Source organism: Acinetobacter sp. 243_ASPC, assembly GCF_001054715.1.
In the GTDB taxonomy this organism is placed as follows: Bacteria; Pseudomonadota; Gammaproteobacteria; order Pseudomonadales; family Moraxellaceae; genus Acinetobacter; species Acinetobacter soli.
The window spans coordinates 1,150-50,578 of record NZ_JVOR01000066.1; the positions used below are offsets into that span (position 1 = coordinate 1,150).

Here is a 49,429-nt window from a genome sequence, read left to right on the forward strand (position 1 = left end):
CCCGCCGTGAGCCATTGGGCGTAGTGGCTGGAATTGGTGCGTGGAACTATCCAATCCAGATTGCTTTATGGAAATCTGCCCCTGCCTTGGCCGCAGGCAATGCCATGATTTTTAAACCAAGTGAAGTCACACCACTTACTGCATTTAAACTTGCAGAAATTTATACCGAAGCTGGTTTACCTGCTGGTGTTTTTAACGTCGTACAAGGCTCAGGACGCGATATCGGCCCTTACCTGACCGAGCATCCTGTGATTGAAAAGATTTCATTTACCGGTGGCGTGGAAACTGGCAAAAAAGTTATGGCCAGTGCCGCAGGCTCAACCCTCAAAGACGTGACTATGGAACTCGGTGGAAAATCACCGCTGATTATTTGTGATGATGCCCAGCTTGATCGTGCTGCTGATATTGCCGTTATGGCTAACTTTTTCAGCTCAGGCCAAGTCTGTACCAACGGTACGCGTGTTTTTGTTCCTGAACAGCTTAAATCAGCCTTTGAAGCCGCTGTGGTTGAGCGTGTAAAACGCATTCGAATGGGTGATCCGCAGCACGATGATACGAATTTTGGTCCAATGGTGAGTTTTGCACATATGGACAAGGTGTTGTCTTATATTGCTTCCGGTAAGGAACAAGGTGCAAAAGTACTCATTGGCGGGCAGCGCGCCACGCAAGCAGCGCTTAAAGACGGCGCTTTTGTAGAGCCAACTGTATTTACCGACTGTACAGATGCTATGAAAATCGTACAAGAAGAAATATTTGGGCCCGTCATGAGTATCTTGACTTATGCGACAATTGAAGAAGCCGTTCAACGCGCCAACAGTACTGTTTTTGGTTTGGCAGCAGGTGTGGTCACTCAGGATATTTCCTTGGCACATCGCATTATTCACCAACTGGAAGCCGGTATTTGCTGGATTAATACGTGGGGAGAATCCCCAGCCGAAATGCCAGTCGGTGGTTATAAAGAATCGGGCGTAGGGCGTGAAAATGGTATCTCGACGCTCAACCACTATACCCGAACAAAATCGATTCAAGTCGAAATGGGCGATTACCAGAGCGTGTTCTAAAACACGCGACGCCCTTTTTAAAGTTTCCTCATAAATCTGATGTCACTGCTGCTATCACAGCGTGACGCATACAATATTAAGGAATAGCAATGACGACTCAATCTTACGATTATATTATTATTGGCGCAGGCTCTGCAGGTAATGTGCTGGCCGCGCGTTTAACTGAAGATGCCAATACATCGGTATTACTTTTGGAGGCTGGCGGCCCCGATTACCGTCTGGATTTTCGTACGCAAATGCCAGCGGCTCTCGCCTTTCCGCTTCAAGGCCGACGCTACAACTGGGCTTACCTCACCGAGCCTGAACCGCATATGAATAACCGTCGTATGGAATGCGGTCGTGGTAAAGGACTCGGTGGCTCATCACTGATTAACGGGATGTGTTACATTCGCGGTAATGCAATGGATCTCGATGGCTGGGCCAAGCTTAAGGGTTTAGAAAACTGGACCTACGCCGACTGTCTACCTTATTACAAAAAAGCAGAAACGCGCGATATCGGTGGTAACGATTATCATGGCGATAGCGGACCGGTTAGTGTTGCAACGCCTAAAGCAGACAATAATGTCTTGTTTCATGCCATGATTGAGGCTGGTGTTCAGGCTGGTTATCCACGCACAGACGATTTAAACGGCTATCAGCAAGAAGGCTTCGGCCCGATGGATCGTACCGTCACCAAAAACGGTCGCCGCTCGAGTACGGCACGTGGCTATCTGGATATGGCCAAAGGCCGACCGAATCTGACCATTGTTACGCATGCCATGACCAATAAGATCTTGTTTAGTGGCAAACAGGCCATTGGTGTGGAATATATTCAAGGCGCCAACAAAAACGATCTGAAAAAAGTCCTTGCCAATAAAGAAGTGCTGTTATGTGCTGGTGCGATTGCTTCACCGCAAATTTTGCAGCGCTCAGGCGTGGGTCAAAGCACCTTTTTAAAATCGATGGACATTGATGTGGTTCATGATTTGCCGGGTGTAGGTGAAAATTTACAAGATCACTTGGAAATGTATTTACAGTACAAGTGCAAACAACCTGTGTCACTTTACCCTGCACTGCAATGGTATAACCAGCCAGCAATCGGTGCAGAATGGCTGTTTTTAGGTAAAGGTATCGGTGCCAGCAATCAGTTTGAAGCAGGTGGCTTTATTCGTTCGTCTGACGAGTTTGAATGGCCAAACATTCAGTATCACTTCTTGCCTGTTGCCATTAACTATAACGGTAGTAATGCAGTAAAAGAACATGGTTTTCAAGCACATGTCGGTTCGATGAGATCTCCATCACGTGGGCATATCAAACTCAAATCGAAAGATCCGTTTGAGCATCCAAGCATTTTGTTTAACTACATGTCGACTGAGCAGGACTGGCAAGAGTTCCGCGCTGCCATTCGTATTACCCGTGAAATCATGCATCAGCCTGCGCTAGATCCTTATCGTGGTGAAGAAATTAGTCCTGGTAATCAGCTTTCGACAGATGCACAACTCGACGATTTTGTTCGTAATCATGGTGAAACGGCTTATCATCCATCGTGCAGCTGTAAAATGGGTGAAGATGAAATGGCTGTGGTGGACCATCAGGGACGCGTGCACGGCATGCAAGGTTTGCGTGTTGTAGATGCCTCAATCATGCCGCTGATTATTACAGGCAATCTGAATGCCACCACCATCATGATGGCAGAAAAAATTGCCGATCAAATCCGTGGTCATGCCCCACTCCCGCGTTCTACTGCTCCGTATTATCGCGCATCGTAACGCTAATTTTTTCAAGTTGTTTCCGAACACGATGCATTTTGTATCGTGTTCGAATATCGCCAGATTTGACCATCTAGCGTACATTTTTTTCTTTTAAGGTATTTTGGAGGTTTCTATTTGATTATTTACAATTCACTTTATATGTGATGCGATGCATTTTTCATCTGTTTTTGAATAAATTTAGGCATTTTACCAAATGTTAAAAAAATTATAAGCAATTGAATTGATATAATTTATTTAACAATATAACTAATATTTATTAAACTAATTTCAACATTTCAAATAAAAATTATATTGTCAATACACAATTCATCTACAATACGCCTCCGATGGAAATGTATGGTCAAATTTAAAAAGTGAATTGATTCATTTGCTGTATGGATTAAGACATTTTACTCCCTCTCTCTGAACTTAAATTTGCCATCATTTCCAGAGTCGATTTCTCTCTTGATTTAGTATTTTTCTTTGTTTCGCCTTTACGCGATGCTAATCACCTACCCCAAGGTCCTTTATCGCATGAAAAAGTTTCTACGATACCTTTTGGTATTGATTGTTGTTCTTTTAATTGCAGCGATCGCCTTCCTTTTTAGGCCAATTGCTTCCAAAAAAATTCAAACCGCTGCTAGTGAGCCTGTTGTAGATGTGGTTCTGGTAGGTGGTGGTATCATGAGTGCCACGCTTGGAACCTATTTGACTGAGCTTGAACCGAACTGGCAAGTTCGTATGTACGAACGCCTAGACAAAGTTGCTCAGGAAAGTTCAAACGGATTCAACAACGCGGGTACGGGCCACTCTGGCTTCATGGAAATGAACTATACCGAAGAAAAAGACGGTAAGATGGACATTTCTAAAGCTGTAAAAGTTGCAGAACAATTTGAAATTTCAAAACAGTTCTGGGCCTATCAAGTGAAACAAAACGTACTTGGCAAGCCATCTACTTTTATCAATCCAGTTCCGCACCATGCTTTTGTATGGGGTGACAACGTTGCGTTCCTCGAAAAGCGTTATGCAGCAATGATTAAAAATCCATTGTTCTATGGTATGCAGATGACTGAAGATGCAAACCAGATCAAACAATGGGCACCGCTCACCATGGAAGGCCGTGATCCTGCACAAAAAGTGGCAGCAACACGTATGGAAATTGGTTCTGATGTAAACTATGGTGCGATCACCACGCAACTGGTAGATAACCTCAACAAGCATCAAAACTTCAAGCTTTCTACATCTACCGAAGTGACTGGCATCAGCCAAAATGACGACAAAACCTGGACTGTTTCATTTAAAAATATGAAAACTGGCCAAGCCGATCATGTAAAAACACGTTTTGTCTTTATCGGTGCGGGTGGTGCAAGCGTTAAATTGTTGCAAATGACTGGTTTACCAGAATCGAAGCAATATGCTGGCTTCCCTGTAGGTGGCGTATTCTTAATGACGGACAATCCTAAAATTGCCGCAGAACATACAGCAAAATTGTATGGTCGTGCTGATCTAGGTGCGCCGCCAATGTCTGTTCCACATATTGATACACGTTATATCGACGGTAAAAAATATGTGTTATTCGGACCATTTGCGACTTACTCGAATAAATTCTTGAAAGAAGGTTCTCAGTTTGATTTATTGGCATCGACCAATAAAAACAACGTATTGCCAATGACTGCTGTTGGTATGGAAAATCTTGATTTGGTGAAATACTTGGTGAGCCAAGTCATGATGACCGATGAAGACCGTTTTAACGAATTGAAAAAGTACTATCCAAATGCAAAACGCGAAGACTGGCGCTTGAACCAAGGTGGTCAACGTGTTCAGGTCATCAAAAAAGAAGAAGGCAAACCAGCCAAGCTTCAATTTGGTACTGAAGTGTTTGTATCTAAAGATCGTTCGGTCACTGCATTGATGGGTGCGTCTCCGGGTGCTTCAACTTCTCCTTACATCATGTTGAGTTTGCTTGAAAAAGCCTTCCCACAACAAGTTGAAGGTGAGTGGAATCCAAAACTGCACGAGATGGTAAAATCGTACAAACAGAAGTTAAGCGAAGATCCAGTATTGCTTGACCAAGTACGTCAGTACACCAGCCAGACTTTAGGTTTGCACTATACACCGCTGACACCAGCAGACTTTGCTAAGCTTGCTGCATCACAATCGAAGTAATTTTTAAAGATTCAAAAAAAGGATGAGCAATGGCTCATCCTTTTTTATCTCCTCTCCTTCATTGATTAATGTGCTGTATTTATCATGTCATCATCTTCTGATTTTTTTGCTGCACTGCGCTACAGAGATTTTTCGCTGCTCAGCCTGAATCAGTTGTGTCTAACCTTAGCCATTTTAATTCAAGAAGTCGTCGTCGCTTATTCGCTCTATCAAATCACGAAAAACCCGCTCATGCTTGGTCTGATCGGTCTAGTCGAACTCGTTCCTTTTATTGTCTTGTCGTTGTGGGGCGGTTATATCGCCGATTATTTCAATCGGCAGATCATTTTAAAATGGGGCTTTGCCCTGACCTGCCCTATTCCGGCATGTTTGGCGCTGCTATTTTTTCTGCACGCCCAACAAAGTATAGAGCTTCCTCTTCTTTTACTTGGCGTTTATGGCTGTATTTTTGTTTTAGGGCTGTTAAGAGGCATTTATAGCCCCTCATTTAACTCTTTACGACCTTTTTTGGTTCCTGAGAAAATTTACAGTAATGCCAATACATGGACAGCATTGATTTGGCAAATTGGCGCCATGCTTGGGCCGCTTCTTGCGGGCGTGATGATGGGACAGTTTGGCATTTACATTGCACTGAGCATAGCCTTACTGTTGCTGTGTGTTGGTAGCGGTGCTGTGGCCATGATTGGTCCACGATGCTTTCCTGCTGTGGCACGACAGCCCATGATTCAAAGTATGCAGCAAGCGATTCAATTTATGCTGAACAATCGCATGATTTTTTGGTCCATGCTGCTTGATTTAAGTACGGTACTATTTGGTGCTTTACTCACATTACTGCCTATTTTTGCTGAGGAAATTTTAAAAAGTGGCGCTTCTGGTCTGGGGCTGTTACGTGCTGCGCCTGCTATTGGCACATTGTGTATGACCTTTGCGCTGATGCGCTATGATCTGACACAACATGCATGGCGTAATATGCTGGTTGCAACGCTCGGCTTTGGTCTGTGTGCTGTGACTTTTGCCTGCTCACGCTCATTGGTGTTGTCCTTTGTGCTTTTAATTGGACTGGGTGCATTTGATAGCATGAGCATGATTATCCGCCAGACATTGTTGCAGTTACTTCCGTGTAAATCACTCCTTGGGCGTGTCGCTGCCTTGAATGGAATTGTCGTCACATCAGGTAATCAGATCGGTGCCTTTCAGGCCAGTCTCTTTGCACGATTATGGACGGTTGTACCCGCTACATTAGTGAGTGGTGGCGCCTGCCTCATGATTTCACTCGCAATTGGCTTATCACAACGAGATTTACTCAAATCAAAAATAAAGCAGCATAAACATACATTTCTTACATCTCATAAGTAGATATGAGCTGTCAAAATTCGTATGCTAAATTCACGTTTACATGTAATGGAGAATTCTTTTTTTATGGCCAATACAAGAGAAACGTCACATAAAATTTACTCGACTTTATATGTGCTCATACTGGTCGTGATCGGCATGTATTGTGTGCTCAATGCCACTTATACGGCTATTATTGGTGGAACGACCTTTTACTTTTTTGCGAGTGTAATTTTATTTGTGCAGTCAGTGATGGCTCTGCGCCCCTCTGAGCATACGCGTAATCTGGCTGGCTTTGGCCTGATCGTGCTGGTTGCGGTCTTACTTTATACTCATGGTTTAGGTTTTTTGAGTCATTTAAAAGCAGTCGCGCTATTGCCTGCCATTGCGTTAACGCTTTTTGGACTACCCGCTTTATCAAATGAACCAAAAAAACTGAATGCCTTAAAAACCATTTTATTGATGTCTTTTATTATATTGGCTGCAGTTCAATACTATGAATTGGACTACTTAAAAGGTTATTACGATTCACTGCATAATGGCGAAACGTGGCAAAAATATGGTGCCCTATAAGTTCACTTATTAAGTGGTAAACAAGGGCACACGCCTACTCAGTTAAAAATACTTTAGCCAAGTGATTTGTTTGTTTTGATGTTTAAATGCCGAGAACCACGCTACAACAGGATAGAGCATCACGGTCAGTAATGCAGTAATCCCCCAAACACTACGCATGGAATCTACCGCAAAATAATTGCCATCTGTATAACCGAATATACTCACACACACCACGTAGAATAGTTTAAGTACATACAAATGAATCAGGTAAAAAAACATTGGTACTGAACCCAGTACTACTAAAGGTTTAAGACCTTTCCAGTGATTCAGACGCTCAAATATCGCCAATATCATCAGCCCTATTCCAGCATTGAATAGAATAAAAAATAAAGAAGGCGGATACTTGGTCAGATTCATAAAGCTCATGAACGTCATGAGAGATGAATCATAATTAACCCAAGGTTGATCACCATACACATTGATCAAGCGCAACAGCACAAATAAGGTAATACTACCTAAGCCAAGGCCGAGTAAATAACGTTGACGCTGAGCTGGACTAAAGCGTTGTTCAAAGAAGTAGCCCAACGCATAGCCGACAAAAATCACGCCAAACCATGGTAAAACCGGGTAAGAGGTCCGAATTTTAATAGCGTCGAACTCTATCCAGCTACGCTCATGTAACACATACCAGAGCTGCTCTAAACCCAAAATGCCTCTAAAAGTCATTGTGTCTAGTAGATTATGTCCAAAAATGATCAATAATCCGGTTGCAAGTAGAACTTTTCTAGGCAGACCCACGCATAAGGCCAACACCACCATGCTGATACCAATCGCCCAAATCACTTGTAAATAAATGACATCGGGTGGGAATTTGGCAGTCCATGCAAAATTGACCAAGGTGAGCTCTAACACGATCAAAAACAAGCCACGTTTAAGTAAAAAACTGCGTGTACTTGCTACCGTGTTTTTCATTTGATACAGATAGGCTGAAAGTCCGGTAAGCAAAACGAAAACTGGCGCACAAATGTGCGCCAAAGCACGACTTCCAAATAAGGCTGGCTCAGTCTCTAAAATGTTCATCGGATCAGTGACTTGTTTATTTAGATAAAATGTTTCTCGAACATGATCGAGTAACATGATCACCATGACAAGCCCTCGTAGGGCATCGATAGATTGTAATCGAGAGAATGTTTTAAGGTGAGACATAATGACTGTAAAACTTAAATCCGTAATGTTATAGTATTACAAATATTAAATTTTGTCTCTACGATTGAGCCGTTTTTATGCAACGCACATCTTATTTAATTTCGTCTGTTTTGGGGCTTTCTTTTTTTCCAGGATTAGTTTGGGCCGACGATAAATCGAGTAACGTTCTCTCCACCATTACTTTGCAAGCTGCTACCGAACAGGAAACCGAAAAGAAAACCTCGGCAACAACTAAATTTGCGCATGATATTGTAGATGTGCCATTTAGTCGCAGTTTCTTATCTGAGGAAATTTTGAAGCAACAAGATGTCCAGCGCATCGATGAAGCGATTCAGCTGGTGACGGGCGTTTATGCGCAAAACAATTACGGCGGTGGATTCTGGGATAATTATTCCATTCGTGGTTTCACCACCGACCCAAACGTGAGCGCCACTATTATTCGAAATGGCTTAAGTGTGAACCGTGGTTTGAGCGCGCCGCGCGATCTGGTCAATATTGCCTCCATCGATATTTTAAAAGGCCCTGCTGCTGCGCTGTATGGTCGCGGCGAAATGGGAGGATTAATCAATATCACTACCAAAAAACCACAGTGGCAACCACAAGGTGAAATTAACCTGAGAGCCAATACAGAAGAAAAATATCGCGGCAGTTTTGAATATACGGCACCGATTAATGATCAGGTCGCTTATCGATTGGCCGTTGCACATGAGGATAATCAAAGCTTTCGTGATTACGTCAACAGTGACCGCTGGTTCTTTTCACCTCAATTAAGCTGGAAAATTTCCGATCAAACCCAGCTCAATTTTGATAGTGAAATCACGCGCCAAAAAGGCATATTTGATCGTGGTATTAGTGCTTATAAAGGTCAGATTTTAATGGATCGTAAAACCTTTACAGGTGAACCTTCAGCAGATGAAAATGAAGTCAGCGATCAGTTTTATCAACTACATCTCGCGCATAGCTTCAATGACGACTGGACGCTCAACAGCGCCATCAGTTACAAGCAAGGTAAGATTGCCGGGAGTTCCAACGAGCCACGTAGTTTTGAAGCGGATGCCCAAACATTAAATCGTCAGCGCCGCCAGCGTTATTCCTATACTACTGATCGTCTGGCTCAAAGCGAATTACTTGGAAAAATTGACAGTACATGGGCAAGACATGAAGTTTTAATTGGCGCAGAAGTTGGCACGCTGGTGTTTAACCAAGGCCAGCTTCGTTGTGATAACGGACGTGTTGGAAAAAAGAATGGTGGGTACGACGATCTGAAACGATATTGTGTGAACCAGATTAATGTCAACCATCCACAATACGGCACCTATCCCAAAGACATGGGGCAATTCATTAGTACCCATGAAGTGCAAGACTACGCAGCACTTAATTTACAAGACCAAATGTTTTTCAATGACCACTGGAGTGTTTTAATCGGCGGACGTTTGGATCACATTAAGCAAAGCCTTGATAATCATTTAAAAGGCTCAAATTCATCAGAAATATTTAACGAAGTATCGCCGCGCTTTGGCTTAAATTATAAATTCAATGATCATTTATCATTTTATAGCAACTATGGCCGGTCATTTGCACTAAATACGGGCACCAATGCCAATGGCGATGTGTTTGCACCAGAGAAAGGTGAAAGCTATGAAGTGGGAAGCAAATTTCTACCCAACGATACAAGCCTTTTAAGTGCTGCGCTGTTTCATATGAAAAAGCGTAATGCTTTAACGATCGATCCAAGTAATACGAGCTATCAATATGCAGCTGGTGAAGCACGTAGCCAAGGGGTGGAATTAACCGCGCAAACACAATTGTGGTCTAAGCTCAACGTTCTAGCCAATTATACCTATACCGATGCGATTATTACCAAAGACACCAATATTGCCAAAGGTACGCGTTTAAATAGTATTCCTAAACACAATGCCAATCTGAGTCTGGACTATTTACTACTGGATGATGGTCAACGTAAAGCTGGTATAGGTGGCAATATCGTCTATGTGGGTCAACGAAATGGCACCCAAAATGATCAAGGCAATTTAATGTTACCGGCGTATACCATCATGAATTTGAATGCCTACTACGCACCAAATGATCAATTTCGTTACCAATTCAGTTTAAATAACGTATTTGATAAAACTTATTATGTCGAGAGCTACAGTGAAATGTGGATTCAACCGGGCGATCCAATTAACGCTTCACTTTCTTTGCAGTGGAAGTTTTAAGCCTTATTGATGACTAGAGTGGCCCAATTGGGTCACTTTTTTTATGTTTGAATATTTTTATTTCGATTAGGTATTCGGCAATGTTATGGGTAAAATGCAAGAAATTAAGGTCTGTGTTGCTAAACGGATCTTTAATTCATTTAGAAAAAATCTGAGTTTGAGCTGATTCATGACTTCCTCTCTTACCCCACGCTTGCTAGATCAAGACAACCTGCAAGCAGCACAAGCTTTTGCCATTCGAACCCGACAGTTATTGTTTCCTGAGGTTTATCAAACCAGTTTACCGCACGATCTCACCCATTTTGGTGAAACTTATGTGGTAAGCCCTATGGGTGCCTGCTTCATCATAAAAGACGGTGAGTCCATCGTGGCAATGGTGGCTTATCGAAGGTATGATGCCCGATTTGATCTTGAGTTACCCAGCCCATGTGTAGAAGTGGTCAAACTATTTGTTGAGCCTCACTATCGTCGGCAAGGATTGGCAAGCAGATTATGTCAGGCGCTTTTTGAATATGCACGCACCCAAAATATCAGACATTTTTATCTGCATACCCATCCATTTTTACCAGCAGCCGAATACTTTTGGCAGCAACAGGGCTTTCATTTAATTCGGCGCGAATGGATACAGCATTACGACACCCTGCATATGCTCAAATCAATTTAAAGACGTTGCCGGCGCAGCAGAATCAGCACAAGCGCGACCAGAATACTCAGACCAAAAATAGGCAAACACAAACCGGTTACTCCCAAAAGGAGTACCAAGCCAATGCGCTGACTCATACTACCCTTTTGCCAAATCATGAGGCTGTATTGGGAAAACATAATCGTGCTTTGCTTAAAGTTTGATGTTTTCCACCATGCGCGATAGGCCATCAAAATCGCAGCACATAAACCCAGTGCAAAGAGCACCAAGAGCAATTGATTGGGCCAGCCAAACAACACCCCCATGTGAGCATCTACTCCCCATCGGGTTAATTTGGCCACCAGCGGAAACTGCTCGAAGTCAACATGATCAATTACACGCTGCTGCTGTAAATCAATCGCTACGCTATCGACCTGAGTTGGCCAGCCACGATCAATTTCTTCCACTATCCATGCTTGATTAGGCGCCGCAGGTGGACGAATTTGAATTTTATTTGCGCTAATTCCTTCGTTTCGTGCCAATTTTAACGCGAGCTCAAAATCATGCGCACTGATCATACTGTGCATTTGCATGACCATACCTTGGTGGTGTTCATGATGTGCCGCATGTGCATCGGTAGTTGTTTGCCCTGACAATGCTGTATTTAAGCTAGGCGTTTGCCAGCCCAAAGCCTGACGCAAGCTTAAAATATTAGAGCCTGCCCAGTTTGACCATGTCAGACCAGTAATCGAAAAAAATAGCAGCAATGGCAATAAAATTAGTCCAATCCAGCGGTGCCATTTGAGTAATTGAGCACGTGTACCAGAAACAGCACCTGAAGTATTTTTACGACGAATCATCCAGTGATAAAGGCCCGACAAGGCCAAAAGCCCCATCCAGCTCGCGGCCAACTCACTATAAATACGTCCCCACTCGCCAAGCAAAAGATCTCGATGCAAACGATCGAGCTGTGTACGCAATGGTAAAATCCCACTAGTGCCATACACGCCTAGCTCACCTTTTACGGCTAAAGTATTCGGATCGACAAAGACGGCCTGATTATTGATCTGGCGAGTTTGATCGCTGTACATTACGCGAGTGGTATTATGAGGTGTCGGTGCAGGACGTACTGCAACGATTTGTGCGGTGGGTGGCAGTTGCGCCTGAGCCACCTGAATTTGCTGGGTGAGCGTGCCGGCACGGTGGCCATCGGGTTGGCTATACAGTACATCTCGATAGACATACTGCTCTAGCTGCGGCGTGAGTACGTAAAGCAGCCCTGTTAGGGCAGCAATAAATATAAACGGCGCAATAAAAAGCCCGGCGTAACGATGCAATAAAACAAAAAAATCACGCCAAAAACGAGGAGAAGAATGATGGACAGCCATAACGCGACATACAGAAAATTACCTCGTTAGTATAGTTGATTTTGTATACAACAGCCTAATTTCAACAATAAAAAAACCACAAACCCGGGCTTAATGGTTTTGTGGCAAATTTGAAGTTTTAAATGGTTGTATAAGATACAAACCTTGTAAATTAATTCATTAATCACTCAAGCCAATGATTTAACAGGTTTAACATCTGTATCTTGATCGTGCTGACGATAAAATGCCTTACCTAGACTTAAAATCAGGAAGATTGCCAAAACAAATACGATACCGTAGTAGGCATATAAAGTTGCAGGTGCCAAACCCTTGTCTAAAAACATACCTGCAACCGTTGGCGATATAATGGCACCAATTCGGCCAAACCCAATTGCGTAGCCCACTCCACGACTACGAATATTGGCATCGTAAATGGTTGGCGAAATTGAATACAAGCCTGCCACGCAGCCATTAATGAGTGTGCCAAGCAACAGCCCGACCACCAGTGCAATACTGACTTGCGATGAGACTGCCACAAAGAGCCAGACACATGCAGCGGTTAAACCTAAAAACACACTGAGCGCATAGAAAATTTTGACACGTGAGGCCAGTAAGCCAATAATTGCCGCACCAAAAATTCCACCAATACTAATTAAAATACCCGTACTCACGCCTTGATCTGGTGACATTCCCATGCTGATCAAAATCTTTGGTGTCCAGCTCATGACAAAATAGAATCCGAACATCACCAAAAAGAATGAAAACCAAAGGCATAAGGTTAAAAAGCCTTGTTTACCCTGAAACAGTTTTGCAATATCACCTGCTTCTTTGGTGCCATTTTTATCGTAGATTGGCAAGGTGTCTAAGCGAACTAACCCCATACGCTGCATGACGGCATTGATTTTTTCGAGTGCTTGTTTTGGTTTTTTAGCCAATAAATAATCCAGCGAATCTGGCAATACCCAATAACTCACCAGCAACATCAGCAGTGTTGTCGCGCCACCTGCCAAGAAAATCGAGCGCCAGCCTAAGTGTTCAACAAAGGCCAAAGACAATACACCACCCAGAGTTGCGCCAATCCCATAACCTGTTGACATGAGACTCACTGCAAGGCTACGCCATCTTAGATTGGCATACTCGCTCGCCAATACGTTACTACTGGCCAAGATACCACCCACACCAATACCCGTAATAAAGCGCAATGCAGCCAACATGCCATGACTGGTCACAAAGGCACATGCCAACATACTAAGGCCGGAAATCCCCAAACAAATCAGAATCAGAAAACGGCGACCAATTTTATCTGCCAATGGCGCTAAAAAGATGGAGCCTGCGGCCATACCGAACAGGCCAGCGCTGAGTAACATTCCAATTTGCGCACCTGAAAGTGACCACTCAGCAGAAACTGACGGTGCGGTAAAGGCCATCACCATCACATCAAAGCCATCAATGATATTCAAACAAATACAGATCCCGATCACAAACCACTGATAGCGGCTCATGGGGTTTTGATTAATTTCGCTGAGTACGTCTCGTTGCATGTGGGTATCTCCATGTCTGGACAGCGATACACGCCACATTTAACAGTATAAATGCCGGGTGATTATGCATATCCATATCCATAATTGCCTAAAAGGAATTAAATAACTAAAAATAAATAACGGTAGTGTTCAGGTCTCTGGAGCGTCCTGCTCATGTTAAATAGTGATCAACTCGATTGATCAAAGCAACAATTTCCAGATTTTATTGTTCGATAAACGTACAAATAAATTGATGATCGTACATTTAATTTGTTTTTCTCAAGCGAAGCTTCAAGTTCAGTAAAATAACTTCATTTCCTCAAATATGGATCCAATATTGCTTTTCCAATTGGATCTATGGAATTTTTTATTTATGACTTAAATGTGGATTAAACTTATCTTATTTAAATAAAAAAATAATGAATCATGAAATAATTACTGAACTATGTAAAAAAAACATACAAATTTAATTTTGTTTTAAAGAAAAATCTAAATTGACGAACAGTCAAAACTCAATTAAATTGGATCCAATAAGTGATAAGGAGCTGTCACAAATGTTTATAAAAAATGCATGGTACGTCGCCTGCCGTCCAGAAGATCTTCAGGACAAGCCATTAGGTCGAACTATTTGTGGTGAAAAAATCGTCTTTTATCGTGCCAAAGAAAATAAAGTGGCTGCTGTAGAAGATTTCTGTCCGCATCGCGGCGCACCGCTGTCACTCGGTTATGTCGAAGATGGTCATCTGGTTTGTGGCTATCACGGCTTGGTCATGGGCTGCGATGGAAAAACTGTCGCAATGCCAGCACAACGGGTGAATGGTTTTCCGTGCAATAAAGCCTATGCTGCTGTGGAAAAATACGGTTTTATCTGGGTTTGGCCAGGCGATATTGCGTTGGCAGACGAGAGCACGCTTCCAGAACTTGAATGGGCCGATCATCCCGAATGGGGCTATGGCGGAGGTCTGTTTCATATCCAGTGTGATTATCGATTAATGATTGATAATCTGATGGATCTCACCCACGAAACCTACGTACATTCGAGTAGTATTGGTCAAAAAGAAATTGACGAAGCTTTGCCTGTGACCAAGGTCGACGGCGATCATGTGATTACTGAACGCTATATGGAAAATGTGATTGCCCCACCGTTTTGGAAAATGGCATTGCGTGGCAACCATTTGGCCGATGATATTCCGGTTGATCGCTGGCAGCGCTGCCATTTTTATGCACCAAGTAATGTACATATTGAGGTGGGCGTGGCGCATGCAGGTTATGGCGGATATCATGCACCTACAGACAAGAAAGTCTCGGCGATTGTGGTCGACTTTATTACGCCTGAAACTGAAACGTCGCATTGGTATTTTTGGGGAATGGCACGTCACTTTCAGCCCGAAAATCATGAATTGACCGATCAAATTCGTGAAGGTCAAGGCAAAATCTTTACCGAAGATTTGCAAATGCTGGAACAACAACAACAAAACATTTTGAACAATCCGCACAGAAAATTATTAATGTTGAATATCGATGCGGGTGGTGTTCAATCACGAAAAATTATTGAGCGTCTGCTGGCCAAAGAAACAACGCCACCGCCAGATCTTCAAGATCGCCAGTTTCCCAATATTCGTGTGATATAAGGCAGCATGACATGGACGTGATCATTGATAAAATTCATCAGCTCACTGCACATATTCGTGCTTTTGAGTTGGTCTCGACACAGGGCGATTCGCTTCCAGCTTTTTCGGCAGGTGCGCATATCGATGTGCATTTAAAAAACGGATTCACTCGCCAATACTCACTTTCAAACTGTAGCAGTGAAAGACATCGTTACGTGATTGGCGTGTTACACGATGAACATTCACGTGGCGGTTCGCGCTGTATGCATCTGGATTATGCTGAAGGTGATCGTTTACAGATTAGTCCACCACGTAATTTGTTTGAGCTGCATCCGCAAACTGGCCGCGCCATGTTATTTGCTGGGGGAATTGGCATCACACCGATCTTATCGATGGCCTATCAATTAAAGCGTGAACAGATTCCATTTGAGCTGCATTATTTTGTGCGGCACCACGAAATGCTTGCATTTTATGGCAATTTAACCACACATTTTCCAGATCATCTTCATTTACATATTCAAGATCAGCCTGAAACGGCGTGCAATATGGCGCAGGTATTAGCCGATGCCAACACAGACCATCATCTCTATGTTTGTGGCCCGACAGGTTTTATGCAGTTTGTGATGGATGCAGCCGTTGAGGCGGGTTGGTCGAATGCACAATTGCATCAGGAACATTTTGCTGCTGCACCAGTCGATCAAACCAGTAATCGGCCTTTTCGAATTGAAGTCCTCAGTTCAGGCCAAACCATTGAGGTTCCGGCCAATCAGACAGCAACCCAAGCACTGCTTGCGCATGGTTTTGATGTGCCTATTTCATGTGAACAAGGCGTATGCGGAACCTGTATAACCCGTGTACTTGCTGGCATTCCAGAGCATCGCGATGTGTTTATGACAGATGAAGAGCATGCGTCAAATCAGTATTTTACGCCATGCTGCTCAAGAGCCAAGTCAGAGACCTTGGTAATCGAGCTTGGATAAAAGGTTTTCTCCTATACATCTTAAGCCCATGTATAGGAGTTTTTTAATCTGCAATCAGATGCCGAACAGTCTCGCCCAAAATGGCAACACTGCTATGTTCGCGCATCAGGTTTTCAGCACGCCCCGCTTGTCGATGCAACAGCGCATCGAAAATGGAGCAATGCTGCAAATGTGCGTAATGCAAACGGCGATATTCTGAAAGCGCCTGAGATGAATCGAAGGTAATGGCTTGCGCTGACGCAAAAGGCAGTTGATTATTTTTAGCGAGTGCCTGCATCAGGGCAATATTTTTTGCCCCTTGAAGAATCGTGTCATGAAAAATCGCATTAAAATGATCATAGGTTTCTATCTCTGCGTCGCCGAAACTGCTGTGCGCTGCAAAAAGCTTTTCGATTTCTTCAATACAGCTTTTAAGTGTGCTTTTCTGCTCATCGTTTAAGCCTTTTTCTGCCAAGGTTTTGGCTGCCAAACCTTCGAGTACACCACGCACTTCAATCGCATCTTGAATCAACTGGTCAGAAATTTCACGTACCACATAACCACGCGTAGGATTCTTGATCAAGAGTCCTTCTTGTTCGAGCAGTCGAAAAGCCATACGCACTGGCTGACGCGATACACCCAGTAGTTCAGCCGTTGGAATTTCAGCAATCCGACTCCCGCCTGCAAGTTCGCCAGCAATAATCATTTTTCTGAGTTTTATTAAGACTTGTTGTCCTGAAGACATTTGCGCCACTTTTTAGCAATCAAGAATCCATTCGATGCTATCAATTTAACGCGTGTTCTGACAATGATAATTATGTGAGTTTTGCTTTAAATTTGAGTGATTTAATGACAAAACAGCCTCAATTTTGATGACTGTCTTGTCAAAAAAAATGACTTGTAAATGAAATCAATATTTTCCAGAAAAATTGGCACTGACACGCTGTGCTAAATAATCTTTGGCGGTAATGTCGGGATACTTGCCTTGAGGGCTTTGAATCAGCACATCCTCATTGGCTTGACAGAAAAATGCAAGGCTATAGCGAGCGCCTTGGTATTCATCATCGGCTGGATTTTTGACACGATGGAAATTAGATGGCAATAAATCATCACTCCAGCGGGTGAGCATATCGCCAATGTTGCAGGTAATAACATCTTTACATGGCTCAATCGAGGTCCACTCCTGCTCGTCCATTTCTTTGCCCGGACACACCTGCAAGCCCCCTTGGCCTTCTTGCTGAAATAATAATGTTAAACAGTCAAAATCGGTGTGTGCGCCTGCACGCCATAATCCTAGTTCTTCTTTGAGCGCAGGATCAACCGCATAATAGTGCAGCATGCGTAAGGTACTTTGATAACTTGACTGCGAAGGATCATGTGCCTGTGTGAAAAACTCTTCTGCAAAACCGAGTTTATAGGCAAAGCAGGATAAAATTTTCATTCCTACCGACCAGCACTTTTGTTCAAAATCGAGCATATCGGTTTTAAAGTATGGAAGTTCTTGTTCGGTTGGCCAAAGCTGTTGCATGCGTGGCCAGGTAATTTGATAGGACTCTTTCTGATCGGGTGTTTGTGTAGAGGGCCGAATTTGCGCTTTGCTTTCCCATCCGGCATTACGTGTTAAGGGATACTGTGCTTTGATATCTCGCGGTAAGGCAAAAAATTGCTCGGCCATTTTAAAAGCATGATCGATATCTTGGCTTGAAATTCCATGGTTATACACCTGAAAAAAACCGATTTCGATTGCAGCAGACCAGAGCTGATCGGCAATTTCGTATTTGCGCTGCTCAAAGTCACTTAAATCGATCATTCGGATTTCACGTTGGGTTTCGGTGCCTATACTGCCCATCCGTGATTCTTTTTGTAGTTCCTGCATTGAAAATTCAGCTTTTGGGTAATGTCGACTGTTCATTTTTATCACTCACATTCAAGTAAATTTTAATGACATGACCCAATACGCTAAAATGATAGTCAAGTATTGAGTCACACTAAACGTCACGCCTTTTTCAAGCTAACGCTTAGAGCAATGACCCACATACTCGTTTTTTATATGTTGACAGCTTCTACTCTCAATTAAATTAAGCAAATACTATGCCAATCTAAAATTGTAAAAAATCATAATGAAACGCAAGATTAAAGGCCCATTCTACCCTGCGCTGCATCAGATTGTGGCAATGTCGGCTGTTTAACTGCATTATGAGTGTGCATGCCTTAATTTTCAGGCAAAAAAAAGCCACATCTGAGGGTGTGGCGAAGGGTATTTCAAGATGCCGATTGGAGATTGGCATAAGCTGCTAGGCTTGATAAGAAGATTAGTGCTCAGAACTTAATTCAAACTTAATTTTATGCAGCGAAATGTAATCATCGCATATTATTTTCATCTTATTGAAAACGATAATTGAGCGTTACAAACATTTCGCGCGGATTACCCGGCGTCACCCATTCGTCTTTTAAACTAGACACGTAATACGCTTGATTAAACAGATTCTTCAAACTGAACTGAAAACTGAGCTGAGGCGTCACCTGATAGGCAGCGTTTAAATGCACCAAAGTATAAGCTGGAAGATTAAAACCATTGTCATATACATTGCCTGAGCGCTTTGACAGATATTGAATATTGCTGCCTACAGCAACTTTTTGCTCACCAGACTGCCAAAGATCATACATCATCATCAGGCTGGCATTATGTTTCGGGCTATTGAGTAGCGCACTGCCCTTTTGAATGCCCGAAGCCGCTTCAGTTTTTGATACCTTAGCATCAATATAGGCATAGGCCAGTTTTAGGTTGAGTGCATCGATGGGCTGAGCGGTGGAGTCCCATTCGATACCGCGACTGCTTTCCTCTGCGGCAGTGATCATGTACGACGAGTCAACAGGATTGGTGGTGAGAACATTTTGCTTCTTGATTTGAAAAATAGACCATGATGACATTAGGCGATCATCAAAGGCACTTTTTTTCATGCCAAGTTCATAGGTCCATGCTTTTTCGGGTGCAAACGGTTGTTGCTGGATATCTAAGCCAGAATTTAAGTGAAAGGATTGCCCAGCACTTACAAATACTGAAGTGGCATCGTCCACTCGATAATTCAGTGCAGCTTTCGGGCTCCACTGAGTAAAGCGTTGCTGACCCGATGTCTGCGCCACAACCTCGTTATAACGTTGCTGATAATAATCGAAACGACTCGCAAGCAATAAAGTCCACTTAGGTGAAAACTCAATCGCATCACTTAAGCTCAGTGCCACATTATTTTGACGCTCATGTGTGTTGTAAACACTCGACACCGCCGGTAAATTAATCCCGTATTGAGGATGGTAAATATTGATCAGACTCTCGGTCGATCCTTTTTTGCGATAACGCAGCAAATGGTTTTGAATGGTCAAATCGCTATAGCTTAGCCCAATCGACCAGCGATGCTTGGCCTGTGCTGTTTCTAGCTCACCTTGTACATCATGGTTAAACAGATAACTGGTGGTGTCGTAGATACGATAGCGTCGCTCACGATTGAGATCACCCTGTGCATTTAAAAGTTGATAAGCTTCAGACGAAAATCCACGCCAAGTGTTGTCTTTGTAGTTAACGGTGCTGGTACTGGTCCAATTATTGGCCCATTGGTGGCGAAGTCTAAGCTGCTGCAAATAATCATTCATGGTCATCAGACCATCGTCTTTTTCACCCAAAAAACGTGTATTGGGAATTTTCCCCAACTGCTGGTTCACAGCGGTCACTCCCCGATCGAACAGGCTGTTGATGACTGTATATTCGCTGTCATAGTCAAGTTGCGTCGCATCATTGGGTTGCCAAGTCAGTTGAGGTGCTACGAACAATCGATTGTTTTTCACTTCATCTCGAAAGCTGTGGTTGTTTTCATATGCCACCCCAATACGATACGCCACAGTGTCGGTTAACGCATTGCTAGCATCAATTGCGGTACGGTACTGATCATAGGAGCCACCCCGAAGCTCGATACTATACTCTGGATGAAATTGCGGTTTTTTGGTCACAATATTGACGGTTCCGCCCGGATCACCCGCACCATAAAGTGCAGCTTCTGGCCCTTTTAAAAACTCGATTCGCTCAATATTAATCAAATCATGCGCAGCATTCAGCCCCAGATACGCATTGACTCCATTTCGTAACGCGGCAGCACCAATGGTCTGATCGGTATTGAAACCACGAAACGAATAATTGTCCCAAAGCCCTCCTAAAGGGTTGAGTAAACTCACACCACTGACCAAGCCAATCACATCCCCAACACGCTGTGCATTACTGTCTCGGAGCATCGCCTGATTCACCACCTGAACATTCTGCGGAGTTTGAAATGGGTCGGTTCCCGACTTTGTGGCCTCAGAGCTAAGCGTATTTAAATAAGAATGATCTTCCGATTGTGCCATGACCTGAAGCGTCTGCAATACCGCGGTTTCTTGCGCATACCCCGTGTGTAGCACACAAAAAAATGGTACAAATGAATATAAAAAGTGCCTGCTACGCAGTTTCATTTTGGTGATCCAACAGTTGCAATTACGATAAATTACAATAAAATACCATCTTGTACACAAGTTTGTATAAGTCGTTTGACGTATTTTTTCCAATCTGCTCCCCGAGCGCGATGCCTAAACTATGACCGCTGAATTTTTTGGTTTATTTCGATGCATTTTTTTACTGACGTTTATGGGATTGGTATGCGCTGCCTGTACGCCTGTACATGTACCGTCAGATCAGGCAAATACAGTTCAAATAGATGTGACAGACCGATACGGCAATAGAGTTCAACTGCAAAAGCCAGCACAGCGGATTGTGTGCCTGTTTGAGGCCAGCGTCGATGATTTGTATATGCTGGGTGCAGGTTCGGCACTGGTGGGCATTCCTGCCAAAATCTACAGCGCGCCGGATCTGTATCGCGCTTATTCCATTTTGGATCGACGTATTGCCCAAAAACAAATTGCAACGCCAAGTAACTGGGAAGCCTCGACCAATATTGAAAGTGTGGTTGCACTACAACCCGATCTGGTCGTGGTCAATGCTGGCCAGACCGACGTGATCAAGGTATTACAAAAAATGCAGATTCCGGTATATGCCGTGATGTCGGAAAATCTGCAACAAACCCGAAAAGAATTACATGATTTAGGCACCCTGACAGGACGCACTAAGCGTGCTCAGCAATTACTTCAGTTTATTGATGCTGAAATTGCCGCGATGAATGCCAAAAAACACAATACAACGCAGCAAAAAACCGTGTACTACGGCTGGTCTGGAGGGCGGATTTTCTCGACCTCGGGCATCGACTCTATGCCCAATACTGTCATGACACTTGCCGGGGCACGTAATGTGGTCACCACTTCAATTGATCAACCCAATGTCAATCCAGAGAAACTTCTGGAATGGAATCCGGATGTGATTTTACTGTGGAACAGTCGTCCTGAGCAGATTTATGAGCGCCCAGAACTAAGCACCTTAAGTGCCGTTCGGCAACGGCAGGTGTATAGCTTGCGTCCTGCGTTTTTGTTTAATCCGCATACACCCAAAATTCTGTTGGCTGCCAATCAGTTACAACACTGGTTATCTGGTTCAGTCGATGTGCATCAAGATGCAGCGCACGATATGCAGCGGATTTTAAGTGAATTTTATGGAGCAACGCATGCCGCCCAACTCATCCACATGGCTCAATCCAAGGAATAATCAGTGAAGTCTTCTGTTTCTGTTTTGATTTATCTGCTCCCTGTTCCGCTGATTATCTTTTCTTTGTTGATTGGGCCATCTGAACAATTTGGTTTACGTGATTTTAGCTATGCACTTTATGCCTTTTTTAGCACGCCAAACCATTTGAGCAATATTGAACTCGCGCGACTAGAACTCATGCAAAACATTATTGTAAATGTTCGAATGCCACGGGTCTTTCTTACCTTTTTAGTTGGCGCTGCACTGGCATCATCGGGTAATACCCTGCAAGCCTTGTTTCGAAATCCATTGGTAGATTCTTATGTTTTGGGTATTTCGTCTGGCGCGGCTTTAGGTGCTGCGCTTGCACTGCTCACTGGCTGGCTCCCAGTTCAGGTATCTGCATTTTTATTTGGTATTTTAGCCGTATGTATGACCTATGGTTTTGCCCAGCAACGCTATGAAAAAAGTTCGGTGGTGGTGATTTTGCTTTCCGGCATGATTGTTTCTGGGCTGTTTATCGCAGGACTCAGTATTGTGCAGTACTTGAGCGATCCTTATAAATTACAGGCAATTGTACAATGGACTATGGGCAATTTGCATCAAGCCACATGGGACAAAGTCGAACAGGCTGTTTTACCGATTGCCCTGTCTTTACTGGGTATGTATGGCATGCGCTGGCGGCTGAATTTGCTGGCACTGGGTCAGCTTGAAGCCCAAGCGGTTGGCGTCGACCCAAGGCGAGATCAGTTTTTGTTGGTGTTATTTGTGACCCTAGCCACCTCATCCTCTGTGGCAGTTGCCGGCATTATTAGTCTTTACGGACTCTTTGTACCGCACGTCGTGCGTATGCTGATTGGGCCAGATAATGCCAAAACTGTTCCCGCGAACATTTTTTTGGGTGGATCATTTTTGTTGATTATCGATAATCTGTCTCGGACATTTTCAACCTTTGAAATTCCAATCGGAATTTTTACGATGCTGCTCGGTGCTCCCTTGTTTTTATATCTTATTCGTCGTTATCGCATGAACTGGGCTTGATGGTTATGAGTACAATTTCAATTCAACAAGTCAATTTTGCCTACCAGAAAAAAACGGTGCTGCACGACATTCAGCTCGAATTCCAGTCCAATTGTTTTTCTGTACTACTCGGTCGAAACGGAAGTGGTAAATCGACACTATTTAATCTGATGGCCGGTATTTATCCACTTCAGTCAGGTCAAATTTTATTTGATGGTCAGCCCTTGGCAAAGCTCAAAGGAAAACAGCGGGCGATGCAACTGGGTTTTCTTGCACAAAGCCATCGTAGTATTTTTAATTTTAAAGTATTAGATGTGGTGCTGACTGGTCGTGCTGCTTTTTCGGGTTATGCGCCTTCACAAATCGATCGCGATCAAGCCTATGAAGCCCTTCGCATGCTGGAAATTGAGCATTTACAAGATCGCGATTACACCACGCTATCGGGTGGTGAGCGCCAACTGGTCATGATTGCACGCATCTTGACGCAAAACCCCAAAGTCATTTTACTCGATGAACCCACCAATCATCTGGATGTGTACTATCAGGCTTTTCTCATGCAAAAACTGCACGAGTTGTCGCGTCGAGGCTATACCATTGTGGCCATTATGCATGATCCGAATCTTGCATTTTTATATGCAGATGAGTTTTTCTTTATTAAAGACAGCCAGATTATTCGCGCACAAGACAAAGCACAGGCCGCTGAGGCTGATTTTTTGGCTCAGGTTTATGATTTACCGTTTCAGCAAGCCTATGTGGGCACCCACAAAATCGTCATGCCAAAACGCCGGGAAATCAGTGAATGACACTGAGCATTTGCAAGGTAATATTTTTTACTTCATTGATGCTCTCAAGCACATGGTGCTCGGCCAAGTGAATGGCCTGTTCGGCATCTTTATTTAAGATACACCGTAAAATCGCACCATGATCTTCGTATGCATGCGTAACATCTAATGCCTTCATGGCCCCCAGACTCAGTACAATACGAATTTTTTCACTGGCCTCCTGATGAATCTTGGCAATTTGCTGATTACCGGCAGCACGTACTAAAGCACAGTGAAAGTCTTCACTTTGTAAGATCAACGCGGCAGTGTCTTTTAAATAGTGTTCGGGAGGAATCAGCCACATGGCCTGTAACGCTTGCAATGCGGGTAATTCTTGCGGCTGTTCGAGTGCACACAGACGTTTGACTGCTTCTTTTTCTAAAATCATGCGTAAATCAAAAAGTTCTTGGTAATACCTAAATTCGAGTGGACGAATTTCCCATCCACTTCGAAAATGCACATGCACAAAACCTTCCTGCTCCAGACGATACAATGCCTGTCGGATCGGGGTACGACTTGCGGCATAACGCTCGGCCAGATCGGTTTCTGTAAAACGCTGACCGGGTTTGAGTACAAAGCTAAAAATATCTTGTTTTAATTGTGCATAAATCAGATCCGAAATGTTATTGGATATTTTTTTTTCAGATGGTGCTTTGGACATGAGATAAACCAATACGGAACGTATAAGCGGCTCATTATAATGGCTTTTGAGATTGAACGTAGCCATGACTGCAACAAATAAATGCGTGCGGATTTAAGCCTGTCGAGATTTACACCAGAAAATGCCGTGCATGATGCAGCATATGCTCAGTTAAACGCTGTAACGGTTGCGATTGTTGTGACCAGTGATGCCAATATAACGGAATCTCGATGCTGTAATTAGGCATCAGATTGATCAGCGGTTGCTGGGTGGCTTTAAGCTGGAATTCGGGCACAATGCCATACCCCATGCCCAGTTGCACTGCGGTAAAATAAGACTCAGATGAAGGAATGACATGACACGGATAACTGCCTTGCGGTAGCCCAAACTGGCTTTCTAACACGTTAAAATGAATATGATCTTTCTCATTAAAAATAATGGCCGGTGCACTGCGTAGTTGTGTGCGATTGATTCCGTGTGCAAACCATTGCTGCGTAAAGGCCTGAGTCGCGACTAATTGATATTTCATTTTGCCAAGATACTGGGCCTGACAGCCTTTCATGGGGTTACTTTCCACCGAAATACAGCCACTGACAATGCCTTTTTGTAGCCATGAATAGGTGTGTGACTGATCATCAACCCGCAGTTGTAGCAGTATTTTTTCTTGAATAAGCACCGCATGTAATGCAGGCAATAACCATGTCGAAAGCGAATCGGCGTTGGTGGCAATGACGGCTTGAAAAAAACTGGCATTTTGCGGGCCAGCCAGCGTATGCATTAAATTCTGCTCCAGAAGACGTGTATGCTGTAAATGCTCAAACAGTTGCTGACCTGCTGGCGTCAGTGTGCATGGGCGTGCCCGAATCAAAAGCAATTGTCCGAGTTGTTTTTCCAGTGCTTGTACGCGCAGCGTAACCGCTGAAGGTGTAATACATAACGTATCGCCCGCCAAATCAAAACTACCGTGTTCTGCAACAGCCATAAATGCATCGCATTGCTTACTGTCTAACATAATCACCTAAATTTTTTTTAGTTATCTCGATATTTTCTTAGTATTACTGACTTTAATTAGAAAAACCATCTACCATTTATGACGTTGGATTCCGGTTAAAGGCACACGCTGACGTGGCTTGGGGTTACTTTTATTTTGTTTATGATCGAGTCACTATGAACGCTTTTTTTTCTGGCTTTGCCGTAGGGCTGTCGCTTATTGTCGCCATTGGTGCTCAAAATGCCTTCGTGCTCAAACAAGGGCTTAAACGTCAGCATGTATTTTGGGTGTGTCTGGTGTGTGCGTTGTCTGACTCTATTTTGATTTATCTGGGCGTTACTGGATTTTCAAAAATAATCATTCAGTTTCCAGCTTTATTAACCTGTGCCCAGTATTTCGGTGCGCTCTTTTTATTCTTATATGGCATAAAGCATTTTTACGCAGCATTGCAGTCATCGGTATTACGCCCGAGTGATCTGGAAAATCACCAGCTATTGCCTGTAATTGGGATCTGTCTGGCACTCACTTGGCTCAATCCACATGTGTACTTGGATACAGTAGTTTTGGTCGGCTCAATTTCTGTTCAATTTTCACCTCAAAATTATCTGTTCGCTGCCGGATGCATACTGGCATCTTGGTCTTTTTTCTTTTTACTCGGTTATGGTGCGCGGCTTGTATCACCTGTGTTTAACCGTCCACATGCATGGAAAGTACTTGATCTTATTATTGGATTTATCATGTGGGGAATTGCGCTGAATCTGATTCTGTAATACATAGCTGGTTTGCCTGTATGACCGACCAGCTGTGTACTCACCTATCAGTTACGATATTTTAAAGCGAAGCGAATTGTCTTGATAAATCGGCGTAATTTCCTGCCCATTTAAAGTCACTTTTTGATAGCTTCCCTGTAGCTTTTTGGCAGTCAGTACGGTGTAGATTCCTGCCGGCAAAGTGCTGCTGGTACGAATGTTTAACAGACCATTTAAGCTGGCAGTCTGGTCAATTTGTACGGCAGGTTGCATTGCAGATTTAAAATCAACCAGAAGCGTTGAGCTAGCAAGCTGTGTAAAATTGCTCTTGAGGCGTAAAGTGGTTGTGGTATTGATATTTAAATTGCTATTAGCGCGTACATACACATCGCCTTGCCCTGCTGCATGTTCAGACAATAAACGAATCGTACCTTGAGTAATATCTATACCGCCCGTAAACGTATTGTTGCCATTTAAGCCGAGTGCGCCTGTTCCGAGTTTGGTGAGTTTTCCGGCTCCAGAAATATCATTGCCCCATTGATCAGACTGGTTAAAGCCACCTAATGCGGCATCCATGGTCAGTGTTACATCACCATTAAAATTGCCATAACCTGCACCAGCTTTAAACAGATTTAAGCGCCCATAACCTTCGGCATCATCCATCACAGGATAACCTGATGCAATTGCGGTCGACTTTAAGACCACACGGCGCTGGTTGGCAGTTAAGTAAGGAAAGCGGGTTTCGAGTAAGACCTCTGCACCTTTAGGCACATTTGCAACACGAGTTTTATCTGCAATTTGATTAAATCCATACGTCATCCACAGGCTGACTTTATCTTTTAATGTGTTTAGATCTGCGAACCGATCGTTTTGATCGTAAGGTGTTTTTGCTACAGCATAAAAGGCTTCAAAATTTGTAGTATTGGTGGCTTTCATCAACTGAGTTTGTGCCTGCTGATAGGCCTGTTGGCGCTTTTCAGGCGTCATGGCATTGAGGTTTGCGACATCGGCAGCAATAGACTGAATACGCCCACCGACTACATCAAGTGCCGAGTGCATCCCCGCAATAATACGCGAATCGCCCAAATCCATTCCGCGTGCGATCAGCTCCTGATAGCGCTGCGGCACCAGATATGCCATTGCAATGGCATTTCGACCCGCTTCGGCGGTATGACCACTTGGAAAACCGCCATCGGTATTGGGTGTATTGCTCTTGGCCGATTCTAAACTAGGCACCACGATGACATCGCGGCTCCAACGATACGGACGTGCATATTTATAAAATCGCTTGGCTGACTCTGTCGATGCGTTGGTTCCCATGGCCTGAATAAACTCGACCACCTGACCAAAATCGAGATTGCCTTGAGCGGTTGTTAGGCCCGAGTTATTGCCTTGGTCGTCATATTTCACCTGCTGTGCATCAGCGGGTACAGCATTGATGGTGGTGGTTTGCCCAGTCAGTTTGCGCCATGGATCTGTCAGTGCGCCCAAACCAGTGGTCACGCTATAGCTTTTACCTCGTCGATCATCGAGATAGGCACGCACAGCATCTTCTGCGCTGCGATTATGTGTGGTTTGTACGGAATAATTGATATTGTAATTGAGTACTTCTGCATTTTTTTTGGTTCCATCTGTACTATCACCCGGAATTCCAGTCCAGTTTGAGGCTTTCACCGCTGGAAATCCGTCTCGTGCTTCAGCAGATACGCCTGCATCGACCAATAAACTCGAAGGTGTCCAGACATCAAGATAACCACTTAAAACTCGAACGCCCGCATTGGTTTCAACTGTGGCATAACGCGCATCGCCTCGCTGGTTAGTCGCCCAAGAGTCGACCACTGCATTAAGATTCGACGAAACAGGTGCAGTATCTTCATAGCCCAAACCTTTGGGCGGCTGCGTGATAGCATCCGATGTGGTATCGGTATCATGATCATTACATCCTGTAAACAGCACGGAACAAGACAAAATCGAGAGGCAAAGCGCATTCAACTTGAAACTGGACATGGCGTCATCCATAAGCGTAAATAAAGATGCTATCTTTCAGTAAAAGTGTTTAATTTGTGTTAAATACGATCACATGATTTTGAGTCGATCTACCTCTTAACTGACAAAAAAACCCATTTAAATCTGGACGCAATGGACGCTTTTATCGTGTGTTCACTTTATCTGGCGTCATTCAATCTGTGTTACGGACGACATTGACTTGATTCGACGCAAAAACCTATATTGGTCGATATAACAACCAAAAGAAGAATAGCAATGAAAAAATTCCTCCTCTGCTGTGCAGTGTTGTTCGGCACCCAACATGCCTTGGCTGCCAACACCACTTGGTCTGCTGGCTCAACCTATAAAGGTACAGTGACCGTACCTATTGAAAGCGGGCCTAATGTGGTCTGGAAATGTAACGGAAAAGCATGCAGCATGTCTGGCCCTTGGGGCGATGAGCTATCGCTCGACTCGTGCCAAAGTTTAGTGATGCGGGTAGGAAAAATTAGTTACTATAAAAACTCGGCTGGAAAAGTGTGGAATGCTCAATCACCCGAACTGGCCGCTTGCAATAAAGCAGCACGTTAAAGATACCAATCCAATAAAAAAACACCAGATCAGCGATGATCTGGTGTTTTTGTTGAGACGATTTATTTAGAAGTTCGCCTCACTTCGGTTAAATCTTGGCATCGATATCGGTCACTGCAATTAATTTGTGGTTTACAAATTCTTTTAAACCCAAATCAATCAGTTCGCGACCATAGCCTGAACGACCTACACCACCAAATGGCAAGTCGGCCTGCGACGTGGTTGGGCTATTGATGTAAACCATACCGGTATGGATTTTTTTGGCCACTTCAACACCGCGTTGATGATCGGCTGTATACACTGAGCCGCCCAAACCAAACGGTGAATCATTGGCGATACGGATAGCATCGTCCTCATCTTTGGCACGATATAACTGTGTGACTGGCCCGAAAAACTCCCAGTATCGTGCGTCGTTATCATCACTGATATCCGTCATAAGCAAGGGTTGGAAGAATGCACCTTGCTCTGGCACCGGCGCACCGATTGCTTCAACTTTAGCACCTGCTGCTTTGGCTTTTTCGACTTGTTTTTTCAAGTTGTCGGCGGCTTCTTGCGAACATAAAGGTGCCAAAGTGGTTTCCGGGTCCATCGGGTCACCCGCTTTAAGCTTTGCCACGCCTTGTTTGTAAAGCTCGACAAATCGATCATAGACTTGATCGACCACAATAAAACGTTTCGATGCGGTACATACCTGACCGGCATTGCTATGGCGGCCACTGACTGCAAGTTCAGCCGCTTTTTCTAGGTCTGCATCTTCAAGCACGATCAATGCATCGGCACCGCCTAGTTCAAGCGTCGATTTTTTCAATGCCTTGCCCGCATGGGCAGCCACCTCAGCGCCGGCACCCTCAGAACCTGTCAGTGCCACGCCACACACCCGGTGATCATTTAAAATCAGAGGGATATGTTCATGACTCAAATATAGGTTTTTAAAAGCACCCTTAGGCAAACCTGCTTCAAGCATCAGTTCTTCAAATGCATTTGCACTTTGCGGCACAATCGAGGCATGCTTAAGCAGTACAGTATTTCCAGCGGCAAGCTGCGCACTCAAGATACGGGCAATCTGGTAAAACGGAAAATTCCAAGGTTCTACCGCCATCACAATACCCTGTGGCTCATAGTAAATTTTGGCATCGATGTCGGTGTTTTCAGTGGTGAGTGGCGTTGGCGATAAAAACTTTTCGGCATGTTTGGCGTAATATTCAAAAATTTGTGCACAAATCTCGACTTCGCCTAATGCTTCTTTAAATAGTTTTCCCATTTCGAGCGTTAAAAATTTTGCATACTTCTCATTGTCGCGGCGTAAAATACTGGCCGCCTGATTTAATACGTTAGCACGTGTTTCAAACGAAGTTTCTTTCCAATCTAAATACGCGGTATAAGCTGCATCAACTGCTGCATGTACCTCTTTTTCAGTTGCAGTCGGGAATTCTTTTACTTTTTCGCCCGTGTAGGGATTAACCGTTGCATATGCCATGAATCTACCCTCTATTTTTGAAGTTTCAATTTTGAGCGCATTTCTAAAAAAAAATGCGTGTCCATTTAAATTACGGTCACGCAGATGATTTCTAAAGTAATTTATTCTGATCTTACAAATCGTATAACGGCGTAACATTCAAAGACAAAATGTATAAAATTAGTTGAGGTTCAGCATTATCGTGTACTCAATACCAGCTTAACCGGTATGTATTTTAGGCTGCAAGCTGATGATTGAGCGTGTCGCCATTCTATATTAATCGACCACGACATCCGTACTGAGTGCTGTTTTTTGCTTTGCTGCGTGCGGATATGCATCGACATCATGCCGAGTGGGTTCATATTTAATCATCAAACCAATCACCACCAAAGGCACCACCGCAAAAAATGAAATAATGAAAAATACATCCGTCTGGTAACGTGCCATCCAAATGGGCAATACAAACATGGCAATGGCTTGTGCGACACCCGTGACTGCTCGGTTAAACCCGACCCCAATACCACGAATTTCTGCAGGATACGCCATGGTTGGATAAACCATCATTTGGGCCCCTGGCCCAAAGCCTTCGGCAAATAACCAAGCACCCAGTAAAATAACGGCGGTATAAATTAAAAATGGATGCTGTGGTTCTCCAATCCATGCCAGTGCAACCAACGCCACAAACTGTAGCCCGAATCCAGCAAGCAGCACATGCCGTGACGAAAACCGGCTGGCCACATATACCCCCAACAGCCCGCCTGTAAAGGCAAAAATCAAGTTAAGCCCAAGTGTGGTGGTAATGGTGGTGAGTGTATCGGTGTGGAAAAACCGTGTCAGAATTGACGGTAAAAAGAACGCAATGGTGGTGTATTGAAATGCAACCGAAACATGAATAACCAAGGAAACAACCGTACGGGAAAGATATTCAGAGTGAAACAAAACTTTGAAACTCAGTTTTTTTGCCTGATGCTGCTGACCCACTTGTTGCGGAATAATGTCGTCTGCGACCTTGGCATTGAGCGCATAGGATTGGCGTAATATTTTTGCTGCACCTTGGAGGTCACCCTGATTGGCCAGCCAGATCGGTGATTCGGTCAGATATTTTCCACGTACAAAAATAATCAACAGCGCAGGCACTGCGCCAAAAATCAACGATGCACGCCAAAGCCAGTTACTGTGCTCGGGTGGAAGTAAAAAGTAAAGTGCCAACACCACAGCAAAACACACCGAAGAAGCGGCGTACCACATTGGGCACCATGCTGCCAAACGCGCCGCCTTGTTGCTTTTGCCTTCAAATTTTGAAAATTCAGACAAATATGACATCGCCACAGGTAAATCGATACCGACACTAATTCCCATGACAAAACGTGCCGCAATCAGCACCCAGACATTGGGGGCCAGCCCCGCCACTATCGCGGCAATCACAAACAACACCATATCGGCCATAAACACACGATAACGGCCAATTTTATCGGTGAGCCACCCACCGATAATATTGCCCACAATAGTCCCGCAGATGATGGCAGAGGCAACCACACCGGTCATGACAGGCGTTAGCGTAAACTCACTCACCACCTGATCGATACCAAACGATAATGTGGTGAGATCGTAGGCATCTATAAACACCCCTATTAGCGCCAGCCAGATCACATGATTACTTTTACCCCGACCTGCATGTTGAGAAACCAGTTGCGAGACATCTTTCGCACTTCTTATTTCATACGCTGGAATAGTTTGATGATTATAATCACTCATTTTTAAAAGTGCCTGATTTGGAAAGGCTTAATATAAGAGCGATATCGAATTAAAATGAACCAACTAAAATTGAAAACCTCATCTGATTTTTATATTTCATTATTTTTGAAATGAATAGCAAGAGCCTTAAAATAAAAGTCTGAAAAATAAAAAAAGAGGTTACCCTCTTTTTTTATTTAATTTGACTCTCTATCTAAATCGCTTGGGCATATGTTGCACGGTTAAGTTGTCGATAGCTCGCGCCCTTATGTTGCTCGCTTAAATAAGGCCCCTGACCAAATAACTTCTCGCGCAAGGTGCCGGTAGCGTACTCTGTTTTATAAACACCGCGTTTTTGTAGCTCGGGCACAATAAAATCCACAACATCGATAAAGGTCTGGTGCGCCAATATATAAGCCAAGTTAAAGCCGTCAATATCAGTTTCCTCGATCCATGCTTGCAAGTGATCTGCAACCGTTTCAGCCCCTCCGACCAAAACGGGGCCATTTCCGCCCAGACTGTTCCAGTGCGCGATTTCTTCAATGGTCCAGACACGCTCTGGATCTGCATTGACATAGGCATCGAGTAAAGACTGAATGGCATTGGTTTTAATATATTCGACTTGATCGGTAGGACGGTATTGTGAAAAGTCGACGCCAGACCATCCGGACAGTAAAGTTAAGGCACCGTCATAACTGCCATAAGATTGATACTCCTTAAATTTTTGCTGTGCTTCATGGTCTGTCTCTGCCGTTACAATCGACAATAACGTATATATTTTAACGGAGTAAGGATCACGCCCTTCTTCTTTGAGTTTCTGACGAATCGACTGGACAACTTTTTTAGCCGCAATCTTAGACGGCGCTGCAATAAACACACATTCTGCATTTTGACTGGCAAATTTTTGCCCTCGCGGTGAAGCGCCAGCCTGATATAAAACTGGCGTTCGCTGCGGTGAAGGTTCACACAAGTGAATGCCGGGCACACTAAAGTATTTGCCTTCATGCGCAATTGCATGAACCTTTGCAGGATCGGCAAAAATACCGTTTACTTTGTCTCGGAGTACAGCATCATTTTGCCAAGATCCTTCCCAAAGCTTGTACAGCACTTCCAGATATTCATCGGCAATATCGTAACGGTTGTCATGATTGACCTGACCTTTTTGTCCCAGATTTTTAGATCCGCTGTCTAGGTAAGACGTGACAATATTCCACCCAAGACGACCTCTGGTTAGATGATCCAGCGTACTGATACGCCGCGCAAATGGATACGGATGCTCAAATGAAATAGAGGTGGTCAAGCCAAATCCCAAATGTTGGGTCATGGCCGCCATTGCTGGCACAATCTGTAACGGATCATTAACTGGTACTTGTACGGCACCTTTGAGTGCATGTTCGGCACTATGATGATACACATCATAAATCCCCAGCACATCTGCAATAAAAATTCCGTCGAAACAGCCTTTTTCCAAAATTTTTGCCAGATCCGTCCAGTACTCAAGCGCTTTGTATTCTGTTGAGCGGTCTTTGGGATGTCGCCACAGCCCTGGTGACTGATGCGCGATGCAGTTCATCTCGAATGCATTAAAACTAATCTGTTTTGTCATAGCGGTTATCTTTATATTTTTATGGGTGTCTGGTGGTTTAAAGCATAAGGGCTTCTACATAGCAGCCAGTTTAGGTTGGAGTGAGTGACACAGATGAGGCATTTTTTAAAGTACTCTGTTCTGCTTGAGCCTCGATCTTTGAGGTATCTCCTATACGCCACTGATAGGGCGGTAAAGTTCCATTCACAATAAAATCACCAATAATTCGTGCTTTAAATACACGCGGATTGTGCGATGCCAAGGTTCGAATATTGCGCCAATAGCGGTCGAAGCCATATTTTTTATCTGCCGCAGATGCACCTAAGGCGTCAAAGAGTAAGGTCGAAGCATCTAGTGCCAATTGGGTAATGACGCCCTGAGCTTGGGCACTTTCCAGCTCTGCCAGCGCGTTGAGATCCGCTTCAGACGCACTATGTGAGTCGAGCGCAGCCGAATAGGTACGCTCGAGGCTTTGTGCAACTTTTTCAACCAACACACCGGCGGTGTATGCTGCGGTGCGGATTTGACCGACCACCTGCAAAATTTGAGGATCATTTTGTACCAAAGGTGTATTGGCATGTGAGTAATTCCGCGTACGCTTGGCAACAGCCGCAGATACATCGTAGGTTGCTGAACGGGTTAAGCCTGTAATAATCGCCAATTGAATCAACTGGTAAAACGCAGCAGAATATTTAAAGCGAGTTCCTTCTGGCAGAAATTCGCTTGGATCGACCAGTACATCAGTAAAGCGTGCTGTGCCACTGGCGGTGAGTTGCTGACCGAATCCATTCCAGTCGTCTAAAATCTCGACGCCCTGTGCATGCCGCGGCACGATCACGGTTGAGGATTCTCCGTGAAGATCAGTCACCCCCACTTCAACCCAATTGGCATATAAACTGCCGGTGGTATAGTACTTTTCTCCATTCAGGCGAATCTTGCCACTTTCATCGGTCGATAAATGCGTTTTAAAGGCGTGAATTGATTCTGTACCGCCTTCCGACCATGCACTGCCTATTGTGTCGCCACGCGCCAGACGCTCAAGCCAGCGTTGCTGGAATAACGGATCTTGAGACACCAAAACATCTTCAGTAAAGCCAAAATGAATCCGCAAAATTTGAGGTAAATTCGAGTCTGCTTCGGCCAGTTCAATCAATAAGGCAAACAATTCAGGCAATGTGGCCTCATATCCACCATACGCCTTTGGTAAACGTAGGCGTGTAAATCCACTGTCTTTGAGCCACTGGATTTGTTCAATCGGAAGTTCATGACGCTGTTCACGTTGTAATGCATGTTGTTTAATTTGTTCAAATAGAGGACGAAACTGGCTTGCGAGCGTGTCGTAGCGTGTGGAAACCGCTTCACCCCACACCCGGAACAATTGCGAAGTCGTGATCTGGGGGCGATGTTGCAGCTGTGTATTGACCGTTGGGTGATAAAAATGTGTCATATGAGCATCCATCAATTTTATTTTTATCTTAGCCAACGCATTTGTTTTTATAAAAATCAAAATGTGATAATCATTGCAGGATTTATTCATTAGCCTATCTATTATTTTTTTAATTTTCTGTTATTTTGATTAATAAAAAATAAATATTATGAATAAAAAAAAGTGCTATTAAATCAGCCGACAAATATGTATTTATCGGCTAGTAAAATTTAAAATGATCGAACTTAATAATTAATGGTATAGCTTAATGCATAGGTTCTGCCTTGAGCTGGAATATCCAGATAAGGGTTTGTTGTATTAGTACTCGCCGCTTGTTGGGCAAACACGGTTTTATACTGGCGATTCCAGACATTATACACCCCAAAATCTACACGACCTTTGAGTACTGGAAAATGTGCCAAAACATCCATGGTGGTATAGCCCGAAATGTCAGCCGCGCTGTTGTCATCTTTAAAGCCTTTTGCAGCGAAAGCTAGATCGTCTTTGTAGGCTTTATTGCTGCCTTTAATGGCCAAAGCCTGCACACGCACACCGTAACCGTCTTGATCCCATTCACCAAATACAGTTCCTTTTACAGGTGCGACCTGATAGGCGTTTAATTCATGCCATGCACCAGATTCATCTTTATACTGACCGCACGTGTAAGCGAGCGTTCCACCGACTTTAAATTGCTGCAAAAATGGATAACTTAAGGTTGTTTCAGCGCCATAAACACGTTGATCGGTATCGACAACACGCGCTGCTCGGTTACTAAATTGCACGGTTTTATCTGAGATGTTATAAAAACCGGTCAAACTGACATTTAACCCTTGATTTTGTTCTAGGCGCCACCCGAGCTCGTAGTTATTTACCGTAATCGGCTGCAAATTCGCGGTGGTAATGTTATACGTCGAAACATCTCGAAGCATACGCTGTACATCTGGGTAGCTAAAGCCTTGTGAAAAGTTTGCATAAAGCTGCTGTGCATCGTTCAGTTTATATACCGCACCCAAATTGAATAAAAACTTATCGGCATCGGTACTGCCGGCTGCAATCTCTTTGCTTTCACGTACCGGTACATAGGCATCTGTTTTTGCCTGAATGTATTGATAACGTACACCACCCTGAAGATTCAACTGATCGGTCAGCTCATAATCTGCTTGAACAAATGAACCAATACTATCAATTTTTGTATCTGGCCCCTGACTTTGAACAGCGCCTGTCGCGGTATAAGTCAAACCATTATCCGACGCAATGTATTCATCCGCCCACTGGCGATCATTTTCATGATCGTAATCGATGCCGTAAGTCAGACCCAAATTGCGATCAAGAAGATTAAATTTCGATTGTAAGGTCGAGCGCAGGCCATAAAAATCGTTGTCAGATTCGCTTTGTCTGACCGTTGCACCATTGGTGATTAAAGCACCTGCATAAGGCACAAAGCGTAATTTCTCTTTACGGTAATAGGCATCGATATTCAGGATTTGACCGAATATATCTGTATTTTGATACTGGGTGTTTACACCATAACGCTCTGTAAAAGGTTGATCGGGTACATTCCAGCCTTTAATAGGCACATAATAGTCGGCACTGGTTTTGGTGTAGTCTGGGCCATACTTGGTGTCTTGTCGATCTTTGTAGTACTGAGCACCGAGGCTGAGTGTTTGTGTATCTGACACGTTAAAGCCAATACGTCCATTGATGTCTAGGGTATCGGTATCCATGGTGCTGCCTTGCCATGGACTTAAAGAGATCCGGTTGCCACGACCGTCAAACTGCGCGCCACGGCTGGTAAAGTTGGCGCCTAAAAATCCGTTTATGTTGTCCTGACTAAATGCAGCAGTTTGACCGATTTCATAGGCGAGCCCATCTGCACGGAAATTATCGGCCGATGTGATGCCAACTTTGGTACTCAAACTAAGTGGCTGATCTGGATTGGCACGCTTGGTAATAATATTAATGATGCCACCTGTCGCACCTGAACCATAAATACTGGTGGCTCCAGATACCACTTCGATATGATCGATTAATTCTGGACTAATACTGTTGAGCTGTCGCGCGGCATCACGGGAACCCGTTTGAGGTACCCCATCAATCATCACCAGGATGGTTCGACCACGCATGGTTTGGCCATAGTTACTGGTGGTCCCGCTGCTCGGTGCCAGCGATGGTACCAATTGAGCCAGAACATCGGCCACCTTACGCCCCGCTCCAGCTTGTTGTGTAATTTCACTTCCCTGAATGGTCTGCACAGTTCCTGCAATTTCGGCAATACTTTTGGGTGTTCGAGTGGCGGTCATGACAATTTTATTGAGCGCCACCACATCTTTTTTAGATGCGTTTTCAGTTGCCGTGCTGTTTGAGTCGGTCTGATCATTTGCATACAGGCAACCCGATATCGCCATGGCCAGCAAACTCAAAGCAAATTGTTTTGTACGCATATTATCCCCACAGATAAATATAATAAAACTAAGAATAATACTCATTATCAATAAAAAGTAAAATAAAAAGTGTCGTGGTGTTTTAAGCACTTTCACCACAAAGCTTTAAAAACCGATCACGATCACAGTGATACAGCACTGCCTGCTTTTCTGGCATATTCAAAATCTGCTTTGCTTCAAATGCAATCTGATCTGCTACGTAAGCATAAGAACGCACTGTGATATCGGGTTCTCCTACAATTTTTAGTGCAGGTGTGTGCTGGAAAACAAACTGGCACATCATTTTCATTACTGCCCGAAAATGCCCCTTGCCCACCACGCTTTTTTCGCCCAGCAAAATATGCCAGCCCATATCATCTGGATGTGCCGCATAGTAAAGGGCTAAACGGTCTCGGGCAGCTTCATAGATTTCTAAATAACCCACGTCAGACGCATTGATTTGAATGATATAAAGCCGCTGATGATCATCCATGTGCATTTTCTCAAAATGCACCGCCAAATCACTCTGGCTGATATTTAACTTCCACTGCGGAATCACATGCGGTTCATGCATCCAGCGATGCAGTATGGGAAGGTCATGTTCAAGACACACCGCACGTAGTCCATACTTTACTTCGCCCACCTGATAGTCAAAATGGTCAGGTAATCGCGAAGAACGTGTTGATAAACAAGAGCGTCGTTGCATATTAGCGTCTCTGTTCAGCATGGTAATAATCACGAGGATGGTGCTGATTAAAAAAGTGATGACGTTTATGCTGTTCTTGTTCTTCCATATCTTGAAATGTTGGCCATAAATCCTGCGCAATTTCGGGCGATAAAATAAAGACACCGTCTGCATCGCCAATCATCAGATCACCCGATGCAATCCGTGTTTGACCTACCACAATGTCTTGGCCATGTTCGACCAGACTTTCACCCTGATGACGCGTGGTGAGGCAACTGACAGAACGAGCAAAAACTGGCAGTTTCATTTCACGTAACGCCACACAGTCGGTCACATCGCCGATCACCACCACTGCTGCCAATTGATGATAAATGGCCGCACGATGACGCTGCTCTCCCCAGCAGGCACGATTTGGAATTGCACGGGCATCGATGACCAGCACATCATTCGGTTCGCTTTGTAGCAATGCATCATGCAGGTTCATGGCATTGATCGAAGCGAGCGTAGCGGTTCTGACACGGCCTGTGACATGATGAATGCGATTAATGGCATGAATCTGTGCCAGATGTCCCTCATCGAGCACATGACCAATGGTCGAAGTGGCAATATTTGCGTATTTTTCAATCAGTTCATTTATAGATGTTTGCATTGATGTTTTTCTCGAAGTTTGCTGCGTTGCTGCAACGGACAGTTTTTGCAGTAGTCATGTGCTGCCTCAGGCAACTGAAAGTAGAAGCAGCATTTTTGGCGTTGATAACATTGCTGTCGATTGCTCCACGCATCGAACAACTGTTTAAATGGATTTTTTGCCAGCCCAAAGTCATCGGCGTACAGCATTTGCAAACTTGCTCGTTGCGCTTTGATACGCGCTAAGCATTCTGCTGAAATCTGCCGACGTGCCATCAGATCGTAAAATTGCAAAATTCTCAGTGCCGTGTTTTCCCACAATAAAATCTTGGGCACTTTTGCAACACGGCCCAGCACCTCAAATACTTCATTTAAGTCACTGAAAATAATTTGGAAAAATGCAACAGGATCACTCGGTGGTGACTGCATGTTCTGCTCAAATTCAGCATCGAGATTAAGCTTAAGCACCCGATCCCACGCCCACGATGCATTCAGATCAAGCACGACTTTATCTAATGCCCACGGCATGTGTGGTTTATTAAGCAATACACTGTAAAAGTAGGGATACAACAGTGGCACTGCCCAATACTTGATCAGCATTGAACCTGCACAGGTGAGGTTTTTAACTTGTATTTGGGCAGCAAACTGCTGGACAATTTTCAAGCATCGATCGGGATGTAAAAGATCTGAACCTCGATGATTCCATTGATGGCACAGTTCAATCCGGATATTGAGCACTTGCTCAATCTCTGTCTGTAAGGACGCAAAACCCAGATGTGCTGGATGTGATTCGAGTGCCATAAACGGAATATTTGACTGCATGCCCCACCCTGTTGCCTATTCGTGATATGCGGTCATTCGTTGCAATACATTGTATGTTTGCCCAACCCGCGTGGGCATACTCCCCACTCGATTGTCTTGCTGTAGCAAGGGTCGAAGGAGCTGCTTATGCGGCCAAAGTTTTTCTTCAAATAGACAATGTGTAAGCAAACGACGAGCTTCTGGTGAAAACGGTACCGATTCAAGGGTATCTTTTAATGCCTGAGCCAATGCGAGCCACAAGAGTTTTTCATCTAACTGATAATGACGGGCAACCGACTCTAAAATACTGGCCAGATTGACTTGAATGCCTAAGGTTTGTAAGTACACCAGCAGTTCTTCGACGCTATCGTGATACAAGGTAATTCGAAAATCTGACGGACTTAAATACACGGGATCGTGTAATCCCGCCTGCTGCATCCAAGGCAGATGAATGCGAACAGAGTCGTGGTCGCGTAGCAGCAAGCCCGCAAACTGGCCTTGTTTGAGTACCAAACATACATTCTGGCCATGGATTTCACCCATTAAACCTAACCGAAACAAGCGCAGGTTAATCTCGAAAAACTCGTGACATAGCGTATAAAAAACATGTTTGACTACTTCGGGAGTAGGCAACTGAGCGCCGAATAGCGATTGAAACACGGATGCATCGGCCAGCCCAGACTGCCCCAGACTGGCCATTGGAATAAGCTGATACGGCGCTTTTAGTAATTCGGCAGGAATGATTCGGCGCTGTGCAGCCAAATGCATCGGTTGCTCTTCAAACAAGGTTTCATTTTGTGGGGTTAAATTGTGCGGTTGATGCGGCATAAAGCCCCACCACTGATGCTCATCACACAACCAGAGTCGGCTGGCCAGTACCGGATCAATGCGCTTTGCCTCGGCTAAAAGTTGCTGATTTTTTTGTCCATTGATCATTTTAACAATCGGCAAAAAGCGCAGTGAACCCAAGGCTTTGATGCCGAGGGGCAGTTTCAGGTGATCTTCGGGATTCAAGCCAGAAATCAGCGTTCGAATAGATGAGCTGGCATAAAAATGATGTACAGAAAATACCAGTGGGATAAGACACCCAAGATCAATTTCTTGGGCAAAGGTGGAATCTAGAACATGTTCAAACTGCCATGCATGCATTGGCATCGGCAGATAGTTCGAGTCGATTTTTTTGGCGATCAGTTCGGCATGCAGTTGTGCTTGTTGTGTAGGATTAAGAAAGATCCGAGCAGGCTGATCAAGCTCAAGATCATGAATATCACGCCCAACCACCAGCAAATCCTTACGAACCGCAACCCACCGAACTGTAATCGGTTGCTGAAATTCTGGACTATACTGTTGATAGTCTGTCGCTGAAAATCCATCTTTTAATTTCGCTAATGGATGATAAGGCCGATCACGTAAGGCCGCATATTGCTCTAGATTTTGAAAGTGCTTGGCCGGGCTATGGTCTTGCTGACTATTTTTAAAGATTGAAACATTTGCACTCAGCGCCGATTGTGCGTCTGCAAGCATCAGATCGTCTCGAAACTGCTGAATTTTTTCAGCAGTGCAGTCAGCAAAAAGCCCTAAGTGAATGAATGCGTCGTAAAGCATTAAGGCACTGGGTTCGTGATGAATCCTCTGCTCGGTATGATCGAATAGAAAGATGGCGTTTGGCTTGATCTGCCAAGGCTGCTTATAAGCTGGTGTAATCCCGATAATCACAAGCTTGGTGCGACTCTCTGTACCGTAAACCACAAAATGCGTTAGTTCCTGACAAGCCTGTGCAAGAGCGTCTTTTGCATAAGGCGCAAGCTTCTGAATCACTTGTTGTACTTGCGAAGATGTTTGCATGTCGTGCGCTGCAAAAAAATCTTCGGCCAGAAAACTGTTGAGTAAATCCTGCTGGATACTGTGTTGAAGCTGCACATGGAGCTGTAGTTTGCTATTCATGCTGTCTGCTCCTTGGCCTGCCATACACGAAAGCGATATAACGGATTTTGCACCTGCTTTAACTGAATTTCCGCATCGCCAAACAAACGACGTTTGGTGAGCGATTCAATGCAATATTCTTTAGCAAAAACATCAAAGATTTCATAACGTGATTGATGTTCAGGATACTGACGCTGAAAAGTATGAATGACTCCAGCCACCTTAGACCAAAAGATCTGCTCATCCAGATTGAGCTGCTGATGCAAACTGATGGCAATATCGCTCAAGGCAACAAAGAATAAACAGGCACAGCTAAAGTCTCGAACCAGATTGACATCTTCAGTTTCGATAAAAGACATCCGGTTTGCTTTTGCATGTTCTTTAGGCAAGGCATGTAGCGTTGGGAATTGATTGGGATGGGTCAAGTATTGCGGACTAAAGCGCACACCATCGTGAAAGTCTTTTAAAATGATCCGTGTTGGCCAGCCATTTCGATGTACCAAAATCATATTCTGGCCGTGAGATTCCGTCCCAATGCCTTCGGCATAAAGAAAAAATAGAATAGGCTGAATGGTCACCGACAGAAACTGTTCGAGCCATTGTTCTGCACCATATTGATCTAGCCAAGGCTGAATGAGTAACTGCCCATTCAATTGTAAATGCCCGACGCCATTAAGCGGCATGGCATCCTCACCTTCACGCAAATAACAATGGACACTCTCTCGCCATAAACTGCCAATCGTGCCATACGCCTGCTGGGCATGAGAGGACGGCAACTGGGTAAAATCGAGTGCTGTGGCATGAGTTTCTCTTAAAATTGCAAAATCTAATGCTTGTGCAATTGGGCTTTGATCCATCAGTGCCTGCAACCAGTCGGTAATGAGAGGTCCATTCATGGCAGCATGAGTGGCTAAAATCCGTGAACTGGAAGTATTGGTTAGACTCATCGAGAGCTTGATATACGGCTGCTCTGGCTGTTTTAGATTGGTCAAAGTTCTGAGAGATTGCTGCGCCACATAAGCCGTTTCTCCACGGCCCAGATAAATCAGTTGTCCAGCGCTAAGCTCCTCAAAAAAAATCGGAATAAGGGTGTTTTCCCATTGCCAAGGATGCACAGGTAACCAAATAAATTCATCGGGGCTTTCGGTCTTTTGTATCAGTGTAGCCTGAAACTCTGCCCGATCTTTTGGACTGAGCTGCGCAATTTTAGTGTGATCTTGTGATGCTGATATCGACGTTTGACGCTTGACCAATGAATGATGCACCGCCAGCCAAACCAGATGAATCGGTTCTGCATATTCGACACCGTATTTGGCATTATCGAGCAGACTGAAACCCACCCGAGACTTGTAACATGGGTGATACGGATGACCATCCATCAAATAGGTTTCCAGCTGATCATAACAGTATTGACTGGCCGGAAGTGGATACGCCTGTTTATACGAGATGGACTGTACGTCATGCATAAACGTGCGCTTGATCTCCATCAGAAAATCTTCACATTTCTGCGCATTTGGAATCGCACGTACAATTTCATTTAGCACGCCATTTAAACGAGCCGGTTGTGAAACACCACGGGCATCAATCCGAATCACAGGCGCATGATTAAAACGGATTAAGCCAAAACTTAAATAACGCTGACCATAGGCCCGATAAATCACTGCTTGCTGCTGATCGGTTACCTGTATCTCAAAGGTTCCATCGTGTTCAAAAACCTGAACAATGTCTTCATAGATCAGTGCTTGCAATAGCTGTTTAATTACACGCTGTTCAACCTGCTCTATTGCAGATTGATCGGGCTGCTGCCACGCGATGCTAGGCGATGAAACGCGATATTCATGAAGTGCTGAACTGTTTAAATTTCCCATGTTATTGTTCCTCAATTTTAATTACATGCTCGCTTTACAAGCGGATGCGTTTTTGATGTCTGGAAATTTCCATGCAAAAGGCAATGCCAGTAGCAAGCCGCCTGCACAGATTAGAAATAATTCGCGGATAGCAATTAATTGTGCCCACTGTGGATCGTGCAGGCTCAATAGCGATGCGCTTCGAAACTGTAAATACAAAGCCGCCAAGACCACGGCAACCGCGGAGCATAAACGGCGCAACAGGTTATTGATGGCAGCGCCTTGGGTCACCAGTTCCTGATTATTTAAACTGTTTAGGCCGGCTGTGGTTGAGGGCATATACGACATCGCAAATCCGAGCCCATGCACCATCATGCACAGCATTAGAAAAGTAACCGGAAGATGAATGCCCGCGCCAAGCCCTATAAATGCACCTGAAGTCAGTAACAGCCCAACTGAAATCAGGCATTTTGCGCCAAAACGATCAAGACAATTGCCTGCCCATTTACTGCATACACTGGTACACAAAGCACTACTCATGAGTAATGCGCCTGTCCAGAGCGGAGAAAGATGTAAAGCATTTTGAACCAGAAGCGGAATCGCAAAGAGCATGACAAACAGGCCCACGGTATGCAGCACTGAAATGATCAAGCTAAAATTAAAGCCCGGACTGGCAAAAAGCTGTGCCGGAATCAGTACTGCTTTACGTTTTGCAGGCAACCACCAGAACAGCCCGCCCATCAAAATAGCCAGCAGCAGCGGTAGATAAAACGTCGGTGCCCAAAAGTCAGCGCGGGTTTTAATCTGGCTCAATGCCAGTAACAGCGCCACAATTGAAATAGACAGTGTGCTAAAGCCTTGCCAGTCGAAAGCAGAAACGCCACATTGTGGCTGCTTGGGTAAGGTTTTATAGCCAACGAGCAGTGCAATTAGTCCAAAGGGCAGATTTACACTAAACAATGCGGGCCATCCCCATTTCAGCAGTAACAGTGCACCGAGCATAGGCCCACAGGCAAGTGTGAGCATAATCATTGCTCCCCAAATGCCAGTGGCAGCGCCACGTTCCGATTGAGGTGTTACTGCAAAAATAAGCCCCAGCGACAGTGGAATCATGAGTCCGCTGGCAAAGCCCTGAATGGCTCGCACCAGCAACACGGTATTAAAGGACTGCGCCAGCATACCCACCGCCGAAATAGCCACAAAGGTCAGCAATGCCATCAAATACAGATTGCGTTTACCCAAGGTCTGACTCAGATAACCTGCCAGCAATAGGCTTAAACTCATGCTCATTAAAAAGATCACCATGACCCAGCTCACTTGTGCCTCTGAAAGCGCAAATTGCTGCATGAGTGTGGCCAGTGCCGGATTAAAACTGCTGTTGCTCAGGCTGACTGTGCCAGTGCCCAGCATTACACTGAGCATGACCCAGCGTGCTGGCTGATGAGACGGTTCGTGCTTAAGATGTAAGCGTGCCGAGTTGGAAACATCCACCATATTCTTTCCCTCAGTACTTGCTGCTGTACTCCGAATACGATTCGCTATTTTTACCGGCGCGTTGCGACAGCAGGCCTTCTGCACGAAAAGGTTTATTCAGTCGGCTACGATGGGGAGCGGTCTGCTGCTCACCCAGTGAAAATTCCTGAAAGCTTTGCCTAGACTCCAATTTAAAATGGTTTTCTGCCAGAATTTGATTGGCAATTTTTGCCGAACGGAATGCCCCAAGTCCTAAGTCTGGGGTACCGACACCGTGATGATGTAAATCGGTATTTTGAACATAAATTTCGCCGTCTCCCTGATACGCCACGCGATGTGACGCATCGATCTGCCAGCGATTTTGTGTATCGTGTGGAATGAGAGCATTGAGTTTGGATAAAAATTTCATTGCAGGATAACGATATCCGGTCGCGGCAATCACAGTTTGCGCCTGCAAATTAAAAACTTGGCGTTTTTGAGTCTGGAAAAATTTGAGTAAAATACGGTTGCCACTGCTCAACTGGGCATTTTCAAGTTGGTGATGCCCTGCCAGCGTTACATGGGTTTCGGCCTGCCCGATGCTGCGGTGATATAAACGCTCGTAAATATCGCGAAGGGTTGTACTGCTAATCCCTTTGTACAGATTGGCCTGTTGCATGGGCAACTGATCTTTTAGTGCTTTGGGCAACTCATAAAAGTACTGCATATAATCTGGACTAAAATTTTCCAAGCCCAGCGGTGTATGCTCCATAGGGAAGAAACCAGCAGAGCGCGTGAGCCAGTACAGATGAAATCGAGGCTCTCCCGTTTCTGGGCAAAGCTGCCGGTCGAATAAATCAATAAAAATCTCGGCAGCCGATTGGCCTGAGCCAATCAGCACCACATTGCCAGACAACTGCTCCTTGCACTGCTGCAAATAACTCGAAGAATGCAAACAATCTGGTGTTTGCTCGGCAATCGATTGTAAAGGCTGCGGCAATGCCGGCACGGTTCCCACGCCAAGGACTAATTTTTTGGCCTGATGCACCGCCAGACGGCCATTGTGCTCGGTAATCACCTGAAAACCTTTGCTGATGGGTGCAATATCGGTGACGGTATGACCAAAGCTTAAATGGCTGAGTTGTTTTACCACCCACTGGCAATAATGGTTATATTCTTTGCGCGGAATATACAGGTTTTCACGAAAATAAAATTTATACAGCCGTTGCTGGTCTTTTAAATAATTTAAAAAGCTAAACGGGCTGGTCGGCTCAACCAGACTGACCAAATCGGCCATAAAAGGCACTTGCAACATCGCTTGCGGCAACTGTAGCCCGGCATGCCAGTCAAAGCCATCACGCTTTTCAAAAAACTGATATTTTAAATCGTCCCGATCATTGAGTAGTGCAGCAAGGCTTAAGTTAAAAGGCCCTAATCCAACCCCGATAAAATCAAGCATGTTCGATCTCCGTGACCTGTGAATGAACACATAGTGGATTTTTTAAATCGACATAGATGGACTGTTGTGAAATATGTGCCTGTAGTTCGTCTAGCTCATAGACACGCGTCATCAGATTGCCTTTGTAAGGAAAGGTTTCTTGATATAAAAGCGTTTGTAGCAATGCACTGTTTGGATAACGACGATAGGCTTGAAGCAGATACGACTGAAGCATTTCAATCAGTTGGTGCTCGGTGACCACTCCAGTTGCACCCATGGCATTAATAAGGCCAAACAAGGTATTGCCAATAAAGTAATAACGGAAACGCTCATCGACCAAAGCCTGTGGACACACCGCCTGCCCCTCAGTTGCCAAGGCTGGAAAGCGCGCAAGAATTTTACCTGCCAACTCCTGAATATAATAAAAGCCTTGATTGTCTCGGAACCAAACCGCTTGAGGGAATCCATCTTGCAGCGCAATGAGCGTATTTTGCTGATGTGCTTCAAATGCCATGCCAAATTCGTGGTATAGCTCCATTAAGGGCAAAATGGTGATATCTAGGAAACGCTCAAACCATTCAAGTGCCACAACATGCTGTGATTGGCCAGTACGCGCCGATATTGAGTTAAAAATTTCGTTAAAACGATTGGTTTCAATCGCAGGATGATCCTGACATAACGATGCCACGCAGCTAATATCATCCTGTGTCTTAAACGGATTTTCACGCAAGATGCAAATGGTTTCATTTAAGACTTCGCCATTAAACTGAATGGCAATCCATGCCGGATCACTCAAAGCCTGAAGCTTGGGATTGCGCTGTCGAAAATCGGCTAAACAATCGTCATGCCAAAGCTTATAGCTGAGTAAACCGCGATGACATTCCTTATGTAAATTTACTCGAACAGAATTGGTAACCGCTACCGTCATGGAGGTTTTAAACATCCATGGTGCCTGCTCGCTATACAGCGTGCGTACCGAGGTAGTTGCCTTCATGTTCCACCCCAGCTCACCAAAGTCGACCAGTTTATTTTGATGTAATAGTGTTTGGTACCATGCTTTGTCTTTTAAATAACGTGCCTGCCATGGATGTAAAGGAACAAGTGCGTAGTTGGGATATTGCTGAACTTTCAGACGATGATAGTCATTAAAATACGACTCGAGATCGTGTTTAAATTGTTCAGGAACCGAAAGATTATGCGCATTGTCATGTGCGACATAAGCCGGATGCACATACAAGAAATGCATTTTGAATTGATTTTGAGTTTCAGGTGAAAAGGCTTTCCAGTCGTCTTGAACAAAACCTTGCCGGCTTTTAGGCGATGGATGCATGCTATGCCCAATTATAAGTGCCTGCTCACTTTGAATAAACGATTGCTTGAGGCTGATGAGCTGGTGCAAATCAGCTTCACGATAGTGTAAAAATTGTTGTAATGCTCGGCGGCTCTGAATCCAAGACTCAAGTAATGATGAGGTATCTAAAGCGGAATGTTGCTGATGATGTAAAATATTTTCGAGGAGATTGGCCGCCAGCGTGGCAGACGAAACGCGAAGCTCTAAACCATCCCGTTCAACCCAAGGCAACTCAGCAAATCGGTGCCGACCTACACTACTTTGATAAGCAATCGAGACATATAAATTCGCATCGAGGGTATGCAACACAATACTTAAAACGGCTAATCCCCGACTCTTTTTTAACAATGAAGCAGATTGTTCAGTGGGAGGAATAAAACGACCTTGGCCGGTTTCTTGAAGGTAAGAATTTATCAAATTCTGTAACGCGATCTTATCCGTGATTGATTTCATCAACTTTGCTCTTATAAGAAAGTTGCATGAGAATACGACCAATTAAATAATAATGCAAATGCTAATTATTATCATTTACAATAAGTGATAAAAAAATACACTAAAAAAAGTGCCGACGGAGCATCGGCACAAAAGGAACAACTCGCTTTATGAGTACTTTCAGCAGGTTTTTCAGCAAAATTAACCGACCCTTTTGCTACGCTCCATGCTGTTTCTATAGTATCAGTGACACCTGTTTTTATACCCTTAACAGTTCCTATAACGGTACCTGCATCACCTTTTAATGGTTTAAGTAACTGATCACTACCCTTTTTCTTTATCAAATTCTTGCAGTTTCTCTAGAAAAATTTGCCAAGATTCTGGAATACCTTCGACTATGTCTATATATAAATCCCAATTCTCTTTTAATATATTGTACAGAACAGGATGTATTTGACGAATATGATTATGTAAGGCAGCTTTAAACTCAAATAACTCACATGAATCATTACTAGTTATATCTATTTCATTTTCAAAAAAAACTCTCAATCCAATGTAATTTTCTATCATTGATAAGTAATGATATTTTCCATCAGTAAAATATATAGAAGCTACCATACCTTTCAGTCCAGAGTCTTTCTCAATAAATCTCATTTTACTTACTCCAAGCTGGTTTAGGTTTAGGGGTTGTTATCTTCATATCGTATGCTTTATTTGTATACTAATTATATTGATGATGAATGGTTATACTTTGATCATCAGGTAGTTGATGAATTACTTGTATTTTTTGAAAGCCGTGACTCGCAGGAAATCTATAATCTGATTTTCCATTAATTGGATTAAAATTCATATCTTTAAGTTTTGTACCACTACATACAAAGTGGCTGTAGTTTTACAATCACCAGCGACCACACAAAGCCAACGGAGGAAAACCACATTTGATGGCTACTTAACCGCTACTTTTAACTTCGATTTTTTATGGGAGGATTACCCTCTTGACTCAAACCTTGCAGTAGCTGGTCTAAATGTTTAGCATCTTAACTGTAAACATCTCTATTTTTTAAGTTATTTGCAATATCAGTATTATAATCTGCTTGTGTAGACCATGCAGCTTGCAAAGCACTTTGACAAGCAGATGAAGAAACGTTTCCAAGTTGGCATACGTTCTTTATAGACTCATCACGAGCCTTATCTTTTCTATTTATCTCTGCTAATTCATTTTTTTCATTCAAACTTAATTCTTCGTGTTTAGCTTTATAAATTAATGCATTCTTTCTGGCAGCTTCTTTTACGGATAAGAAATTATTCTCTACTGCATTCTGGGCAACCTGCCCATTCTGAACTGTAGAACCAATATCACCCGTCGTTAATCCAACTGCACTACCCGCTAAACCGACGATAGAACTGATAGTAGATTTCTGCTCTGCCGTGAGGTCTTTGGCCTCTTTTCCATA

General features: G+C 44.0%; 36 protein-coding genes and 2 pseudogenes (1 of these 38 cut by a window edge). 14 read left to right on the forward strand and 24 right to left on the reverse strand.

The window, feature by feature from the left end; genetic code table 11:
- The 5 genes and pseudogenes from betB to ADA42_RS06435 all read left to right on the forward strand — a co-directional run.
- Positions 1-1,061, forward strand: a pseudogene (betB, locus tag ADA42_RS06415) (betaine-aldehyde dehydrogenase); it begins 420 nt to the left of the window's first position.
- Between the two features lie 89 nt (positions 1,062-1,150).
- On the forward strand, positions 1,151-2,809 hold the full coding sequence (betA, locus tag ADA42_RS06420) for a choline dehydrogenase (protein WP_048764208.1): 1,659 nt from the start codon (positions 1,151-1,153) through the stop codon (positions 2,807-2,809).
- Between the two features lie 516 nt (positions 2,810-3,325).
- Positions 3,326-4,957, forward strand: coding sequence for a malate dehydrogenase (quinone) (gene mqo, locus ADA42_RS06425; RefSeq protein ID WP_004935935.1), 1,632 nt, complete (start codon positions 3,326-3,328; stop codon positions 4,955-4,957).
- An 84-nt stretch (positions 4,958-5,041) separates the two neighbouring features.
- The gene (locus ADA42_RS06430; protein WP_048764210.1) at positions 5,042-6,313 is read left to right on the forward strand and encodes an MFS transporter; all 1,272 of its coding nucleotides are present in this window, start codon (positions 5,042-5,044) and stop codon (positions 6,311-6,313) included.
- A gap of 63 nt (positions 6,314-6,376) precedes the next feature.
- The gene (locus tag ADA42_RS06435) at positions 6,377-6,862 is read left to right on the forward strand and encodes a hypothetical protein (RefSeq protein ID WP_048764211.1); all 486 of its coding nucleotides are present in this window, start codon (positions 6,377-6,379) and stop codon (positions 6,860-6,862) included.
- Between the two features lie 42 nt (positions 6,863-6,904).
- On the opposite strand, the gene ADA42_RS06440 is transcribed toward ADA42_RS06435, so the two are convergent.
- Positions 6,905-8,050, reverse strand: a complete 1,146-nt coding sequence (locus ADA42_RS06440; protein WP_048764212.1) for a DUF1624 domain-containing protein — start codon at positions 8,048-8,050, stop codon at positions 6,905-6,907.
- A gap of 77 nt (positions 8,051-8,127) precedes the next feature.
- On the opposite strand from ADA42_RS06440, the gene ADA42_RS06445 reads away from it, so the two are divergent.
- Together ADA42_RS06445 and ADA42_RS06450 are read left to right on the forward strand one after the other, a co-directional pair.
- The gene (locus tag ADA42_RS06445; RefSeq protein WP_048764214.1) at positions 8,128-10,266 is read left to right on the forward strand and encodes a TonB-dependent siderophore receptor; all 2,139 of its coding nucleotides are present in this window, start codon (positions 8,128-8,130) and stop codon (positions 10,264-10,266) included.
- A 169-nt stretch (positions 10,267-10,435) separates the two neighbouring features.
- Positions 10,436-10,930, forward strand: a complete 495-nt coding sequence (locus ADA42_RS06450; RefSeq protein ID WP_048764216.1) for a GNAT family N-acetyltransferase — start codon at positions 10,436-10,438, stop codon at positions 10,928-10,930.
- Here the strand turns inward: ADA42_RS06450 and ADA42_RS06455 are convergent.
- Positions 10,927-12,276 carry a PepSY-associated TM helix domain-containing protein gene (locus tag ADA42_RS06455; protein WP_048764218.1) on the reverse strand — a complete coding sequence of 450 codons (1,350 nt, stop codon included), beginning with the start codon at positions 12,274-12,276 and terminating at the stop codon, positions 10,927-10,929. The two genes, ADA42_RS06450 and ADA42_RS06455, sit on opposite strands and share 4 nt — an antisense overlap.
- Positions 12,277-12,443: 167 nt before the next feature.
- Positions 12,444-13,796, reverse strand: a complete 1,353-nt coding sequence (locus ADA42_RS06460; RefSeq protein WP_048764219.1) for an MFS transporter — start codon at positions 13,794-13,796, stop codon at positions 12,444-12,446.
- Between the two features lie 533 nt (positions 13,797-14,329).
- On the opposite strand from ADA42_RS06460, the gene ADA42_RS06465 reads away from it, so the two are divergent.
- Together ADA42_RS06465 and ADA42_RS06470 are read left to right on the forward strand one after the other, a co-directional pair.
- Positions 14,330-15,406, forward strand: a complete 1,077-nt coding sequence (locus tag ADA42_RS06465) for an aromatic ring-hydroxylating oxygenase subunit alpha (RefSeq protein ID WP_025095739.1) — start codon at positions 14,330-14,332, stop codon at positions 15,404-15,406.
- 11 nt (positions 15,407-15,417) lie between these two features.
- The gene (locus tag ADA42_RS06470) at positions 15,418-16,365 is read left to right on the forward strand and encodes a PDR/VanB family oxidoreductase (protein ID WP_025095740.1); all 948 of its coding nucleotides are present in this window, start codon (positions 15,418-15,420) and stop codon (positions 16,363-16,365) included.
- Between the two features lie 43 nt (positions 16,366-16,408).
- Here the strand turns inward: ADA42_RS06470 and ADA42_RS06475 are convergent, their stop codons facing one another.
- The 3 genes from ADA42_RS06475 to ADA42_RS06485 form a co-directional block, all read right to left on the reverse strand.
- The gene (locus ADA42_RS06475) at positions 16,409-17,089 is read right to left on the reverse strand and encodes a GntR family transcriptional regulator (RefSeq protein WP_004946015.1); all 681 of its coding nucleotides are present in this window, start codon (positions 17,087-17,089) and stop codon (positions 16,409-16,411) included.
- Between the two features lie 165 nt (positions 17,090-17,254).
- The gene (locus ADA42_RS06480) at positions 17,255-18,256 is read right to left on the reverse strand and encodes an isopenicillin N synthase family dioxygenase (protein WP_048764223.1); all 1,002 of its coding nucleotides are present in this window, start codon (positions 18,254-18,256) and stop codon (positions 17,255-17,257) included.
- Between the two features lie 470 nt (positions 18,257-18,726).
- The gene (locus ADA42_RS06485) at positions 18,727-20,841 is read right to left on the reverse strand and encodes a TonB-dependent siderophore receptor (RefSeq protein ID WP_025095742.1); all 2,115 of its coding nucleotides are present in this window, start codon (positions 20,839-20,841) and stop codon (positions 18,727-18,729) included.
- Positions 20,842-20,962: 121 nt separating this feature from the next.
- Here ADA42_RS06485 and ADA42_RS06490 point away from each other — a divergent pair, with 121 nt between their 5' ends.
- From ADA42_RS06490 to ADA42_RS06500, 3 genes are read left to right on the forward strand one after another with little or no spacing between them, the layout of a single operon-like run.
- On the forward strand, positions 20,963-22,021 hold the full coding sequence (locus ADA42_RS06490) for an ABC transporter substrate-binding protein (protein ID WP_228137599.1): 1,059 nt from the start codon (positions 20,963-20,965) through the stop codon (positions 22,019-22,021).
- Positions 22,022-22,024: 3 nt separating this feature from the next.
- A complete protein-coding gene (locus tag ADA42_RS06495; protein ID WP_004935853.1) occupies positions 22,025-23,041 on the forward strand; it encodes a FecCD family ABC transporter permease in 1,017 nt (338 codons plus the stop codon).
- Positions 23,042-23,046: 5 nt separating this feature from the next.
- Positions 23,047-23,823, forward strand: coding sequence for an ABC transporter ATP-binding protein (locus tag ADA42_RS06500; RefSeq protein ID WP_029952374.1), 777 nt, complete (start codon positions 23,047-23,049; stop codon positions 23,821-23,823).
- Here the strand turns inward: ADA42_RS06500 and ADA42_RS06505 are convergent.
- Both ADA42_RS06505 and ADA42_RS06510 read right to left on the reverse strand, forming a co-directional pair.
- Positions 23,813-24,502 (reverse strand): GntR family transcriptional regulator, encoded by a 690-nt coding sequence (locus ADA42_RS06505; RefSeq protein ID WP_025095744.1) that lies wholly within the window; start codon positions 24,500-24,502, stop codon positions 23,813-23,815. The genes ADA42_RS06500 and ADA42_RS06505 overlap by 11 nt on opposite strands.
- A 109-nt stretch (positions 24,503-24,611) precedes the next feature.
- Positions 24,612-25,493, reverse strand: coding sequence for a LysR family transcriptional regulator ArgP (locus ADA42_RS06510; RefSeq protein WP_025095745.1), 882 nt, complete (start codon positions 25,491-25,493; stop codon positions 24,612-24,614).
- Positions 25,494-25,648: 155 nt separating this feature from the next.
- Here ADA42_RS06510 and ADA42_RS06515 point away from each other — a divergent pair, with 155 nt between their 5' ends.
- Positions 25,649-26,242 (forward strand): LysE/ArgO family amino acid transporter, encoded by a 594-nt coding sequence (locus tag ADA42_RS06515; RefSeq protein WP_025095746.1) that lies wholly within the window; start codon positions 25,649-25,651, stop codon positions 26,240-26,242.
- A 51-nt stretch (positions 26,243-26,293) separates the two neighbouring features.
- Here ADA42_RS06515 and ADA42_RS06520 read toward each other — a convergent pair whose 3' ends face one another.
- On the reverse strand, positions 26,294-28,228 hold the full coding sequence (locus tag ADA42_RS06520) for an acid phosphatase (protein ID WP_025095747.1): 1,935 nt from the start codon (positions 28,226-28,228) through the stop codon (positions 26,294-26,296).
- A gap of 255 nt (positions 28,229-28,483) precedes the next feature.
- On the opposite strand from ADA42_RS06520, the gene ADA42_RS06525 reads away from it, so the two are divergent.
- A complete protein-coding gene (locus ADA42_RS06525) occupies positions 28,484-28,798 on the forward strand; it encodes a hypothetical protein (protein WP_004946000.1) in 315 nt (104 codons plus the stop codon).
- An 88-nt stretch (positions 28,799-28,886) separates the two neighbouring features.
- Here the strand turns inward: ADA42_RS06525 and ADA42_RS06530 are convergent, their stop codons facing one another.
- The 15 genes and pseudogenes from ADA42_RS06530 to ADA42_RS18720 form a co-directional block, all read right to left on the reverse strand.
- Entirely contained in the window at positions 28,887-30,275 is a 1,389-nt protein-coding gene (locus tag ADA42_RS06530; protein WP_025095748.1) for an NAD-dependent succinate-semialdehyde dehydrogenase, read from the reverse strand.
- A 255-nt stretch (positions 30,276-30,530) separates the two neighbouring features.
- Positions 30,531-32,009, reverse strand: a complete 1,479-nt coding sequence (locus tag ADA42_RS06535; RefSeq protein WP_025095749.1) for an MFS transporter — start codon at positions 32,007-32,009, stop codon at positions 30,531-30,533.
- 193 nt (positions 32,010-32,202) lie between these two features.
- A complete protein-coding gene (locus ADA42_RS06540) occupies positions 32,203-33,594 on the reverse strand; it encodes an LLM class flavin-dependent oxidoreductase (RefSeq protein ID WP_048764228.1) in 1,392 nt (463 codons plus the stop codon).
- 70 nt (positions 33,595-33,664) lie between these two features.
- The gene (locus ADA42_RS06545) at positions 33,665-35,020 is read right to left on the reverse strand and encodes an acyl-CoA dehydrogenase family protein (RefSeq protein ID WP_025095750.1); all 1,356 of its coding nucleotides are present in this window, start codon (positions 35,018-35,020) and stop codon (positions 33,665-33,667) included.
- Between the two features lie 224 nt (positions 35,021-35,244).
- Positions 35,245-37,440, reverse strand: coding sequence for a TonB-dependent receptor (locus tag ADA42_RS06550; protein WP_025095751.1), 2,196 nt, complete (start codon positions 37,438-37,440; stop codon positions 35,245-35,247).
- An 82-nt stretch (positions 37,441-37,522) separates the two neighbouring features.
- Positions 37,523-38,125: a GNAT family N-acetyltransferase gene (locus ADA42_RS06555; RefSeq protein WP_048764230.1), complete on the reverse strand. Its 603-nt coding sequence runs from the start codon at positions 38,123-38,125 to the stop codon at positions 37,523-37,525.
- Between the two features lies 1 nt (position 38,126).
- Positions 38,127-38,753, reverse strand: coding sequence for an RraA family protein (locus ADA42_RS06560; RefSeq protein ID WP_025095753.1), 627 nt, complete (start codon positions 38,751-38,753; stop codon positions 38,127-38,129).
- The gene (locus ADA42_RS06565) at positions 38,738-39,553 is read right to left on the reverse strand and encodes a (2Fe-2S)-binding protein (protein WP_025095754.1); all 816 of its coding nucleotides are present in this window, start codon (positions 39,551-39,553) and stop codon (positions 38,738-38,740) included. The genes ADA42_RS06560 and ADA42_RS06565 overlap by 16 nt, the downstream gene beginning before the upstream one ends.
- A 15-nt stretch (positions 39,554-39,568) precedes the next feature.
- Positions 39,569-41,476 (reverse strand): IucA/IucC family protein, encoded by a 1,908-nt coding sequence (locus ADA42_RS06570; RefSeq protein ID WP_025095755.1) that lies wholly within the window; start codon positions 41,474-41,476, stop codon positions 39,569-39,571.
- Positions 41,473-43,323 carry an IucA/IucC family protein gene (locus ADA42_RS06575; RefSeq protein ID WP_048764233.1) on the reverse strand — a complete coding sequence of 617 codons (1,851 nt, stop codon included), beginning with the start codon at positions 43,321-43,323 and terminating at the stop codon, positions 41,473-41,475. The genes ADA42_RS06570 and ADA42_RS06575 overlap by 4 nt, the downstream gene beginning before the upstream one ends.
- 21 nt (positions 43,324-43,344) lie before the next feature.
- Positions 43,345-44,796, reverse strand: coding sequence for an MFS transporter (locus ADA42_RS06580; RefSeq protein WP_048764235.1), 1,452 nt, complete (start codon positions 44,794-44,796; stop codon positions 43,345-43,347).
- A 10-nt stretch (positions 44,797-44,806) separates the two neighbouring features.
- Positions 44,807-46,213, reverse strand: coding sequence for a lysine N(6)-hydroxylase/L-ornithine N(5)-oxygenase family protein (locus tag ADA42_RS06585; protein ID WP_048764237.1), 1,407 nt, complete (start codon positions 46,211-46,213; stop codon positions 44,807-44,809).
- The gene (locus tag ADA42_RS06590) at positions 46,206-47,996 is read right to left on the reverse strand and encodes an IucA/IucC family protein (protein ID WP_048764239.1); all 1,791 of its coding nucleotides are present in this window, start codon (positions 47,994-47,996) and stop codon (positions 46,206-46,208) included. The genes ADA42_RS06585 and ADA42_RS06590 overlap by 8 nt, the downstream gene beginning before the upstream one ends.
- Positions 47,997-48,299: 303 nt before the next feature.
- A complete protein-coding gene (locus tag ADA42_RS18565; RefSeq protein ID WP_048764241.1) occupies positions 48,300-48,629 on the reverse strand; it encodes a hypothetical protein in 330 nt (109 codons plus the stop codon).
- A 386-nt stretch (positions 48,630-49,015) separates the two neighbouring features.
- Positions 49,016-49,429, reverse strand: a pseudogene (locus ADA42_RS18720) (VENN motif pre-toxin domain-containing protein); the annotation flags it as partial.

Excerpts from the sequence above, each read along its gene's own strand:
- betA (WP_048764208.1), top strand. The coding sequence starts at position 1,151 with ATGACGACTCAATCTTACGATTATATTATTATTGGCGCAGGCTCTGCA.
- mqo (WP_004935935.1), top strand. The coding sequence starts at position 3,326 with ATGAAAAAGTTTCTACGATACCTTTTGGTATTGATTGTTGTTCTTTTA.
- ADA42_RS06430 (WP_048764210.1), top strand. The coding sequence starts at position 5,042 with ATGTCATCATCTTCTGATTTTTTTGCTGCACTGCGCTACAGAGATTTT.
- ADA42_RS06435 (WP_048764211.1), top strand. The coding sequence starts at position 6,377 with ATGGCCAATACAAGAGAAACGTCACATAAAATTTACTCGACTTTATAT.
- ADA42_RS06440 (WP_048764212.1), bottom strand. The coding sequence starts at position 8,050 with ATGTCTCACCTTAAAACATTCTCTCGATTACAATCTATCGATGCCCTA.
- ADA42_RS06445 (WP_048764214.1), top strand. The coding sequence starts at position 8,128 with ATGCAACGCACATCTTATTTAATTTCGTCTGTTTTGGGGCTTTCTTTT.
- ADA42_RS06450 (WP_048764216.1), top strand. The coding sequence starts at position 10,436 with ATGACTTCCTCTCTTACCCCACGCTTGCTAGATCAAGACAACCTGCAA.
- ADA42_RS06455 (WP_048764218.1), bottom strand. The coding sequence starts at position 12,276 with ATGGCTGTCCATCATTCTTCTCCTCGTTTTTGGCGTGATTTTTTTGTT.
- ADA42_RS06460 (WP_048764219.1), bottom strand. The coding sequence starts at position 13,796 with ATGCAACGAGACGTACTCAGCGAAATTAATCAAAACCCCATGAGCCGC.
- ADA42_RS06465 (WP_025095739.1), top strand. The coding sequence starts at position 14,330 with ATGTTTATAAAAAATGCATGGTACGTCGCCTGCCGTCCAGAAGATCTT.
- ADA42_RS06470 (WP_025095740.1), top strand. The coding sequence starts at position 15,418 with ATGGACGTGATCATTGATAAAATTCATCAGCTCACTGCACATATTCGT.
- ADA42_RS06475 (WP_004946015.1), bottom strand. The coding sequence starts at position 17,089 with ATGTCTTCAGGACAACAAGTCTTAATAAAACTCAGAAAAATGATTATT.
- ADA42_RS06480 (WP_048764223.1), bottom strand. The coding sequence starts at position 18,256 with ATGAACAGTCGACATTACCCAAAAGCTGAATTTTCAATGCAGGAACTA.
- ADA42_RS06485 (WP_025095742.1), bottom strand. The coding sequence starts at position 20,841 with ATGAAACTGCGTAGCAGGCACTTTTTATATTCATTTGTACCATTTTTT.
- ADA42_RS06490 (WP_228137599.1), top strand. The coding sequence starts at position 20,963 with ATGACCGCTGAATTTTTTGGTTTATTTCGATGCATTTTTTTACTGACG.
- ADA42_RS06500 (WP_029952374.1), top strand. The coding sequence starts at position 23,047 with ATGAGTACAATTTCAATTCAACAAGTCAATTTTGCCTACCAGAAAAAA.
- ADA42_RS06505 (WP_025095744.1), bottom strand. The coding sequence starts at position 24,502 with ATGTCCAAAGCACCATCTGAAAAAAAAATATCCAATAACATTTCGGAT.
- ADA42_RS06510 (WP_025095745.1), bottom strand. The coding sequence starts at position 25,493 with ATGTTAGACAGTAAGCAATGCGATGCATTTATGGCTGTTGCAGAACAC.
- ADA42_RS06515 (WP_025095746.1), top strand. The coding sequence starts at position 25,649 with ATGAACGCTTTTTTTTCTGGCTTTGCCGTAGGGCTGTCGCTTATTGTC.
- ADA42_RS06520 (WP_025095747.1), bottom strand. The coding sequence starts at position 28,228 with ATGTCCAGTTTCAAGTTGAATGCGCTTTGCCTCTCGATTTTGTCTTGT.
- ADA42_RS06525 (WP_004946000.1), top strand. The coding sequence starts at position 28,484 with ATGAAAAAATTCCTCCTCTGCTGTGCAGTGTTGTTCGGCACCCAACAT.
- ADA42_RS06530 (WP_025095748.1), bottom strand. The coding sequence starts at position 30,275 with ATGGCATATGCAACGGTTAATCCCTACACGGGCGAAAAAGTAAAAGAA.
- ADA42_RS06535 (WP_025095749.1), bottom strand. The coding sequence starts at position 32,009 with ATGAGTGATTATAATCATCAAACTATTCCAGCGTATGAAATAAGAAGT.
- ADA42_RS06540 (WP_048764228.1), bottom strand. The coding sequence starts at position 33,594 with ATGACAAAACAGATTAGTTTTAATGCATTCGAGATGAACTGCATCGCG.
- ADA42_RS06545 (WP_025095750.1), bottom strand. The coding sequence starts at position 35,020 with ATGACACATTTTTATCACCCAACGGTCAATACACAGCTGCAACATCGC.
- ADA42_RS06550 (WP_025095751.1), bottom strand. The coding sequence starts at position 37,440 with ATGCGTACAAAACAATTTGCTTTGAGTTTGCTGGCCATGGCGATATCG.
- ADA42_RS06555 (WP_048764230.1), bottom strand. The coding sequence starts at position 38,125 with ATGCAACGACGCTCTTGTTTATCAACACGTTCTTCGCGATTACCTGAC.
- ADA42_RS06560 (WP_025095753.1), bottom strand. The coding sequence starts at position 38,753 with ATGCAAACATCTATAAATGAACTGATTGAAAAATACGCAAATATTGCC.
- ADA42_RS06565 (WP_025095754.1), bottom strand. The coding sequence starts at position 39,553 with ATGCAGTCAAATATTCCGTTTATGGCACTCGAATCACATCCAGCACAT.
- ADA42_RS06570 (WP_025095755.1), bottom strand. The coding sequence starts at position 41,476 with ATGAATAGCAAACTACAGCTCCATGTGCAGCTTCAACACAGTATCCAG.
- ADA42_RS06575 (WP_048764233.1), bottom strand. The coding sequence starts at position 43,323 with ATGGGAAATTTAAACAGTTCAGCACTTCATGAATATCGCGTTTCATCG.
- ADA42_RS06580 (WP_048764235.1), bottom strand. The coding sequence starts at position 44,796 with ATGGTGGATGTTTCCAACTCGGCACGCTTACATCTTAAGCACGAACCG.
- ADA42_RS06585 (WP_048764237.1), bottom strand. The coding sequence starts at position 46,213 with ATGCTTGATTTTATCGGGGTTGGATTAGGGCCTTTTAACTTAAGCCTT.
- ADA42_RS06590 (WP_048764239.1), bottom strand. The coding sequence starts at position 47,996 with ATGAAATCAATCACGGATAAGATCGCGTTACAGAATTTGATAAATTCT.
- ADA42_RS18565 (WP_048764241.1), bottom strand. The coding sequence starts at position 48,629 with ATGAGATTTATTGAGAAAGACTCTGGACTGAAAGGTATGGTAGCTTCT.